This is a genomic window from Candidatus Clostridium helianthi (genome assembly GCF_045310795.1).
Classification (GTDB): domain Bacteria; phylum Bacillota; class Clostridia; order Clostridiales; family Clostridiaceae; genus Clostridium; species Clostridium helianthi.
The window spans coordinates 57,672-115,342 of the sequence record NZ_JBJIAB010000002.1; the positions used below are offsets into that span (position 1 = coordinate 57,672).

The 57,671-nt window shown below is 28.9% G+C and carries 44 protein-coding genes and 2 pseudogenes (2 of these 46 cut by a window edge); 5 read left to right on the forward strand and 41 right to left on the reverse strand.

The genetic code is table 11. The features are described from left to right. The 14 genes from ACJDTP_RS01975 to ACJDTP_RS02040 all read right to left on the reverse strand — a co-directional run. A protein-coding gene (locus tag ACJDTP_RS01975) for a glycoside hydrolase family 66 protein (protein ID WP_406760330.1) crosses the window boundary here: on the reverse strand, positions 1 to 1,287 show its 5' portion. Its footprint begins 1,560 nt before the window's first position; 1,287 of the gene's 2,847 nt are visible here — the first part of the coding sequence; the start codon lies at positions 1,285 to 1,287; its stop codon lies beyond the left edge, outside the window. A gap of 15 nt (positions 1,288 to 1,302) precedes the next feature. Continuing rightward, positions 1,303 to 4,251 carry a hypothetical protein gene (locus ACJDTP_RS01980; protein WP_406760331.1) on the reverse strand — a complete coding sequence of 983 codons (2,949 nt, stop codon included), beginning with the start codon at positions 4,249 to 4,251 and terminating at the stop codon, positions 1,303 to 1,305. Positions 4,252 to 4,351: 100 nt separating this feature from the next. Next, positions 4,352 to 6,454: a methyl-accepting chemotaxis protein gene (locus tag ACJDTP_RS01985; protein WP_406760332.1), complete on the reverse strand. Its 2,103-nt coding sequence runs from the start codon at positions 6,452 to 6,454 to the stop codon at positions 4,352 to 4,354. Between the two features lie 95 nt (positions 6,455 to 6,549). Continuing rightward, entirely contained in the window at positions 6,550 to 7,491 is a 942-nt protein-coding gene (locus ACJDTP_RS01990; RefSeq protein ID WP_406760333.1) for an ROK family glucokinase, read from the reverse strand. A gap of 75 nt (positions 7,492 to 7,566) precedes the next feature. Next, complete coding sequence (locus ACJDTP_RS01995) at positions 7,567 to 9,210, reverse strand: glycoside hydrolase family 13 protein (protein ID WP_406760334.1); 1,644 nt, start codon at positions 9,208 to 9,210, stop codon at positions 7,567 to 7,569. 367 nt (positions 9,211 to 9,577) lie between these two features. Further along, entirely contained in the window at positions 9,578 to 10,459 is an 882-nt protein-coding gene (locus tag ACJDTP_RS02000; RefSeq protein WP_017212072.1) for a carbohydrate ABC transporter permease, read from the reverse strand. A gap of 12 nt (positions 10,460 to 10,471) precedes the next feature. After that, a complete protein-coding gene (locus tag ACJDTP_RS02005; protein WP_406760335.1) occupies positions 10,472 to 11,362 on the reverse strand; it encodes an ABC transporter permease in 891 nt (296 codons plus the stop codon). Between the two features lie 91 nt (positions 11,363 to 11,453). Then, positions 11,454 to 13,136 (reverse strand): extracellular solute-binding protein, encoded by a 1,683-nt coding sequence (locus ACJDTP_RS02010; protein ID WP_406760336.1) that lies wholly within the window; start codon positions 13,134 to 13,136, stop codon positions 11,454 to 11,456. A 218-nt stretch (positions 13,137 to 13,354) separates the two neighbouring features. Then, positions 13,355 to 15,085: a sensor histidine kinase gene (locus tag ACJDTP_RS02015; RefSeq protein WP_077867933.1), complete on the reverse strand. Its 1,731-nt coding sequence runs from the start codon at positions 15,083 to 15,085 to the stop codon at positions 13,355 to 13,357. Next, positions 15,078 to 16,604 (reverse strand): response regulator transcription factor, encoded by a 1,527-nt coding sequence (locus ACJDTP_RS02020; protein WP_406760337.1) that lies wholly within the window; start codon positions 16,602 to 16,604, stop codon positions 15,078 to 15,080. The genes ACJDTP_RS02015 and ACJDTP_RS02020 overlap by 8 nt, the downstream gene beginning before the upstream one ends. 253 nt (positions 16,605 to 16,857) lie before the next feature. Beyond that, positions 16,858 to 17,148, reverse strand: a complete 291-nt coding sequence (locus ACJDTP_RS02025; RefSeq protein WP_406760338.1) for a CpsB/CapC family capsule biosynthesis tyrosine phosphatase — start codon at positions 17,146 to 17,148, stop codon at positions 16,858 to 16,860. Further along, positions 17,135 to 17,857: a CpsD/CapB family tyrosine-protein kinase gene (locus tag ACJDTP_RS02030; RefSeq protein WP_103699049.1), complete on the reverse strand. Its 723-nt coding sequence runs from the start codon at positions 17,855 to 17,857 to the stop codon at positions 17,135 to 17,137. Before ACJDTP_RS02030 ends, ACJDTP_RS02025 begins: the two co-directional genes overlap by 14 nt. A gap of 280 nt (positions 17,858 to 18,137) precedes the next feature. Further along, positions 18,138 to 18,830 (reverse strand): YveK family protein, encoded by a 693-nt coding sequence (locus ACJDTP_RS02035; RefSeq protein ID WP_406760339.1) that lies wholly within the window; start codon positions 18,828 to 18,830, stop codon positions 18,138 to 18,140. Positions 18,831 to 19,042: 212 nt separating this feature from the next. Then, on the reverse strand, positions 19,043 to 20,134 hold the full coding sequence (locus tag ACJDTP_RS02040) for an AI-2E family transporter (RefSeq protein ID WP_406760340.1): 1,092 nt from the start codon (positions 20,132 to 20,134) through the stop codon (positions 19,043 to 19,045). Between the two features lie 264 nt (positions 20,135 to 20,398). Here ACJDTP_RS02040 and ACJDTP_RS02045 point away from each other — a divergent pair, with 264 nt between their 5' ends. Continuing rightward, complete coding sequence (locus tag ACJDTP_RS02045; protein ID WP_406760341.1) at positions 20,399 to 21,403, forward strand: C40 family peptidase; 1,005 nt, start codon at positions 20,399 to 20,401, stop codon at positions 21,401 to 21,403. Between the two features lie 246 nt (positions 21,404 to 21,649). Beyond that, complete coding sequence (locus tag ACJDTP_RS02050) at positions 21,650 to 22,780, forward strand: cadherin-like beta sandwich domain-containing protein (RefSeq protein ID WP_406760342.1); 1,131 nt, start codon at positions 21,650 to 21,652, stop codon at positions 22,778 to 22,780. 103 nt (positions 22,781 to 22,883) lie between these two features. Here the strand turns inward: ACJDTP_RS02050 and ACJDTP_RS02055 are convergent, their stop codons facing one another. From ACJDTP_RS02055 to rfbA, 21 genes and pseudogenes are all read right to left on the reverse strand, one after another. After that, positions 22,884 to 23,099, reverse strand: a complete 216-nt coding sequence (locus tag ACJDTP_RS02055) for a transposase domain-containing protein (protein WP_406760343.1) — start codon at positions 23,097 to 23,099, stop codon at positions 22,884 to 22,886. Further along, a pseudogene (locus ACJDTP_RS02060) lies at positions 23,100 to 23,669 on the reverse strand (IS66 family transposase); the annotation flags it as partial. Between the two features lie 393 nt (positions 23,670 to 24,062). Further along, positions 24,063 to 24,212, reverse strand: a complete 150-nt coding sequence (locus ACJDTP_RS02065; protein ID WP_406760344.1) for a hypothetical protein — start codon at positions 24,210 to 24,212, stop codon at positions 24,063 to 24,065. Positions 24,213 to 24,285: 73 nt separating this feature from the next. Next, the gene (locus tag ACJDTP_RS02070; RefSeq protein ID WP_406760345.1) at positions 24,286 to 25,011 is read right to left on the reverse strand and encodes a 3-deoxy-manno-octulosonate cytidylyltransferase; all 726 of its coding nucleotides are present in this window, start codon (positions 25,009 to 25,011) and stop codon (positions 24,286 to 24,288) included. 128 nt (positions 25,012 to 25,139) lie between these two features. Next, entirely contained in the window at positions 25,140 to 26,735 is a 1,596-nt protein-coding gene (locus ACJDTP_RS02075; RefSeq protein WP_406760346.1) for an aldolase catalytic domain-containing protein, read from the reverse strand. 231 nt (positions 26,736 to 26,966) lie between these two features. Beyond that, positions 26,967 to 27,491 (reverse strand): annotated as a pseudogene (locus ACJDTP_RS02080) (IS66 family transposase); the annotation flags it as partial. Beyond that, positions 27,482 to 27,880: an IS66 family transposase gene (locus ACJDTP_RS28125; protein ID WP_479723086.1), complete on the reverse strand. Its 399-nt coding sequence runs from the start codon at positions 27,878 to 27,880 to the stop codon at positions 27,482 to 27,484. The gene ACJDTP_RS28125 and the pseudogene ACJDTP_RS02080, both read right to left, overlap by 10 nt. 261 nt (positions 27,881 to 28,141) lie before the next feature. After that, complete coding sequence (locus ACJDTP_RS02090; RefSeq protein WP_406760347.1) at positions 28,142 to 28,417, reverse strand: DUF6444 domain-containing protein; 276 nt, start codon at positions 28,415 to 28,417, stop codon at positions 28,142 to 28,144. 237 nt (positions 28,418 to 28,654) lie between these two features. After that, positions 28,655 to 29,671 (reverse strand): glycosyltransferase family 2 protein, encoded by a 1,017-nt coding sequence (locus ACJDTP_RS02095; RefSeq protein WP_406760348.1) that lies wholly within the window; start codon positions 29,669 to 29,671, stop codon positions 28,655 to 28,657. A gap of 31 nt (positions 29,672 to 29,702) precedes the next feature. Further along, positions 29,703 to 30,032 carry an EamA family transporter gene (locus ACJDTP_RS02100; RefSeq protein WP_406760349.1) on the reverse strand — a complete coding sequence of 110 codons (330 nt, stop codon included), beginning with the start codon at positions 30,030 to 30,032 and terminating at the stop codon, positions 29,703 to 29,705. Then, positions 30,032 to 30,376: an EamA family transporter gene (locus tag ACJDTP_RS02105; protein WP_406760350.1), complete on the reverse strand. Its 345-nt coding sequence runs from the start codon at positions 30,374 to 30,376 to the stop codon at positions 30,032 to 30,034. Before ACJDTP_RS02105 ends, ACJDTP_RS02100 begins: the two co-directional genes overlap by 1 nt. A gap of 88 nt (positions 30,377 to 30,464) precedes the next feature. After that, positions 30,465 to 31,862: a DUF2142 domain-containing protein gene (locus tag ACJDTP_RS02110; protein WP_406760351.1), complete on the reverse strand. Its 1,398-nt coding sequence runs from the start codon at positions 31,860 to 31,862 to the stop codon at positions 30,465 to 30,467. A 50-nt stretch (positions 31,863 to 31,912) separates the two neighbouring features. Continuing rightward, positions 31,913 to 34,168 (reverse strand): glycosyltransferase, encoded by a 2,256-nt coding sequence (locus ACJDTP_RS02115; RefSeq protein WP_406760352.1) that lies wholly within the window; start codon positions 34,166 to 34,168, stop codon positions 31,913 to 31,915. A 9-nt stretch (positions 34,169 to 34,177) separates the two neighbouring features. Next, positions 34,178 to 35,833: a GT99 family glycosyltransferase N-terminal domain-containing protein gene (locus ACJDTP_RS02120; protein ID WP_406760353.1), complete on the reverse strand. Its 1,656-nt coding sequence runs from the start codon at positions 35,831 to 35,833 to the stop codon at positions 34,178 to 34,180. Between the two features lie 38 nt (positions 35,834 to 35,871). Then, a complete protein-coding gene (locus ACJDTP_RS02125; RefSeq protein ID WP_406760354.1) occupies positions 35,872 to 36,591 on the reverse strand; it encodes an ABC transporter ATP-binding protein in 720 nt (239 codons plus the stop codon). Between the two features lie 13 nt (positions 36,592 to 36,604). Continuing rightward, positions 36,605 to 38,035, reverse strand: coding sequence for an ABC transporter permease (locus ACJDTP_RS02130; RefSeq protein ID WP_406760355.1), 1,431 nt, complete (start codon positions 38,033 to 38,035; stop codon positions 36,605 to 36,607). Then, a complete protein-coding gene (gene rfbD, locus ACJDTP_RS02135; protein ID WP_406760356.1) occupies positions 38,004 to 38,882 on the reverse strand; it encodes a dTDP-4-dehydrorhamnose reductase in 879 nt (292 codons plus the stop codon). The genes ACJDTP_RS02130 and rfbD overlap by 32 nt, the downstream gene beginning before the upstream one ends. Positions 38,883 to 38,894: 12 nt before the next feature. Then, on the reverse strand, positions 38,895 to 39,863 hold the full coding sequence (locus tag ACJDTP_RS02140) for a glycosyltransferase (protein ID WP_406760357.1): 969 nt from the start codon (positions 39,861 to 39,863) through the stop codon (positions 38,895 to 38,897). Beyond that, positions 39,850 to 40,869 (reverse strand): dTDP-glucose 4,6-dehydratase, encoded by a 1,020-nt coding sequence (gene rfbB, locus ACJDTP_RS02145; RefSeq protein WP_406760358.1) that lies wholly within the window; start codon positions 40,867 to 40,869, stop codon positions 39,850 to 39,852. The genes ACJDTP_RS02140 and rfbB overlap by 14 nt, the downstream gene beginning before the upstream one ends. A gap of 166 nt (positions 40,870 to 41,035) precedes the next feature. Next, positions 41,036 to 41,587, reverse strand: coding sequence for a dTDP-4-dehydrorhamnose 3,5-epimerase (gene rfbC / locus ACJDTP_RS02150; RefSeq protein ID WP_406760359.1), 552 nt, complete (start codon positions 41,585 to 41,587; stop codon positions 41,036 to 41,038). A gap of 33 nt (positions 41,588 to 41,620) precedes the next feature. Then, on the reverse strand, positions 41,621 to 42,508 hold the full coding sequence (rfbA, locus tag ACJDTP_RS02155) for a glucose-1-phosphate thymidylyltransferase RfbA (protein WP_406760476.1): 888 nt from the start codon (positions 42,506 to 42,508) through the stop codon (positions 41,621 to 41,623). 351 nt (positions 42,509 to 42,859) lie between these two features. Here rfbA and ACJDTP_RS02160 point away from each other — a divergent pair, with 351 nt between their 5' ends. The 3 genes from ACJDTP_RS02160 (at position 42,860) to ACJDTP_RS02170 (ending at position 47,546) form a co-directional block, all read left to right on the forward strand. Then, a complete protein-coding gene (locus tag ACJDTP_RS02160; protein ID WP_406760360.1) occupies positions 42,860 to 44,284 on the forward strand; it encodes an undecaprenyl-phosphate glucose phosphotransferase in 1,425 nt (474 codons plus the stop codon). Further along, a complete protein-coding gene (locus ACJDTP_RS02165; protein WP_406760361.1) occupies positions 44,281 to 45,417 on the forward strand; it encodes a glycosyltransferase in 1,137 nt (378 codons plus the stop codon). The genes ACJDTP_RS02160 and ACJDTP_RS02165 overlap by 4 nt, the downstream gene beginning before the upstream one ends. 296 nt (positions 45,418 to 45,713) lie before the next feature. Further along, a complete protein-coding gene (locus ACJDTP_RS02170) occupies positions 45,714 to 47,546 on the forward strand; it encodes an O-antigen ligase family protein (RefSeq protein WP_406760362.1) in 1,833 nt (610 codons plus the stop codon). 1,234 nt (positions 47,547 to 48,780) lie between these two features. On the opposite strand, the gene ACJDTP_RS02175 is transcribed toward ACJDTP_RS02170, so the two are convergent. The 6 genes from ACJDTP_RS02175 to ACJDTP_RS02200 form a co-directional block, all read right to left on the reverse strand. Continuing rightward, positions 48,781 to 50,559: an N-acetylmuramoyl-L-alanine amidase family protein gene (locus tag ACJDTP_RS02175; RefSeq protein ID WP_406760363.1), complete on the reverse strand. Its 1,779-nt coding sequence runs from the start codon at positions 50,557 to 50,559 to the stop codon at positions 48,781 to 48,783. Between the two features lie 824 nt (positions 50,560 to 51,383). Continuing rightward, complete coding sequence (locus ACJDTP_RS02180) at positions 51,384 to 52,598, reverse strand: N-acetylmuramoyl-L-alanine amidase family protein (protein ID WP_406760364.1); 1,215 nt, start codon at positions 52,596 to 52,598, stop codon at positions 51,384 to 51,386. 144 nt (positions 52,599 to 52,742) lie between these two features. Next, positions 52,743 to 53,987 (reverse strand): N-acetylmuramoyl-L-alanine amidase family protein, encoded by a 1,245-nt coding sequence (locus tag ACJDTP_RS02185; protein WP_406760365.1) that lies wholly within the window; start codon positions 53,985 to 53,987, stop codon positions 52,743 to 52,745. A 50-nt stretch (positions 53,988 to 54,037) separates the two neighbouring features. Beyond that, the gene (locus ACJDTP_RS02190) at positions 54,038 to 55,591 is read right to left on the reverse strand and encodes an N-acetylmuramoyl-L-alanine amidase family protein (RefSeq protein WP_406760366.1); all 1,554 of its coding nucleotides are present in this window, start codon (positions 55,589 to 55,591) and stop codon (positions 54,038 to 54,040) included. A 230-nt stretch (positions 55,592 to 55,821) separates the two neighbouring features. Further along, entirely contained in the window at positions 55,822 to 57,099 is a 1,278-nt protein-coding gene (locus ACJDTP_RS02195) for an N-acetylmuramoyl-L-alanine amidase family protein (protein ID WP_406760367.1), read from the reverse strand. Positions 57,100 to 57,263: 164 nt separating this feature from the next. Continuing rightward, a protein-coding gene (locus ACJDTP_RS02200; RefSeq protein ID WP_406760368.1) for an N-acetylmuramoyl-L-alanine amidase family protein crosses the window boundary here: on the reverse strand, positions 57,264 to 57,671 show its 3' end. The gene runs 894 nt beyond the window's last position; the window shows 408 of its 1,302 coding nt (coding positions 895-1,302); its start codon lies off the right edge, out of view; it ends in the stop codon at positions 57,264 to 57,266.

The following is a 57,671-nucleotide window of genomic DNA, read 5'->3' on the forward strand; positions in this document are numbered from 1 at the left end:
TTCATAATTCATATATGCCGGCACTATTAATGATCTTCCTTTTGTCTCAGTTCTTGCTTGGTCTACAATACCTTTTAAGGAATTATATGTTATAATTCCATCCCAAGGCCATACTTCTGTATATGCACCACTTACATTACTACTATTTACATCTTCGTGCCCCTTATTTCCAACTGGATTAAATAATATATATTTGTCAGGAAATTCTTTCTTAGCTGCATTAATAAAATCTTTAAAAGTAGTTGTAATTGATACTGGTGTCCCATCTGCTTTATACACTGTTCCAAAATCACCTACAGTATCCATATGCCATCCATCAAAATCAAATGCTTCAAAAACTTCCTTTTCCCTTGCAAAGAGATAATCCTGCCATTCTTTATTTGATGGATCCATAAAGTAAAGCGCATCTGTTTCCCAGCCGCTAGGCATTGCCATAGTCCACTGTTCTCCATCAGTTCCACTTGGATCCTTATATAAACCCCATTCCTTTTTTACACCATCATTTTCATATCCTTGAGTCGCTCCATATATTAAATTGTATTGCATTGAAGAAATTCCTGCTTCATGACCATTCTTAATATATCCTTCTATTGTTGATTTATATACATCATGTTTTGATAAATCCTGCCATACATCTTCAACATTTGAACCTTCACCTGCTATAGGATCATGATGTTTGTCTTGCCAATCATAATATTGCAGACCATTTATATGGAATTTTTTCAACTGATCTATTATATCTTTTGTATTAACACTTTTCTCATAATTAGTTAGATAACCGTATCTAGGAAATTTAAGCCAATTTGAGGAGACATCTACAGCTGTTGATGATGACTCTATGACTTTTCCTTCAGAATCTTTACACGTTATTTCAAGTAAATAGCCTTTAAAATCCTCATTAGGAACTGTCCAGTTTATGAATAAATCTTTATTTTCATCTTTTTCAATTGAAAAATTTTGAGTTACTGTACTCCCAACTTGTGTATCAAGATGCTTTGCCGATAGCTCTATAGTTCCATTGGATATTTCATTTCCTGTATAATTGACCAAATTAATTTTTACACTTACATTTGATCCTGGATTATACATAGATTTATCTGTTGAGACATCATATAGTAAAAGCTTTTGATTAAAGGCCCCTTTCTCAGAAGTATTTACTATAGGCATTTCTATAAAATCAGAATTTGCATATGCGGTATTTGATATAATTGATACAGTTGATAGAATTGTAGTTGACATAAGTGCTAAACTACATAAAATTTTTAATTTTTTTCTTGACTTTCTCATATTTTCACCATCTTTCTAAATTAAAGCACCATCATTTCCAAGTTTATATCCATTTATAGTTGTATCCGATAACATTTTTCCATTTTTATCCAAGTAATACCAGTGCTTTCCATATTTTAACCAGCCTGTACTCATGACCCCATCAGTTCCTAGATGATACCAGTTTCCGTTATTAGAAATCCATCCAATTGACATTTCACCAGATTCCTTTAAGTAATACCAATTTCCATCATCATTTACCCAGCCTGTTGACATTTCTCCATCTGATTGTAGGTAATACCAACTACTCCCTTCTTGCATCCATCCTGTTGCCATACTTCCATCAGAATTTAGGTAGTACCATTTTCCACTTATGTTAATCCAGCCAGTCCTCATAATACCGTTTTCATCAATTACATACCATTTTTCATTTACTTTAATCCAAGAATCTTTAACTTGTTTTCCCGATTCATCAAAAAATTGCCAACCCGACTTTGTTTTAATCCATCCACTTTTAATTACTGATTCATCACTTGAAGTATTGTCTTTATCACTAGTACTTTCTCCGTCACCAGCACCTCCATTGCCATTATTTTCAGTTCCCAAATCCTTTTCATCACTAGTACTTGAAAATTCATTAATATTAGTTACATAACCATATTCTGTACCATTATCTCCCCAAGCAATTAAATTGTTACCATCGTAAACGTCTAAGTTGCTTATCTTTGCAGGAATTGTATACTTTTCATCAAAGCCATTTCCATTAAATTCATATATCTTTTTCAAGCCTAATACCCACAAGTTTCCTTTAGCATCTATAGAATAATATGGTCTTATTAAATTTCTTATTTCACCTGCATCCGTAACTGTTAATTTTTGTCCTTTAATTCTAGTTTCAATAGATGGGTCATTAACCTTATATATCTTATTCCTACTAACCTTCAAATCATCATCACGTACAGTTTCGAATCCAACTTGATTTACTTGTATTTTATTATTGCCTCCGTCTTTATTGAATCTTATAACATATATATTTCCATCCTTAGCGCATACATCCAAATTATACCAGTCATCACTAAGTTTAGGCTGAATCCAAGATAGAAAATCAGATTCTCCATTCATTTCATATGCTGTAACTTCTTTAGGTGTATATGCTCCATCAACTTTATCTCCTACAGCCTTAGAAATCTTTAAGATGTATTTTTTGCTGTTTGTCCCATCTGGATATGCAATGCTTATATCACTATCTGAAGTAAATTCTACATTTGCACTGACATAAATGTAAGTTGAATCTTGTGTTAACAAATCTGATCCTATGTCAGTTAAATTGGCTACAATATTTTCATCTCCGTATTTTTCTCCAAACTCTTTTATACTTTCTGTCTTAGTTTTTCCGTCAATTGTATATATAAATTTGATATTTGCAAACTTAGAGACATCTATATATTTGCCAGAATTATTTACAAAGCCATAATATATTGCCTCCTTGTCATAATTTATTATAGCGTGTGTCCCGCTTGAAGTTTCTTCTCCAGTATTTGTGTCAGAACCAGTTGTGTTTTCTCCACTATTTGTCCCTGAATTGTTATCACCATCTTCATCTGATGAAGAATCATTTTCCTCTGTTTTAACTGAAATATTATCATCATATGCCATTATTACGTTTTTATCTAGCTTTATATCTGATGTTATTTGAATTAATGATTTTCCATCTTGCTCAATAACTTGTGCATCATATCCACAGTAATCTCTTATTCTTCCAGCTATGTATTCTGCTGCTGCTTCCACATCTCCATTATAAGTTTTTGCTTCTCCGTCAGACTCTAAATTACCAGATTCATCAGCTGTTATTGAAAACCAAAATTGATAAGTGTCTCCAAAGCTTGATGTTACATCATCACCCTTTTTTAAGGTTATATTTTTCCATTCATGATCTGACTCTGCATTTATATCAATAGTTGTTGTATATTTTACAGCAGAATCTGTTGTTGTAGTTCCATATACTGATTCTACGGTTTTAGAAGTATAATTATCAGCAATCATATCTCTTACAGCATCGTTAGAATTTTTCGTATCATCCGATACATATTGAATATTTTTAGCAAGTGCCATTTTAGATTCTATTGAAATATCACTATTATGCCCCGTTATTACAGTTCCTTCTAATTTTTCATCAGATATTATTTGGATAACAGGACTTCCATTCTCTGTAGTCACCTCTGCATCATATCCACAATAATCTTTTAATCTTTTAGCTATATACTTTGATGCTGCAGTTATATCGCCATTATAGGTTTTTTCTATACCATCAGTTTCTTTATTAGTAGGATCATTAGTTGTTACTGAAAACCAAAATTGATAGCTGTCTCCAAAGTCTGATGTTATTCCATCACCTTTTTTCAATGTAATATTATCCCATTCATCATTGGAATTTGCAGCTAAATTGATTATTGTTACATATTTAATAGCTTGTCCATAATTATAATCTGCAGTATATTTATACCATACATCACCAAAGGAACCTTTATTACTTGAAATTCTATCACCTAATTTAAGATAATCTGTTATATTACTGCCATATCTATTGGTTTCTTTTAATTTTTTTACTAAATCTCTTCTAATATCAAATTTTTGATCCTCTATATCTTCCCCTTCAAACTTTCCTGTTTGCAAATTAAATAGATCTTCCTTACCATTATTATCTAGTTCAATATACCTATTATCGTACTTTATAGAATCATCATATGCATCTGAATTACCTAGTTCATTATACTTTCCATTATTGTAGTATATTGTTTGTTCTTCCCCATCAGTTCCTCTATATCCATCGTATAAATACTTATTTGAGTAAGCAACGGCAGCATTAAAATCCCCATCCTTTTCTTTCAATGCATCGGAAGCAAATGCAATTGGCGATGAACTAAGCGTAGTAACAATTGTTGTAATTGTTACTAGTGTTATTATTTTGTTAACTCTTTTAATCATTATATTCTCTCCCCTACTATGTTGTAGTTAAATTAGTATTTATATATAATTAATTTTCTTTCTAATATCTTGATTCTATTTAATAAATTTACATTTAAAACTAATTAACTATAAATTTATTTATTGTTAGATTTAATTTTTCAACCACTGAATTTAGTTCTTCTACAAATTCAAATATTTTTTGAATTTCGCTAATTTGTCCATTAGCTCCGAAGGAAACTTGTTCTGTAGTTGCGGCTGTTTCTTCCGAAATAGCTGAAATGTTTTCCATTGCTATTTTAGTTTTATCTTTACAATCAACTATTTCATTAATTGACACAACTATATCTTTTAATTGGTATGATATTTGGTTCATTCCTTCAAATATAACTTTAAAAGCCTCATCTGCACCATCGACTGCATCCATCTGTTCTTTTATTATAATTCTAGAATTACTTGCTTCTTTCACTACAATTCTTGTTTTATTTTCAATATTATTAATTATTTTATTAATTTGATCAGATGACTCTTTTGAGCTATCAGCTAGTTTTCTAACTTCATCAGCAACAACAGCAAAACCTTTACCTGAATCTCCAGCTCTTGCTGCTTCGATTGCTGCATTTAATGCTAAAAGGTTAGTTTGCTCTGCAATGCTACCAATTAACTCTATAATTTCTTTTATATCTTTTATATTTGTATCTAAAGAGTTTATATCGCTAACAATTTTAGCTGAAACATTATTGGTTTCGTCGGCTTTATCTTTCAATGTATTAACTGATATAACTGCTTCTTTTTTCATTTTTTGTGTTTCCTCTAATACTGACCATACGTTTTCTGTTTTCTTACTCACTATATTTATTCCATCGGATAATACGCTCATGAAATCAATTCCTTCATTAACACTAACAGCTTGTTCCGAAGCCCCTTTAGCAATTTCACTCATTGTAGCTGCGATTTCTTCTGAAGATGAGCAAGAATGTTCTGAAACCTGTGCAACTATTTTGGTGTTATTAGATACATTGTTAGTAATAGCTTTAACATCACCAATTAAAGCACTTATTTTACTCACCATCTCATTAAATGCACTTATTACTTCTCCGATTTCATCTTTACTACTATCTTCTATATGCAAAGCTAAATTTCCATCTCTAGCCTTTTTCATAAGTGAAACTAATTTTCCCAAAGGTTTTGATATGCTTCTTGATACTATTAATGCTACCAACATGGCTACCATAAACGAAATCAAACCAATTATTATAGTATTATTTGTTAGACTATTAGATTCAGAGTTTATATAAGTGTACGGTATAACTCCTACTACATACCAGTCTGAACCGCTTAAAGGTGCATAAGATACTAGATTATTACCATCACTTGTTGAAAAAGAATTTTCTATCTTAGCACTTTTATCCTTGCTTTTAGCTGATTCTTTCTCTTGAATTTTCTCTATAATACTTTTATCTTTATATTCTGTTCCAATTAGACTTGATTCATTATTTAGAATAACAGCTCCTTGTGAATCTAAAACAAATATATCAGAATTATCTCCTAAACTAATGTCTTTAAACAAATTAATAAATAATTTAGGATCCAATTCTTCTATAACTATTCCAAAGTTCTTACCTGTAGCCAAAGTATTCATTTGAACTGAAGCGTAGATTTTATATCCTGATGAACTTTTGTTTAATGACCATGAGAATTTTCCCTTTGACTTGCTAGATAAATCTGATAATTTCAACATTAAATCGTCAGATAGTTGATTTGAAAAACTTCCTATTTTTCCTTTGTCTGCACTGACAATTCCGAGTCCGGTCATATCATTCTTGGTTCCCACTTTATTTCTTATTAATTTATTTAAATCATTAAGTTTATGATAATCAACATTTTGTCCATTTTCGAAATAATCCTGAAAATCAGGTTCAGTAAATATTGACATAGCGAAGTTGGAGTTCTTATCCATTTCGCTTGATATATTTACTCCAATTTGCGCCATTATCTGAGATGAGAAATTTGAAATTTTATTATCGATTGAACTTTTAGATTGCATTATTATTGAAACACCTACTATTAATAATGGAATTAAAACTAATAATCCATAAGAAGTTGTCAATCTAACTTTTATTTTAGAACCTCTTATAATGTTTTCACAGTAAAAAAATATATTCTTTCTTTTATTGACAAAATCTATTTCTCTTTTATTATTTCTTTTTTTTAATTTAATCATCGGGTGATCACTCCCTCATTAATCCTTGCAAAACTTATAAATAGAATATGCACAATATTTTTTCAAGCTAAACCACCTCTTATCATATAACCTACCTAGTTTCCAGAAATCAATCTTGCAGCACCATATATTCCAGCATCATTACCTAATTTGGCCAACTCAAATTTTGTATTTCTTGAACTATGAAATGCATTTCCTTTAAAATGCTTAGTAATGCTTTCGATCAGAAAACTCCCATTTTTAGATACACCTCCACCAATCACAAATATCTCTGGATCAATAACACATGAGATATTAGCTAAAGCTTTCCCCAATCTATTACCAAAATCATCTACCAATTCTAATGCTAATTCATCGCCTGCCTTTGCAGAATCAAAAATATCTTTTGCTGATAAATTCTCAAAATTCTTTAAATCAGATTTTATTTTCATAGTTTTTAAAGCCTTATTAGCTAAACTAACAATCCCTGTTGCAGATGCATATTGCTCTAAACATCCTTTATTTCCACATCCACAGCATTCTATCTCGTTATCAGAAACCTTTATATGACCAATTTCACCACCAGCACCATTAAACCCTGGTATTATTTTTCCGTCAATAACTATTCCACCACCAACACCAGTTCCAAGTGTTACCATTACAATATTTTTATATCCTCTCCCTCCACCTTGCCACATTTCTCCAAGTGCTGCAACATTAGCATCATTTCCAGCACTAACAGGCAACTTTATTAATTTATTAACTTTATCTACTATATTAAAAATTTCCCATCCAAGGTTAACACATCTAAGAACTGTTCCATCATCCTTAACTGGCCCTGGTACTCCTATTCCTATCCCTAATACATTCTCCTTGGAAATATTCTTTTCATTAAGCTTATTTTCTAATGTTTCCACAATATCTTTTAGAATATATTTCCCTTCATTCTCTTTTCTTGTTTCAATCTCCCACTTTTCTAATAACTTTCCTTCAGCTTTAAACAAACCAAGCTTAATGGTTGTTCCTCCAATATCTACACCGAATATATACTCTTTCATTTGGACTACTCCTTCTATGATAATAACCTTGCTTAATTTCAACTGCTTATAATGAGCCAATTGAGGTTCTATTTTTTACTTTAATGTAAGTTTATAAATTCTTGATTCATAAGGTCTAAGATCTATATTATTTATAGAATCATTTGTATCTATATCATAATTCGAAATTAAAAGTTCCTTAGAGTTAAACTCGATTTCATCTTTCAATGCAAACTTCGTCTTATTACCCGTAAAATTACAAATAACTAATAACTTTTCATTTTCTAAAGTTCTTGTATATGCAAATATTTCTTTATTTTCTTCTAAAATCAATTCATATTTTCCATATACAACTACTGGATTTGTTTTTCTAATTTTAATTAGCTTTTTATAATAATTGAATATAGAATTTTCATCATTTAATTGTAATTTAGCATTTATTTCTTTATAATTAGGATTTACTTTTATCCAAGGCTCTCCAGTTGTAAAACCTGCATTTTCACTATCATCCCATTGAATTGGAGTACGTGCATTATCTCTACCTTTTGCATATATAGAATTCATTATATCTTCATGCTTATAACCTTGCTCTATTCTTTCTTTGTACATATTAAGAGTTTCTATATCCTTATAATCATTTAAATCCTCAAATCTTATATTTGTCATACCAAGTTCTTCGCCTTGATATATATAAGGGGTTCCCTTCATTCCGTGCAGCAATGTGGCAAGCATTTTTGCACTTTCTATTCTATATTCTTTGTCATTTCCCCATCTTGAAACTATTCTTGGTACATCATGATTATTCCAGAATAAACTGTTCCAACCCATTCCTTCTAATTCAACTTGCCATCTTGATAATGCTTTTTTTAAATCTAGCAGTTCCAATAGCTTTAAATCCCATTTTTCCTTACCTGGCTGTTGATCTAATAAAATATGTTCAAATTGAAATATCATACTAAGCTCACTTCCATCAGGATTTGAATACTGCTTTGCTATTTCTGGATTAGAGCACCATGCTTCTCCAACCGTCAATAGATTTTTATCTCCAAAAGTTTTTCTATTCATTTCTTTAATATATTCATGAAGTTTTGGTCCATTTTCTTTTATCTTTTTATCTGGAACCTTACCTATAAGTTCTATGACATCCATTCTAAAGCCACCAATACCCTTATCAATCCAAAAATTCATCATATCATAAACTTTATTACGGACTTCCTCATTCTCCCAGTTCAAATCTGGCTGCTTTCTACTAAATAAATGTAAGTAATATTGTCCTGTGGTCTCATCATATTGCCATGCACTACCGCTAAATGTTGACTTTAAATCATTTGGTTCTTTCCCATTTACTGGATCTCTCCATATATAATAATCTCTATAGTGATTATCCTTTGATTTTTTAGATTCAATAAACCACTTATGTTCATCAGAAGTATGATTAACCACTAAATCCATGAGAATTTTTATTCCTCTCTTATTTCCTTCTTTAATAAGTTCATCCATATCTTCCATTGTTCCAAATTCATCCATTATATCTTCATAATCGCTTATATCATATCCATTATCGTCATTTGGCGATTTATATACTGGAGATAGCCATATCACATCTATACCTAACTCCTTTAAATAATCTAACTTTTCTATTATTCCTCTTAAATCGCCGATTCCATCCCCATTAGAATCTTTGAAACTCCTTGGGTATACCTGATATACTACACTCTCTTTCCACCATTCCTTATTCATAACTGCCTCCAATTAATATATTTTCAAATAATTTATGTTAGTAAGTCGCCTTACCAAAGGCCACTAAAATATTCAACTATCAATCTTCCTATTTATTAATTTAAATTACGATAATTATTATTCAATTTATTAAAAGATTACTAAGTATTGAGGGGTTTACTACATCTTTTTTAATCATCCTATATGTTCAATTTATATAATATGCGAGAATAATTTCACAACCTGCACCAAATAAATATTTATCTAAATCTAATGTTTGTAATTCCCATATGATCTTGGTTTTATTTTCATGTGAATTTATTATATTATAAATTTTATCTTTTATATCAAATCTTATTTGTGCTTCATTATGTCACACATTCTTTCTCTATTCCTTAACTGATCCCATAACCATTCCTGTAACAAAATATTTTTGTAAGAACGGATATATAATTAGCAATGGAATAGTTGATACAACGATTTTAGCTGCATTTAATGTTTTGTTAGAAATATCAGCAATGCTTTGTAACTGAGCCGGATTTGTCACCTTTGTAATATCCACTGTTAATTGTTGTATATAAGTTTGCAGTGGATAATTTGCTGCCTTATTTATGTACAACAATCCACCAAAGAAATCATTCCAGTGTCCAACAATACTAAACAATGAAATTGTTGCTAATGCAGGAAGCGAGATAGGAATATATATCTTAAATAAAATTTGCCATTTATTACATCCCTCTAATTCTGCCGCTTCTTCCAATGATTTTGGTACACTCTTGAAAAAGTTCATTAATAAAATTACATTAAATATAGGCACAGCACCTGGTAAAATTAGAGACCAGATAGTATCTAATAAATGTAGATTTTTTACAGTAATAAATATTGGTATCATTCCACCTGAAAACAACATTGCAAATATCATAAAATTCATATAAATATTTCTAAAACGAAATTCTCGTTTACTCTTTGATAATGGATATGCCATTAAAACTACCAATATTAAATTTAATGCTGTTCCAAGAACAACTCTTAACACGGAAATACCAAAAGAACGCCAAAATTGACCCTCTTTCAATAATGTTTTATAGGATGATAAAGTAAAATCTATTGGAAGTAATCCCACTAAATTTCCCGCTGCTGCTGACTTATTACTAAAAGAAATAGCTACCATATTTATGAGGGGAAACAGGCAGGCAGCTGTAATTATTATTACAACACCCCATATAATTACATCAGCTAGCCTGCTTCCAAACTTTTTTGACTTTAACATAATACTCCTCCTTTAAAAGATTTGCATATTAGCAACTCTTTGAGATAATTTGTTAGCAGACAATAATAATATACATCCAACTACTGATTTTAACAGTCCTACTGCTGTCGCAAAACTATACTGCATTCCTACTAACCCTACGCGATAAACATATGTATCAATAATATCTGCTGTTTGATAAACAATCGGATTATATAAATTAAATACTTGATCAAAGCCAGCATTTAAAATATTTCCTAAATTCATTGCTGTCATAAGCATAATTATAGGCATTATACCTGGCAGAGTCACATGTATTAGCTGCTTGAATCTATTTGCTCCATCTATAGCCGCTGCTTCATATAATCCAGAATCAATGCCGGTTAATGCCGCTAAATATACAATTGATCCATAACCGAATTCTTTCCATACATCTGTTCCTATTAATATAGGCCTAAACCAGATATTGCTTGCAAGAAATAATGTTGGTTCATATCCAAACAATTTCAAAAATGCATTAACCGGGCCATCAAAAGAGAAAATATTGGCTACTACTACAGCTAAGACTGCCCATGATAGAAAATGTGGTAAATATACAATAGTTTGAATGGTTTTCTTAGCCCATTTTTTTCTTATTTCATTTAAAAGTAATGCAAATATAATTGGTATTATTGTGCTTAAAATAATTTTTCCTATAGCAATAACTAGTGTATTTCTTAAAATATTCATGCTATCTGGTATTTGAAGCATATATCTAAAATTATCAAGTCCAACCCACTTAGAACCTAGTATTCCTTTTGCCGGTAAATACTCTTGAAAAGCCATTATTATACCAAACATAGGAATAAAACTAAATATGAATAGAAATATCATACCAGGTGCCATCATAAGATGATAACTTAATTGTTTTTTCCCTTTTTTCATGAATCTCCCTGCTTTCTTTATTTGTAATGTAGAATATTAATTCTTCAATTGTAGTTTGGATGCAAATACTACTTGCATCCAAACTGTCAAATTAGTTTTTATTTTTTATAGCATCTTCAACTTCTTTTGTAATTTCATCTCCACCTGTACTTTTCCAAGTTGAAACAAAGTCATCAAAAGAATCTATAGGTGCTTCACCTGTTACAATTTTCAAGAATGTTTCATCTTGTAATTTTTGTAAATTAGTCCATTTCAATTTCATGCTCTTTGTTTGTCCGAAAAATACAGGATTAACTTCATTTACTTTAGTTTCGCTCATTAGTTTTGGAGAAATCATTCTTGAAGTATATCCACTCCATGCATCAGCACTTGGAGAATTTGGATTTGCCAAATAATCTTTACATTTTTCATAATTTCCCTTATCAGCTCCTAAAGAGTCTGGATCTTTTTCTCCTTTAAGTGCTAAATCAATGTTTTTATGCATATCGACTGTTGCATTATAATCATTAATAAGTATATTTACTGGTCTTACACCTGAATCTACACCTTTTTTGATATAGTCCATAAGTTCTTGTTTTCCATAATCCTCATATACCATCTTATCATTAATAACACTTGCTATTTTTACTAATAATTCTGGATGTTCAAATCCTTTTCTAACAACATAAAATTCACTTGCTGGATTTTGTGTATAAGTTGTATAAGAGCCATCTGCATTTGTTGGTATTACATAAGGAACCCATTGTGCATTTGGATTTAGCTTCTTAGCATCATTTAATGGATAATCAGGTGCCCACCATGGTCCAAAGAAAGCGCCAGCTTGACCATTAACAATAAGTGAAGTAACATCATCACCTTGTCTTACTGCCATTTGTGGATCAATTAAACCTTTTTTAAACATTTCAGCAACTCTCGTTAATCCCTTTTTCATATTATTAGTTGTAGATCCAAATACAACTTTTCCATCCTCTTCAATCCATTGTCCTGGAAAAGCATTATACATTCCTAGAACGTTATCCATTTGAAATAATCCCCCATAAACTCCTCCTATATTAGAAGAAGCCACAAGACCAATTGTTTTTCCAGCTCCATTATTTCCTGGATCTTTTGTTACAAACTGCTGTAAGATATTTTCCACATCATCCATTGATTTAGGTGCTTGCAATCCCAATTTATCCATCCAATCTTGTCTAACCCAAAGCATTGTTGGCGCATTAGCACATTGAGTAGATGGCAATGCCATAAGTTTTCCATCAAATGTAGCACTTTCTAATGCTCTTCCATTATACGAATCATACATTTGTTTAATTTTATCTGTGGCACAGTTTTTGTAAGCATCAGTTAAATCTGCTATCATATCGCTATCTACTAATTGCTTTAATGTTGTTGAATCAACTTTCATAATATCTGGTATATCACCTGTAGCGACTGCCATTGATACCTTTTGATCATATGGATCTCCATTAGCTGCTTCAAATTCATCTTTATTCTGAACATTTAATACATCTTTTAAATATCTTGTATATGCATTATTTTCATAGGTATCTCCTTCTGGAAGACGCGGACTTCCAGGTGTATTTTTACCTATAGTATAAGTTACCAATTCATCGTATTTTCCATAAGGTGTAGTTACTGCCCCTGACTTATCTTTCGTTTCAGTCGTAGTTGCACCATCTTTATTTCCGCACCCCGTAAAGAACATAGCAATTGTAATAACTGCCATTCCAAAAGTTGTTATCCTTTTCATTGTTTGCGTTAAATTTCTTTTTAGCATCCCCATAAGCCTCCTAATTCATTAAAAAAATAATACTTTAACTGTAACTAGCTTTGGTTAAGTAATTTATACTGAAATTATAGCATTCAAGTAATTATCCGAATATACTAAAGATTTTTGATTTATATCAATTTTTTATGAATATGTAAACAACTACAAAAAGCAAGCTGTTTCAAAATGAAATTCATACCTCCATTTTAAAACAGCTATTTATCTAGTTAATCATTAAATTTATTCTTGTCTATTTCTACCGGGATACTCATTATCGCAACAGTTTTTTCATTTGGTATACTTATAAATCTCAAATCACAATTTTCACCATAAGTAAGTTTAATTCTATCATAAACATTTTTTACTCCATAACCTTTTGTTCTAGTTGTTAAAATTCTTTCGCAAATTTCACTCTTCATCCCCACTCCATTATCTTCAATTTCAAACACAATATCTGTTCCTTTTTGCTGTGCAGATATTCTTAACTTGCCTCTATTATTTCTTTTTTGATCAATACCATGACATATTGCATTCTCAACTAATGGCTGTAGTAATAAATTAATCATATAGTATCCCTTAATTTTATTATCAATATCAAAATCCACATCAAAATTATAATTATGCATCATGGATTGAATCTTAACATATGCTTCTGTATTATTTAATTCATTTTCTACTGTTATGATACTACTTCCTTTATTTAAAGATGTACGATAAAATGTTGATAATAGCTGAGCCATTTCACTAATTTCATCTTCTCCTGACCTAATTGCCTTCCAATTGATCAAAGACAAGCTATTGTAGAGAAAATGTGGGTTTATTTGAGCTTGTAATGCTTTCATTTCATATTTTCTTTTGGATATTTCGCTCTTATATACTTCTTGTATTAAAGTTTTTATTCTTACTATAAGCTTATCAAAACTATTAATTAAAACACCAATTTCATCTTCCGAATTGCTTTCTATTGTAACTTCCAAATGATCCATATTCATTTCCTTCATATTTTTAGTTAATTTTTCAATACGGTTCACTATTATATACGAAAGCCAATACCCTACAACTAAAATTATTAGAACACAAATCCCCATGATAAAGAATACAGTATAAATAATATTTTTAGATGATTCCACAATTAAATGCACGGGTTTGTAAAGATATGCAGTCCATCCAAGATCCTTCATATCAATTTTTATTAAAATATAATTTATATTATCATAAGTTATAGTATCTCCATCTATTTTCTTTAATTCAGTACTCGGCAATAAATAATCTTTACCATCATCATAGCTTCTATTCTCAAATACAACTTCATCATTTTTATCTACAACATAAATTCCACAATTAGTGCTTGATATATTATACAACGGCTGAAAAAAATTCTTAGAGTTTATTTTTACATATAGAATATTCTGTATATCATTATATCCTTTATTAATAAACTGAACCGCTAAAAAAACATTTTTTTCACTATCAATGAACCACTGAGGTTTATATTTTCCTAATACTTCTTTATACCAAATATTATTTTCAATAACCTCCATGGGCATTATATAATCGGAATGCTTTACTATATTATTACTAGTATATACAGTTATTTGTTGTATATCATTATGTAACGCTCTTAGCATATCAATATATGGATCCAGCATATTATGAAACTTATAATACATTTCATAATAACTTTTATATTCATGATTAATTACCTCTAAAATCATTGGGTTAAATGTAGTATAATCCAGTATATTGCTATACACATTCGCTGAGTTTTCGATTCCTATAACTGCTTCTGAAAAAGACTTTCTTAAATTCTCTCTTTCTTGATCTAAAAGTAAATTTTTCGTTTGCTGATAACAAAATAAACCTAGAATTATAATTGGAATAATACTAACTAAGAAGTAAGTCAAAATTATTTTATATCGAAATTTTAAATTTAGAAAAAATCTTTTTAACCTATTCATTATTTTCATCCTTTTGTCTATATTTTTCAGGTGTTAATCCATAGAATTCTTTAAAACTTTGGCAAAAATATGATGTATTACTATATCCCACGATATTACCAATATCTTTAATTCTTATATTTGTATTTTCTAACATATCTTTTGCTTTTTCCATACGATAATTTTTTATAAATACATTAATACCCACGCTTGTCTCTTTCTTAAACATACTGCTTAAATAGCTTGGTGCCATATACACATATTCCGCTAATATATCAAGAGATAAATCTTTTCCATAATTTTCATAAATATATGACTTAACTAGCTCTATCTCATGCCTATGATTAAAAGATTCCTTGGAAAATTGTTTTTCCATATTATCTATAACATTATTTAATATATCTCTTATTTCTTGAATTGTCCTGCTAGAATAAATCTTATCTATTTCTCCATCTAAATCCATTTCATTTGCTTCTTTCATTTCATCACATATATTTCTATAAATATTTGTAAGAATAAACTTTACATATATTTGGGAAAAATCACTTTGCGCTGAAAATTTTTTTATTAAAAGATCAACACTAGATTTCAAACTACAAAAATCTCTAACTTTTATATGATGTTCTATATTTTTAAGTATAGTACTATCGAACTTTTCATCTGTTGATTCCAATGTCATCTCTACTTTTTTAGAAAAAATATACTTATCTGGTACAAAAAAACGTTGTTCCATAATATGTTCCATATTAGAATATTCTTCTGATATTATAGAAGGTGATGTAATTAAATTACTAATAGAAAAATAACAATCGACTCCATATTTTTCTGATATCACATTATGTATTTTCGTACAAGTATTTTCTAATACAGTTTCATCTATAAACTCACACAAAAAAAATATTCCCTGATATGGATTTAAATTCAAATAATCTGCTTTATCTTGGAAATCATCAAGAATTTCTTTTATAAATTCTTGATGATTATTAAAGAAATCCTTATCGAATTCCATCAAAATCATTCTCTTATACTTATTTATAAAATCTGTATAATTATCTAAAGAAAATCTCTCTCTAATGCTTTCTATAGGAATTCCGCTTATTACTTTTAATAAAACATGTTCTTTTTCAGTGAAATTTCTCCATTCTTTAGCTTGCTTTTCTTTATTTTCCTGTTCTATTTTTTCAATAACACTTTCCATTGTCTTTTTAAATTCTGCCTGGCTTATTGGTTTTAATATATAATCATTTACACCAAGGCTTATTGCTCTTTTTGCATACTCGAATTCACCAAAGCCACTAAAAATTATTATTTTTAGATCTGGATATATTAATTTAGCGTTTTGTGATAATTCAATTCCATCCATAAATGGCATCCTTACATCAGTTAATAAAATATCAACTAAATTTTTTTTCAAATATTCTAATGCTTCTTCTCCATCACTACATTCTTTTATATCAAAGTCAAAAGAAAATTTCTTGATTAAAAATATAATACCATCTCTCTCAATAAATTCATCATCAACAATTAAGATTTTAAACATAAACTTTCCCCCATATCTCCTTTTAAATTTTAATAAACGATTATTTCTATACATACTAAATAGATCCGAAATGATACTTAGCATTGCATTAATATAATATAACAAAACTCTGCGTAATCGTTTAACCACATTGTTAATGTAACATATATACATTTTTTTGTCCATATCACTATTCAAAGCAGCGGCATTTTAAATAGGATTCTCCTCCACTATATTCTTAAGCTATTTGTGTTGTTATGATTTGAAATCCTGATTACTTTGTCTTAGTTTTAAAAAACGAAAATATTGATTTCTTTATCTTAACTTTTTTTCCAACGAAATTTATAACCTCATTATTAATCAGCTTTTTAGAGCTCTCTTCAAAGATATTTTTATTTATTATTTCATTATTATTATTATCTAATGTATTTATAGCTTTTCTGATGCCAGTAGTTCTGTTATCTATGTCATGAGCATCAGAACCAATAAAATTATATATATTATTCTCTAAAAATATATGTGTAGTTTTTCTATAAACTAACATTTGTTCACTATAAATTATCATTATCTTCATCATTTCCATAATAATAAGAATATTTTCCTCTTGTATTCTCCACCGCATGCAATACTGTTCCTATAATATTAGCTCCCACTTTATCCAAAAGATTTTTTGCATCCATTACTATATCTCTTTTCGTTTCTCCCGCCCTTATAACTAAAATAGTCCCATCTACCTTTGTGGATAATATTTGTGCATCTGTAACCGCTTTAAGCGGTGCCGTATCCAAAACCACTATATTGAATTCTACTTTTAATCTTTCTATTAAATTGCTCATAGCAGAAGATGATAACATTTCTGATGGATTTGGTGGAATCTTCCCTGATGTTAAAAAATAGAAATTATCATTCCTTTTTTGTACTGCTTCTTCAATTGCAGCCTTTCCAAGAAGAACTTCAGAAAGTCCAATCAAATTTGAGACTTTAAAATTTTTATGAACTGAAGGCTTTCTTAAATCGCAATCCACTAGTATAACTTTCTTTTCATTTTGAGCAAAAGATGCAGCAATATTTCCTGCAACTGTTGATTTTCCCTCTGCCATTTCTGCACTAGTAACAGCTATTGTTCTTATTTCCTTATCAAAGGAAGAATATTGTATATTAGTTCTCAATGTTCTATAAGCTTCTGCAACTATAGATTTAGGTTTATCTTCTACTATGAAGCCGGCATGAATTCTATTATCAACTACTGTTTTCTCTAATTTATATCTTTTCATTCTATCTGCTTTATAACTCCTCGCTTCTTCTAATTTATATCTTTTCATTATTTCTAGTGTATAGCCTTTTATTTTCTCTAGTAACGACATGATTTCACACCTTCCTAACATCAAAATAAATTTTCTACATTAATAATCAAAAAGTACAACTTGCATTTGTTTACAAATAATTTATTAGCATAAACTTCATTTTTTAAGAGTAGATGATTTATTTTAATTATCTAGCGCATTAATTGATAAAAAATAGAATTTCTATCTCCGCTTTTCCTGTCAATTCACATCACTTACCTTCTTTAAATAAGTCAGGAATAACACCTAAAACTGGCAAACCTAAGATTTCCTCTATTTGCTCCCTAGTTTTAAATGTATTATTTAAGAACTCTAATAAGAAACTTGCTCCAGCACTGCCTATCAGACCAAGCAAAAGGCCGACTCCTATATACATTTTTTTATTTGGACTGACTGGTTTTTGAGGTACCTTAACACTTTCTACAACCTTTACGTTACCATTTGGTATAAACTCTCTAGATGATCTTATAAACTCATTTGTAACTGAATTCACTAAATCCCCAGCTAATGCTTGGTTTGCACTCACGTAACTAATTTCCAGTATTTGTGTATCTGTTCTTGGCGTAACTGATAAATTATCAAGAACATTTTCTGAGTTTAAGTTTATATCACTTGAGTCTATGGCCCTTTGTACTAAATCATTGGTCTTTATTATTTCTGCATAAGTCTTTATCAGTTTTTGATACATTTGCACATCATTAGTGCTATAGTTTTGATCCTGACCAGTAGTATTTTCTTTTCCTATAAAGACTTTAGTATTTGCTTCATATTTAGGTGGAATTATAAAATAGCTTATAATTAAAGCTAACAATGTCGTTACTAATGTTACTAAGAGTATCATTTTCCATCTTTTTATTATTGGATTTGCTATTTCATCAATTCTTATAATATCGTTACTCATCATTTAAACTTCTCCATATACAATAAATTTTTCAATAGTCCTAAATACAATAATTATATTTTTAGTAATTTCCTTCTCTTTCATTCATATTTTTAAAATAAAAAAATCCTAATGGAAAATTTCCACTAGAATTACTTTTAAAAACAAAAACTAGACTAAAACAAATAGTTTTAACCTAGCTAAGATATTTCCTCATAAAATTTTAGATAATATTTTTATTCATTAATATGCTTTTTCTTAAGTGTTACAAGCCTTCTACGCTTTATATTTTGTGATCTTGGTTTGATATTCAACAAATCTAATACAAACATTAAAAGAGGCACTCCAAGTAATAATCCCCAGACTCCCATAAAATGCTCTGATACTAAAAGTGTAATAAATACGACAAAGACTGGCAATTCAGTTTTATCTGCCATAAACCTAGGGTTCAATACATAACTCTCAAGTGCATGTAAAACTGCGATAATTATAAGAATATATAAAATCATTTTAAAACCGCCAACTGTGTATGCTATTATACTTAAAGGTATTAACGATGCAATTGTTCCTGCAACTGGGACTAAGCTAAATAAGAAAATCATAACTCCAAGGCCTAAAACTTGCGGAAATCCCAATGCAAAAAGAGATATAACAGATAAAATACTATTAACAAATGCAATAATTATTTGAGCTTGAATTACTTTTCCAAAGGAATTCAAAAAATTTATTCCGAAATCTTTTGTGTATCTATACAATATAGCAATCTTACTATCTTGAAACTCTGAGAAAAATTCTTTGATTTTCTCTCTTTCAACCATAAAAAAGAGGCTTAATATTAAAGATACAAAGATATTAAAACTCCAAGTACCTATATTGGAAGCATATTTTAAAAATTGATCAAATTTCAATAAGTCATTTATTTCAGAATTCTTAAAAAATGACATGAAATCAACCTTTCCAAAGTATGGGACAATGTACGTAGATAAAACTTCCCCACCAATATCTCTAAAATCAAATCTAGATATTTTCATTCCAATCTCTGTAAGCTGTCTAATAATTATTGGTATATACCTATAACTTGCAAAGATAATAATAGATGTCATGAATATGTATAAAAATAATGTTACTATTATCGGTTTCACCTTTATAAACTTATCTAACCGTTTCGTAATTCCTACTTGTAGACTGTATGCAATATATGTAAAGAAAAATGTAAGTAAAAATAGATTAAGCATTGATCTTAATATATACATAAAAAATACAATAATAAGAAGAACACAAATTCTTCTGACTATATCTTTTTTAAATAGTTCTCTTAAGAAATTCACATCTTATTCCCCCTTCTAGTAATTATTATATCCTATAAATCATATGCTTAAAACAAGAAATTCCAATAAACTTTTCCATATTAAGAAATTTAAATAAAATAGTTATGTTCTGGAACTATTTACCTTAATATTTAATAAAATCTTAATAAATTGCAATTATTTTGCAAACTGTTTGTAGTATAATATAAGTTATCGGATAATATTCAATAATCTATTCTACTTTACAAAAACCATATCTATAGAGTAGGCATAAAGGAGGATAAGATGAAAAAAAATAATAGAATTGGGGCTATAGTAGCTTCAGCGCTACTTATTACGTCAATATGCAACTCAGTACCGGCATTGGCGGACCCTAATGATAGTAATTTAACACTTGAACAAGCTATACAAAACATACAGGAATACGATAATGAAATTGAATATAACATGGGTAAGTTAAATCAACTAAAGGGGCAAATTCTTGAAAAAGAAAATGATATAAAAGATAATCAGGTAAAGCTTGATTTAACCCAAACACAATTTACTGAAAGAGAAAACCAGTTATCTGAACGATTAAAGGGCATCCAATTCAATGGAGGCTTTGAAGCTACACCATTACAATATTTAGACGCTTTATTTTCTTCAGGTGATATTTTAGATGCATTAAAAAGAGTGTCATTAATTTCTCAAATTTGTACAAGCGATAAAGATTTAATTTTAGAAACAAAAAAATCAGAAGACAATCTTTTAAACATTAAAACAACTATAGAAAAAGAAAATCAAGAATTGCAAACTGATAAAGATGATGTTGAAAAACAAATTAAGGACTTGGAAGATAAAAAAGATACTCTATTAAAATATGTACAAGATAATAACGCACTATTAACTGGAGATATAGGAATTACTATTCCTGTAACATTACCTTCTGATATTACAGATCAGGCTAAAGGAGTTATAGAAGAAGCAGAAAAATATTTGAAAGTTCCATATTTATGGGGAGGGGAATCTCCTGAAGGGTTTGATTGTTCTGGACTTATGCAGTATGTCTTTAATTCTAAAGGAATCACTATACCAAGAACATCACAAGAACAACAAAGTTTTGCCAAGCCTATTAGCATGGCAGAAATTAAACCTGGGGATTTAGTCTTTAATAAAGTTTCAGATTCAACTCATGTAGGTATGTACATAGGATATGATATGTATATTCAAGCTCCACACACTGGTGATGTTGTTAAAATAAGCAAGTTAAGTACCTCAAATATGAAATATTTTGGTAGAGTTTTAAATTAATATTAACTTAAAACTTTAGTAATCCAAGTACTAAATTAATACTGAGATGTATAAGATTAATTGCAACATATATCAAAAAATAAAATTATATACTATAAGCAAAGCAGCTAGTTTGATTAAAGAAACTAGCTGCTTTATTTTGTAAATTTTCATAAGATAATATATTGTAATATTTTATTATTTATAGAATATATATAAAATGGTATAATTTAATCGAATACATAATTATTGTGGAGGCGATTTATCATGAACAAAAATGTAAAAAAAATTATTATATTTACCGTTATAAGTACAGCTTTTTATACGTGGATGCCATCAACTATAAGCATAGGAGAACAATGCGCTTATGCATACTCCGGAGATGAAATAACATCTTTAGATCTAACATCAGAAGGTTCTATTTTGTCAATATACAATAGTATAACTCGCAAAGGAGATTATAGAGTAAAAAAAGGCGACAAAATTCCAGTAGTTATATATTCAAAAATTCCTTCTAATAAAACTAGCTTTAACTTGAGCACCATTGAAACTAAGGCCGCTGATATAAGAGTCTTTGTTGGAAATGAAAATATAAAGCTAAGTGATATCTATGGTAAAATAAATATCTCCGAAGGTCAAAGCAAGACTATTTATATAAGACTTTATGATTCTAAAAACGCCTCTGATAGCAATTATTCCTTAGAATATGAACTTGTTGTAGAAAGAGAAATGAATGATGAAGACAATATTATTGATGGCGATACTGAAGAAACTATAGATGATAATACAATAACTCTAAAAAACTATGATGATATTTACTTAAATCGATTAGTTTTATTCGATCCTAGCAATAATAAAATCGATTTCTCTTTTAATAAAACAGAACCTGTACAAAATATAAATGTTGATGAAAATATATCTTACATTAATGTTAAGGCTGTTCCAGAACAACAAAGCTATAAATTATCGATTAATGACAAAGATCTAGATCCTAGCGATGGTAAAGATACAAGACTTGTATCTTTAGATGAAGGAAAAAATATTATAAAAATTAGAATTATAAATTCTGATCGTAAAACTAGAGAATACTATTTAGTTGTGACAAGAGGTAACAGTTCGCAAGTAGCTTCAAATAATAGTACTACCGCAACTAATCAGAACCCTCAAATTGTACAAGCAGAAGCTTGCTGGCAATATAGAAAAGCTGACGGAACTATAGCTGTGGGATGGACATTAATCGGAAATGACTGGTATTACTTTGATGTAACCGGTGCAATGAAAACAGGTTGGATAAAAGATTCTTCTGGAAAATGGTATTATCTAAGAGAATCAGGAACTATGGCTAAAAATACTACAATTGATGGATATAAACTAGGTTCTGACGGAACCTATGCGTAAGCGTCAGAGAATCGACGCGTAGCGGTGGCGTAATTTAAGTGATAAAACAAACCCAACAGAAAAGTTTAAATTCTCTGTTGGGTATAATTTTATATGTAAAAAACTATTTGGTAGTCTTAACATGCAGTTGATCTGGAATGTTTTCTGACCATAGCATACACTTTTCTAGCAGGTCCATTTCTTTAATTTCTGAATTTGCTAACGCTTCAAATAAATATACTAAATACTTTTCCGCTGCTAAGCCATTGGCTTTAGCCGTTTCAACAATACTATAAAGAAGTGCACTTGATTTTGCACCTTTTGCTGTCTTGGAAAACATCTAATTTTTTCTGCCGATTACAAATGGCTTTATAGCTCTTTCAGCTGAATTATTATCGATTTCAAGACATCCATTTGTCAGAAAGGTTCTCATATAAGGTAATAGTTTTTGAGCATAAGCAAGAGCCTTACCTAAATGACTTTTAGGTAGAGCATTAACAATTTCAACATCTACATATTCTTGAAAACTCTTAAGAATAGGTGAAGATTTTATAAGTCTTATTGTATGTCGCTCATCATAATAATTATCGCTATCGATATATTGTTCCCTCAGTTCTTTTTCAATTGCATAAAGTTATTCACAATAATTAAACCCTTCTAGTGCATGTGATTGCTTTAAGGCTTCAGGGCTTAATGGTGATATTATTTCAAAGAATTTTCTTCGAATATGAGACATACAATATAGTCTTTTTATGTTTTTGACTTTATTATATCCTTCATATCCATCTGTTTGAAGATATCCTGAAAATCCTTCAAGAAATTCTTCTGCACAAGATCCAGATCTTGTTTTTTGATAATGATATAGAATTACTGGATTTTCAATGCCTCCGGGGCAATATAACCACATGAATCTTTTCCGTTTTCTTCAATAACCTTCAGGTATGTTTCATCAGCATGTATATAATTTCTTTTTAGTAATTTATCCTTCATATTTTAATTTCTGTTGCTCTATGATCATTTATTAAATCTCCACTAAGATAGTTTCACTTAAGCAATAATTATTTTCATTAATTCAATTTTTCCCCAATACATCTTTTCATTCTAAAAATCCATTTATTGTTCAAAAATACTTATATACTTCCAAGCTATTACATATATGCGATAATTACTTTTCTTCTGATTCTGACGAAATGTGAAAATTATATTTCGAATAATCGTCCTTTATAAAATAGACTGTATTTCATATTAATATCTGCTTTGATGTTAGTTTGTACTCCATTATTTTACTAAATGATTCTGCATATTATTTAATTAGTTTTTCAATTAACTTCTCATTGTAATTACTGAATATTTCTCTAAATCCTTCAGCTATTATATGAATAGAATCTATTATAACACTATTGAAATCAAATATTATATTACTCACATCCTTTAATTTATCTTTAAATTTCATATTTCACCTTATTTTTTAACTTTTTTTAAAAATTCATTTCTTATTTGAATCTATTTCTTAACAAATGTTTTTGCTAAATATTTTTTATTATTCTTCTGACACGTTCTAAATCTTTCTTTGTATCTACTGCAACTGTATCATGATCTGTTTCTATAAACTTAACTTTATACCCAGCTTCAATAAACCTTAATATTTCAATATCTTCTATTGACTCAATATTTCCTCTTTCTGAATTACAGTAAAACTCTAATGCTTTTGGAGTAAAACCATATACGCATACTTGCTTATAATATTTACAATCCCCCCCTTTAGGATACGGTATTGGTAATCTTGATAAAAACACGCCACATCCTTCTTTATTTACAACCACTTTAGGTACTGTATTATCTACTATTTCATAACTTTTTTTAATTTCTGTCATCATGTTAGTAACCAGTATTTCATTAGAATCATTATAAAATGGTTCAATTGCTTTTCTTATTGTTTCAGGCTTTATAGTTGGTTCATCGCCTTGAATATTTATATAAATATCAGCTTTTATTTTTCTCGCAACCTCTCCTACCCTATCTGTACCAGTAGGATGTTTATCACTAGTCATAATAACATTTATATCCAAATCTTCACACACTTTTTCTATACGCTCATCATCTGTAGCCACATACACGCTAGAAAACTCTTTTACCTTTATTGCTTGATTATACACCCACCATATCATTGGCTTTCCGTGTATATCAGCAAGTGGCTTTCCCTCAAATCTTGATGATTTATATCTAGCAGGTATTATCCCAATAATATTCATATAATTACATCTCCTCATTGTTCTTAAACTCTAATATTATATTAGAATATATTAATTTTATTATAACTTAAATACACTAAATAAATAATATCTCATCTATATCTCTTTAATAATAGTATTGTTATATTTTATTTACCCTTACTGTCAAAAATACTTTCAGTAATAAAATACATTTCCATTACTTTTCTCAATTTATTTATCTGTTTCAATATTTCCGTATTTTTTAACTTCATTTCACTGTTTTTAAAACTAAAATTCATATTTTCATCAATATAATTCGCATTTCCACCATATCCATCTAAACCACATATAAATACATTATTTATATTAAGCTTAATTAATAAATTCAATATCATAATTATAGAATTATCTTTAGCGCCCTCAACCTTTCCTAAAAGTTCATTGTATGATACTACAATCGCATCACTTTCATCATGCTTAATGTTTGATGTAAAAATAAATTTATGATTACTTTTTGATAAATCTATAGTTTTATTTTTTTCCTTATATTCATTATATCTCTTTTGATTACTAAAAAAACAATAATCCACAGATACGAAACTCGGAATATAATTTAAAGAAATAAGTGTAGCATTTTTATCTTTATTTATTTTTTTTATACCTTCTAAAACTCTTTTTCCTGATGCTATTATATATATATCTTTAAGAGTAATATCTTTTTTAAAGTCAACTAAATCTGTGTAATTGCTTATATTAGAAGAGTTAAAATCTATATAAAGTTTTTCTATGTACTCCTTATCAAATTCAACTTTTTTATCCTCTGGTATATCTTTCAAAATACTTTGAACATTCTTTATTGTTAATGTATTTTTATTCACTAAAAATGAAGCATAATTTGGATGGCAATTACATACTCCTGATATATAATATGATATAGAATATCCCCAATATTTATCTGAATATATTCTATTTATATATTTATCTATAATATCTAATATTGGTTCTATGTTATATTCTTTATCGTAATTTTTGTTTAAATGTTCAGTTATTAATTCAGTTGGTAAATTTCCAGCACCTCTTCCCATACCAAAAATAGATGAATCTATTATTACATCTCTATTCTGAAACATACTTATAAACTCTAATGCATTAGTATAAGCTAATTGTAAGTTATTATGTGCATGGAACCCCACTCTAATACCTTCTCTTAAATTATGGTTAAAAAGATATGCTAATCTTCTTATATCATTTGAATTCATAGCTCCGAAACTATCCACTATATACACTCCGTATATATCAAACCTATTACATACCGTAATTAATTGTAAAATTTCAGCATCTGTATAACTAAGAGTGACCATTGGTTGTATAAATACTTTATACCCCTTTGATATAAGAATATTTACATCATCAAACATCACTTTTAATTGATTCTTCTTAAATGTGATTCTTAACCCTGTAATCTTACTTTCTGCTGTTACTTGAGCCAAATTATTTAAATCATATTCTCCATAATTAATCATTATTACATAATCTTTGTTAATATCAAATTCTTTAATTCTCTCTTCTAGCGCTTGAATATTATTAACAATTGTTTTTTCTTTATCCCTAATAAACTTATTTAAATATCCACATTCAATTATGTCAACATTTGATTCATTTAAAGATTTTATTATTCTATTCATATTAAACGAATCAAAGTTCCAATTATTTATATATCCACCATCCCTTAATGTACAATCTAGTATCTTTATATTCCTCATTGAATTTATCCTCTTCATTTTTTATTTAAAATATTCTCATCTATTTATTCAACTATTATAAAATCTTACTCATAATCTATACCTAATTATATTATACACATATTTATTCTTCTTTTAAAATACAAAAAAATTTGTAACTATTCAGCTATAGTAATAAAATTCATTTCCAATATAATTTTAGATACAACAACTAGAGGTATTAACTTAACTAATACCCCTAAAATATCTTAGCTAAAATAAGGTCGGGTCAACTGGAACCATAGTAAAAATAGATTTTATGCAATCAAGAGTGTTCAATCCATTTTTACGAACCGTGGATACATATCCACGAATTCTAGTAAATGAATTTGCACCTTCCAGACTTCTAAATGTTCCAGAGATTTTTTGTTTAACCTTAGTCATTCGCAGATCACGCTCTGCTAGATTATTATCAAAAGGTATATCGAAGTCATACATAAAAGAAAGTATTTCATTTTTATAAACACTTAGCCTGTTTAATAAATTAAGACTAGTACTTTTCTTTACTATGTTTTTAGCGTAAGTCACACTATTTGCAATATAATCTTCTTTGAAGCCGTCTTCTAATATTTGAGTATATCTTTTTTCAAAGGCTTCAATTTTATCTAAGATTAAAGCGTTAGCTGTATTCCAATTCAAATCTACTTCTTTCTTTATTTCGATTAATAAATTTTTCATTGATTCTGCCCAAGCTTGTTTTTCTAATTCTGATGCACCGTTAAGTTCTCTCAAAATATGAGCTTTGCGTAGAGCGTGATCACAATTAGAATACTTATTATAAGTTTTGAAGCAGTCATGACTGCCGTTACGGTAAAGTTAGGTAAAATATTTATTTCATCTATAACTTTTTGTCTACACTTTTCATGTGCTTGATAGTAAGTGTATTTATCATTTGAAGCTACATGTAACCACTGACGTTTTTTATCTATATAGATTCCAGTTTCATCAAAATGTATGGCTCCAGCATCATTTGTAATTGAATTCTTTATCTTATTTTCTATAGGCCCTAAAGCATAATAACAACCTTTATTGAAATTAACTATTGTACCTTGACTTAATTTTATACCAAACATATCATCAATAAGTTCTGAACCACGCTTATAAGGAATTAATTGATACTGTGTCAAATAAAACGCTATAGCTTTTACCTTTTCACTATACTGGACGGTATTGGTTATACCCTCTGGAAATTTACCGATATTCTTTCGTCTACACTTTGGACATTTTTTAATTTCTGCTCTATGCTCAATAACTTTAACTTTTATCTCTGGTATATCTACAAATTGACGGATAATATGCCTTTCCGGAGTTACATCCTGTAAGGATTCTCCGCATATATGACACTTATAAACACCATGTATTTTTATTTCATCAGGATTATCGCTTAGTTAAAGAGTAGTTCCTTCGTGACCTTCTTGTCCACCAGGATTTTTACCTGATTTAGTTCTTAAACTTTTAGTTTTCTTTTTGAAACCATCTGACGATGGAGATTTGCTACTATTATTACTATTTTTATTTGCTTGGCTTTCTAATGATTTAACACGAGATGTTAGTGATTCGATCTGAGCACTTTGTTCTTTTATTTGATTAGACAAAGTTTTAATAACATTTATTACTTCAGAAATACCTTTATTATAAATCTCAATTATTTTGCCTTCGCTCACGGACATCACCACCTTATCAATAGTTTTTGAAAGACAGATTTTATAATACCAAAAACTATTGATAATAGAAAGTTTTTTAGAATTTAATAATAACATAGACACTTAAATTGATTTAATAGCTGAATAGTTACAAAAATTTAATAATATAGATAAATTTCATAAATTTACCTAATTTTCTATATTCCATAAAATAAATCCTAAGTACTTCATAATTTCATCTTTTAATTTATTTATAAATTAAATATTTAGGAAAGTATTATTGTCAGCATTACTATTATGTTGAGTATTAGTTAATTGTATTTCTTGGTTAATATCTATATTATTGTATTTTATTATTTGTTGTTTATATGTATTCAAATACATTTCATATTGCATTTTATTATTTTTAGCAATAGTGTCTAATATAAACCCACATGTAAGTGACAATATAGATATTATTATTAAACTAACAGCTAAAATTGCTGAAGGTACTTTGCTTACATATCTAGTATCGATAAATTCACATATAACAGGAATTCCGGATCCAAGTCCCAAAATAAATAACAGAGATGCTATTATACTAAAGAAAGCCATAGGCTTATAGTTTTTAAATAAATCTATTAACATATTCAATACTCTAAAACCATCGCTAACTGTATTAAGTTTAGATTCACTTCCCTTTGGTCTATCTCTATAATCTATTGCAATTTCTTTCAACAAAAATTTTTTATCTAATGCATGTATACTCATTTCTGTTTCTATTTGAAATCCATCACTTAGAATTGGCATTGTTTTTACAAAAAATCTACTAAATGCTCTATATCCTGTCATAATATCATTTATTTCATTTTTAAATAATACGCCTATAAGGGATTGAACTAATTTGTTTCCAAAGTTATGAAACGCTCTTTTATTTTCACTTTCATATGTACCATTAGATAATCTATCTCCAATAACCATATCAGCTTGTCCATCAATTATTGGTTTCATTAGCTTTCTTGCAAATTCCGCTGGATATGTATCATCTCCATCAACCATAACATAAATGTCTGCTTCTATATCTCTAAACATAGACCTTACAACATTACCCTTACCCTGACGGTATTCACTTACTACAATTGCACCATGTTCTTTTGCAACTGCAGAAGTATTATCTTTTGAATTATTATCATATACATATATATCTGCTTCTGGTATTTCTCTCTTAAAATCATCTACGACTTTACCTATTGTTAATTCCTCATTATAACACGGAATTAATATTGCTACTTTCATATATTTTCCTCCCAAATTATAATCTAATATACTAAAGTACTGTTATTAAAATCACTCCAGCAAAAATTAATGCTAAACCTATAATCTTTTTTATTGTTATTTTCTCTTTAAAAACAAGATATGATAATATCATTGTCCAAATATATGTTATTGATGTCAAAGGTAATACAATTGAATACTCCAAAAAATGTAATAAATATATATTTAATAAAGCTGATAAAAAGTATAATACTCCACCAATATACAAATTTATATTTAAAATTAATTGTTTTAAACATGTAAATTGTGAGGCCTTCTTTAGAAATAAGGCAGCAACTGATCCCATAATAGTCATACCAATTAATATAAGATAATATATCACTAATCACCGCCTCCAATTAAAACCACACCCAATATTATAATAACTACGCCAATAATTTTTGTTAAATTTATTGTTTCATTCAATATTATTTGTGCTAATATCAAGCTTAACACATAATTTAGACTTAGTACTGGTTGTAATACTGATAAACTTCCAAACTTATATGCAATAATCATCATTAAAGCACCAATAGCATATAAGAAAAATCCAACTAATAAAAATATAACGCCATCATTTGTTGACAACTTCCAAAATAATTGTCCAACACATACAAATATCGAAGAGATAATCATAAGTAGTATTCCATATTTATTTTTCTTTAAAGATACATATATTGAATTCATCATCTAATTTCCTTTATAAAAATTAAAATTTCCTCTAGTTTTTTATAACATTAAAAAATAGTATTTTTCATATTTAATTACTTTTTAATTAGGTCCAATAACGTAATATTATTGTTAAGCCAGTTACAACACTAAACAATATACCCGTATAATAAACCAAATTTGTATTATATAACAACAATTTATTGTTTAAGCTATATTTTCCAAAAAAATTGTTAGCAAATACTGCACTTACAAAAGGTATTGTTGGAATAAAATATCTACCTTGAATTCCTGTTATTGTATTTCCATATAATGATTCTACTAATGGTGTCCAATTTATATACATTGCTCTAAATGAAAAATATATAAATATTAGTAGCGATATAATTCCAAGTAATTTAAAATTAATTGATATTTTAGCAGCATTACAACTATCAATAATTATTACCCAAAGTAAAATGATAGCAAAAATAATAATCAGAGTAAATGGAATATTAGTATCTAACTGGCCAAATACTCCTACTATTCCATTAAAATAAAATAATTTATACTTCATAAAACTTCTAATTATTAATGGAATCATTATTCCGATATTATTATTTAAATATTGTTGTTGTAAAGTTATTTTTTCATCCACAGTTTGACCAATATTTATAGCTAATAAATTATTTATCTGACCAAGAGCGAACCCAATAATACATACTAGACCTGCAATAAATATAATTTTATAATAACGCTTTCTATTATCAAAGCTTTTCACTGGAATTGCTAATAGTACCAAAACAAAATGTGCATATGCCTGCTTTACAGCAAATAATATAAATAAAATACTACAAACTATAATAATATCTTTTACCAATATACTTTCTGATTCTCTTAATTTTAATATATATGCGAAAAGTAAAAATGCTGATGGTATAAGTAATGCATCATAAGATACAGATGCCCCTAAATATACGCTCATTGGCATAAGTGCTAACAAAAATAGTGTATTCTTATAGTATGGTGTTATCTTAATTGCAAAATAAATTGTAATAACATAAAACAGAAAATTAAATATTCTACCAAACAATAACAGATTAAAAGGTAATTCATACTGCTGTGGCAGCAAAATCTTACCTACAAAAATTCCTAGTGATGAAAAAATGTATGAAATTGGAGTTATATTTTGATTGAAATATTTATAAAATACTTTCCCTTCATTTTCTGCTATCAAATAACTATTATAATAATAATCTTTAAAATTATATTTAGGACTATCTATCCCCAAAAACTTGCTACCATTCTCATTAGCAAAAGTTATAACATTCTTAGGAAAATATTTTCCTAATTGATCATTAGATTTCTGAAGAAAAATTTGCCCATCTGCTATTGAATATGCATTTAAAAAATGTGCTTGCTCATCCGGGACACTCATTGGTGGTCCAAATACTATTAAAACTACACCAAGTATTACTGCAATACTAAAAAAATAATTATGAAGTTTATCTCTAATTATATTCATTAATTTCCTCCTTTAATCCAATATACTTTTTCTGTACTATATTAAAATTATTAAGTTGTATATAGTTCTAAAACTTCTTGCTTAATATTTTCCCAATCCCTTGATTTAGCAGTTTCTAAGCCATTTTTAATTAAATTTTCACGCAAAACCATATCTTCACAAACTTGGTTTATAAATTCAACAGCCATATCAATATTACCTTGTTCATACAATAAACAATTCTCTTTATGAACAAGATATTCTATATTCCCCTCATTAGGAGCAACAATCGAAATACCTCCAGTTGCCATCATCTCCAAAGGTGGATATGAAAAACTTTCTAAAATACTTGATTTAATTAGTATATGACACTGTTTGTACACATCAGCTACTTTTTCATTAGGAACTCTATGTAAAAACTTATCAACATAATAAAACTCCTTTGGTTTTCCTTGATAAGACATATACCATATTTCAAATTTATTCTTATCTAATTTATCAATTATCTTAAAACTTTCATCTACATTTTTATAATAGTCATCACTATTTCCTTCTACTAATATTCTTATTTTTTTTCTAGTAAAATCTCTTTCAACACTAGTAAACCTAGATAAATTTATGCCATTAGGTGCAAACTTACATTCTTTTTCATAATCTGATTTTAACCACTCTTCACACCATTTAGAAATAGTTATATATTTAATATCATGATTATCACAATATGTTGAATTAGCCTTTAATTTAAAATATTCACCATCTTCATAAAAATTTGTTTCAAAGTTTTGTACTATGTAATATTTCTCCCTAATATGGGGATACAACAATAAAAAGTCTAGTGTAGCCCAAAGAGTAGCAACACATTTATCAAAGCTTCCATGAATAGCCACTTCATGTTTAGAAAAACATAATATTTCTTTTCCTTCATATTGAAGATTTTTATTTTCAAATCCTTCATTTATAATTAGTACATCAAATCCAGCTTCTTTTAAGATAAGGCAATGCTTCAAAACCACTAATACACCACCACTCGTTTGCACAGATGGTAATACAAAGGCTATATTAGGCTTCATTTTGCTTCTAATGTATTTTGTAAAATGATGTGCAGTATATGTAGTAATGCAATTTTTATAAGTATACTTATATGCATTTTCTGCTATTTGTTTTCTATAATCAGAATTATTAATTAATTTAGTTAAAGCTTCATACCATTCTTCATTATTAGAACATAAAAATCCTGTTTCTCCATGAGAAATCATTTTCTTCATAGCGCCAACGTTACTTGCTACTGTAACAACCTTAACCAAACTAGCTTCAACCCATTTATTTTCAGATTTTGCCTCATTAAATACACTTTGTTCAACTGGTGCAATATTAATATCCACACTAGCAATTAGCTCAGGAAGCCTCTGCCAATCAACAAAAGGATTAGCAATCACTCTATCATTAAATGGTTGTAATTCATTTGGTATATCTAATTCACCTATAATATGCAACTCTACATTAGAATTTTCCTTCATTATCCTGTTTATAACAGGTAATATCATTGTAAAATCATCATTATGAGTTATGCTTCCACTGAAATAGCCAACTTTTATTGTATTTTGGCTCTCAAATTTCTTTTGTGCTAAAATAATTTCTTTTTGTTCTTTTTTATTTTTAGCCAATTTAATATCCTTGAAAGGCAATATATCCCTGCTATAAACAGCATTATTTGAAAGTTCAACCATCCTATTAGATGCCGTATTTCTGTTGATATAAACTTCTGGAACATAATTTTTTAATTCCTTAGCTAGCCTTTCAGTTGTAGTTATAGCACTGTCACACATACATAGTGTTTCTTTCATTCTGTTTACACCACTATCGTAATTCGCTTTTTCTTCCGGACTTAAAGTTTTTAAATACTTAATAGAATCTGTATATTTAGTATCAATAACAAGATCATCAATATCAAAAATAACAGTTTTATTATGTTGTTTTGCAAGCTTAATAAAATCCCTAATAGTATCTGTAATCGGACATCTAAAAAATATAAAAACTCTATAATTTCTTATTAAATTTAAAGAAACATCTTCATAGAAAATCTCGTCAGACAACATTCCTCCAGCTAACAGTTGCTCTCTTTGATGAGAAACTCTATATCTTGATGGATGTGGTAAAAAACAGCCATTAATAAATAATACATCAAGAAACTGTTTATCCAAACCACTTTTTCTTTCAATGTTTCTACACTTTTTAATATAATTTATAATTTTTTTAATCAGAGTTTTTAATCCATCATTCTTTAGAGTATCAGTACTCTTTTGTATAAGCATTTTTAAACGTTCCATAAACACCACCTAAAACCCTTTTCCTTTTAATTTTTTTATACAATCTAATATATCTCTTAATGGTTTAGTAATTCTCCAAATTGTACTATTAGAAATACTATTATACATTAATAAAATATCGTTTTTTTCTTTATCAAGTTCATTAATAATAACTAATGAATCTGCATTTTGTTTTCTTAATACTTGGCATTCATTATTTGACTCTTCTATTTGTTTATAAAGATAATTTTTCTCTTCACTTAGCTTTCGTATTTGTTCTTTATAATTATTACTTTCTGTTTGTAATTGATTATTAAGAGAAATGTAATTCGAAATTTTATTACATTGTTCACTTAATTGCTCAGTCTTAGCATGACAATCTTGAATACACAAAAAATACTTTTCAGCAGATTTCTTTAATGAAAATCCCTTTTTATCTAAAATTAATTGCAATCTCTTGTCTGATTTATTTAATAGTATTTTTTCGTCTATATTTAATTTATTTATATAATACCTAAAATTCTTTAGATAAATTTCCTCTATATTTGGTTCACTGCATCTCCATAATAAATACTGAGCATCATTTATGAATGTAAATGGAATCATATATCCAAATAATACAAAATTGAGGAATTTATTAATATTTTTAAATTCGCTTTTATCATCAAAATCTTTAAGGTTACAAAATTGATATGGTGACTTTCCTAAGTTGTAAACTTTCTTTCCTAACAACATGGCTTCAAATGCCATATTAGATGAGATATTTGCAATACTTTCACATTTTAATATAAACTCCAAAGATGATCTTGAATCATCAAAATTCCACTTATTATCCAATTCTCCTTTTAACTGTTTTTTTAACGGATCAGCTGGGTGCAATCTAAACAATATATCTTTCACATCAAAATTTTCGACAGTTTTAGTTAAAAGTGTATTACTATCACAATTGTTTCGAACTATATCAAAATAATTTTTTTTACCTGACGATACTACTCCAATTTTAAATTCTGGTTCTCTTTCTAATAAATATACATACTCCAAATATTCCCTATCTAAAAATAATGCTAAAAGTTCTTTATTTGATAACATGGGTAAATCAATATTCTTTTTAGCAAAATCATAATACTGTTCCTCTAAGCTATTTACTGTATGGACACCTTTAAAATCAAAGTAACCTAAATGAAAATAGTTATATTTTCGTACAGGTGCCAATTCGAGATGTATAACTTTTATGCCATGTTTATCTGCAACTTTCTTTAAGCTTTCACTGGTATTCCAATTTAAAAAAGCTGTTATTTTTCTTTCATACTTCTTTTCTATTTTTAATATTGTCTCATCTAAAAAAGCTTCTAATTCTAAGTTCTCTCCTATTAAATAATTAATATAAGCACTTTCTTCTGACCCATATTTATTTATAATAGTATTGCTTATACTCTCTGGAATAAAATATTTATCTATATACTTATCTTGTTCTTCACGAAAACAAATAACATCTGTCCAATTATGTTGTGGCTCATCTAAAAAAACTTTATTATTAACAAAATGATCATGAATAGAAAAATCATATCTTTCTTGAGCAATAATAGGATAGTCATATTTACAACAAAATGATGTAAATTTATAATATACCCAATCCAATTCAAATCTTTTTTCAGGGTTGAGACTAAAAACAAATGGTACTATCATATTTACGCCCCCTATATCTTATTAAATTTAATTTGATGTTATCCTTTTTCATATTCATCACATATTTCCTTAGTACCTCCGCACATTTTAACTGTTCCATTTTCAAGCCAAACCACTTTGTTGCACATTTCCCGAATTTGGCTTAAACTATGTGAAACGAAAAGCACAGTTGTACCACCACTCATAAGTTCTAACATCCGGGCCTTACTTTTTTCCTGAAACTTATCATCCCCTACTGCTAAAATTTCATCAACAATCAATATTTCCGGATTTACTACAGTTGCAATAGAAAAAGCTAACCTCATAAGCATACCAGATGAATAATTTCTAATAGGTACATCAATAAACTTTCCCAATTCAGAAAATGCCACTATTTCATCATACTTTTCTAGCAAAAATTCTTTTGAATACCCTAATATTGCTCCATTTAAGAAAATATTCTCCCTACCAGTTAAATCATGGTCAAACCCAGAACCTAGCTCAAGCATTGGTACAATATTTCCATCTACCGTAATCGCTCCCTTTGTAGGTTTTAATATTCCAGATATAACCTTTAATATAGTGCTTTTTCCGGCACCATTTCTTCCTATGATACCGACAACTTCGCCTTTATTAACTTCAAAGCTCACATTCTTTAAAGCATGAAATTCCTCATATTTCAACTTTCCCTTTATAAAGCTCATAAGATATTCTTTTATACTTTTTATTCTATCATATGACATTTTATACGTCATACATACATTATCAACTTTTATCATTCTTACTACCTCTTTATAAATTTAATACAAATTTGTCTTGGGTTTTCTTAAACACTAATGCTCCAATTAAAAGAGTTGCCAATGAAAAAACTATACAGTACAAATATGCAATTGGTTCAGGTGATACTCCTTGTAGGATAGTAATTCTTATAAATCTAATAAAATGGTACATTGGATTTATTTTTAAAATAAAACTAAATTTATCTGGAATAATAGTTTCAGGATAAAATAATGGTGTTGCATACATCCATAACAAACTTACTACATTCCATAAAAATTGAGTATCTCTAAAAAAAACCATAGCAGAAGACAAAATAAATGCCATACCTATACAAAATAACAGAGTGCAAATAAGCCCAAATGGCATAAGGAGTATTGAAAAAGTTATCTTTGTGCCTGTAATCAACATTACAAATAATAAAGGTATTAAAGATAGTAATAAGTTAATTACAGATGAAAATACTCTAGATATCGGATAAATGTATTTAGGTACATAAACTTTTGTTATCAAAGATGCATTGCCTATTATAGACATAAGTCCCATTCCACAAGCTTCTGAAAAAAAGTTAAATACAACCACACCAGATAATAAATATACTGGAAAATTAGGTATATCGCTTTTAAATACTGTAGAAAAAACTATGTATTGTACAAGCATTGTAAGAAGTGGATTAAAGAAACTCCATAATATTCCTAGTACAGAACGCTTATACTTTGTTTTGAAATCTCTTTCAACTAGTTGGCGTAATAAAAATTTATATTTTACAAATGCCGTAATTATATTAAGACTTAAACTCTGTTTTTCATTTTTTTGTTTCAACATCAAATTAATTATATATGTTATTAATAAAAGAAGTCCTGCTACAAATATAAACCAATAATATTCTCCAAACCACAATTTTTCACCGCATTCAACTGAAAATGATAAATTATTCTGATTTAACTTTCCATTTATATAAAGCGGAAAGTTGTTAGTGTCTTTTGCAGTATATAATGTAACAGAATTATTACTATCAGATATATCAGAAGTTATAATTAATGCTAATTCTTTTCCTTTAACACCATTTATCCTATCTTTGATGTTAAGAAAGAAATCACTATTGTCTTTTAGATTAGAAACATCTACTACTTGATTAAATAAACTACTTCCACTTTGTTTATCTATTAAATTAACAAATAAATTTCCTTTATTTATACGTGCATAAGTAGCCACTTTTAAACTAATTCCATTTATAATATCAGCATTTACTGAAAAATCTTGCTCGATCTTAGTATTATTTAATATTTCCCCTACTGGAGAATCCACAATTTGATACGATAAGCTGCTATTACTTTTACCTATGCGAAGTTGTTCTCCACCTATAAAATAGAATAATGTTCCTACAATTAAATAAAATGTGGTTAATATAATACTAATTTTTTTTATATTTATCTTCCCTTTCATTTCTTTCTCCTCTTAATTCTATCAAATATCTGTCTAATGCATCCTCCCATATTGGTAAAATTTTAAATTCTGCATCCATAAGACTTTTTTTTGAAAGCCTTGAATTTAAAGGTCTTACAGCCCTTGTTGGATATTCCTTAGTTGGAATAGAATTTATTAAGCAATTTAAATTCGCCTTTTTCATAATCGTACTAGCAAACTCTGCCCATGAACAAAAACCTTCATTAGTTGCATGATATACTCCATATTTTTCACTTAAAGCCATATCACATAATAGTGAGGCTAAATCTACCGTATATGTAGGACTTCCTATTTGATCAGCTACAACATTTAATCTTTCCTTTTCCATACCTAATCTAAGCATTGTTCTGATGAAATTATCACCATTTACTCCAAAAACCCATGATATTCTAATTATAAAGTATTTATCTAAAATTTCTTGTACTTTTAACTCTCCTTCATATTTAGTCTTTCCATAAACAGAAAGTGGTCCTATACTTCCGTCTACTTCGAAAGGAATATCTCCTTGACCATTAAATACATAATCTGTAGATATGTAAATCATTTTAGAATTTATTTTCTTACAAGCATTTGCTATGTTTTCTGTTCCCAATACATTAACATTATAACAAATTTCCTTTTCATCTTCTGCTCTATCGACAGCTGTATATGCTGCACAATGTATAATACATTGTGGCTTTAAATTTAGAATATACTCATAAACATCGTTACTATTTGTAATATCTAAATCTTCTCTTCCAATTCCTAAACATTCAATATTTCTTTTATTTAATTCTTTTATAACATCAAATCCTAGTTGCCCATTGGCTCCAGTAACTAAAATCATATTTTTTCACTCCTATAATATCCCTTTTTTAGTCAAAGCAACAATATATTTAAATATAAACTCTGGTAAAAAAGGTAGTATAAACTCCACTAGAATGGAGATCTTATGAAATCTTCTGTACTTTATCATAATTTTCAGATCATTAATTGATGGATTATTGAAATACCTTTTTCTGGCTCTAATCCATAGTAAGCACTTATATATTTCTTCCTTAACTTCTTGTTCGTCTACTAATCTTTTTTGCAACGATGTAAAACACTCAAGAAACTTTTCTATCCTCATATTATAATATGTCTTTTTATCACTTATTCCCGCTAAGATTCCAGTTTGGTTAAAACTATGTTGCCTATATCTTACCAGACTTTTATCTATAAAATCTATTTTCCCGTTTAATGCTGCTATAATAGCAATCCATTGATCATGAATTAAAGTACTTTCAAATGGTATTGCTTCATATGCTATATCTCTTCTAACCATCATTGCACAACCAGTAACAAAATTAGTTATTAATAGTTCCTTGGCAAGACTATATCCCGATTTAAACTTATGCCTTTTTCTTATTTCTGTTATGCTATCCGCCGTTTTTTTACTATATTCATCGATTATAGAAAGATCGCTGCACGCGAGGGTTACATCTTTATCTAAAAATCTTTCTACCATTATAGTTATTTTGTCATTTTCCCAAATATCATCTTGATCACAATACGCAAACAATTCTCCATTCCCCATTTTTGTAAGTTCTTCAAAAGCCTTATTAGATCCCGTATTCTCAAGACCTTTCACTATCGCATATGGAAAACTTGTTATATGCTTTTTTATTAATTCTTCACTAGTAGGAAACTCAGGGCAATCATCATAAACTAATAGTTCTATATTTTTATAAGTTTGCTCATTTAAAGAAATCAGCTGTTCAATAAACCATACTTCATTGGGCTTATAGACAGCTAATAATATAGACACTAAAGGTTTATCTGTTTCCATACATTTTCTCATAATAGTTTTTATATTCACCACTGATTATATTTTCCCACCAAGACTTATTATCTAAATACCATTTAATAGTCTTTTTAATCCCTTCGTCAAAGTTTGTTGCTGGAAGCCAACCAAGTTCATTATGAATTTTAGTAGGGTCTATTGCATAACGCATATCATGCCCTTTACGATCTGTTACATATTTAATTAACTCTTCTGATTTTCCAAGTTCTCTTATGATTGTTTTTACTACTTCTAGATTGGTACGTTCGTTATGTCCACCTATATTGTAAACTTCTCCAACTCTTCCATTATGAATTATTAAATCAATTGCTCTGCAATGATCTTCAACATAGAGCCAATCACGTACATTTTCTCCAGTCCCATATACAGGCAATTCCTTATCATTTAATGCATTTGCTATCATAAGCGGAATTAGTTTTTCTGGAAAATGATATGGTCCATAGTTATTTGAGCATCTTGAAATTGTAACTGGCAATCCATATGTTCTATGATATGCACCAACTAAAAGATCTGCAGATGCCTTGCTTGATGAATATGGACTTGATGTGTGTATTGGGGTTTCTTCTGTAAAGAAAAGATCTGGTCTATCAATAGGTAAATCTCCATAAACTTCATCTGTAGATACCTGATGATATCTCTTTATACCATATTTTCTACAAGCATCCATAAGAACAGCCGTACCCATAATATTAGTTTTTAAAAATATTTCTGGATTCTCAATAGAACGATCCACATGACTTTCAGCTGCAAAATTAACCACCATATCTGGATGTTCTTTTTCAAACATATCATATACTGCATCTCTATCAGCTATATCTATTTTATAAAAGCTAAAATTAGAATTATCCTTAACTGATACGAGTGTTTCCATATTTCCAGCATAAGTTAACGCATCTACGCAGATAATTTTACAATCTTTATATTTATTAATCATATAGTGAACAAAGTTACCGCCTATAAACCCTGCTCCACCTGTTACAACTATTTTCATTTTCCACACTCCATTTTCAATGTGCAATTGAAATTTGACAATCGACTATTTAGGATTAAATTCCATTGAACTTCTTAAATTTAATTTTTCAGAAAAACTACAAGCTTTCCACCCTACATTGCCAATTGTACGTTATCAACTGTCAATTCTTTAAGTCTATTATTAATTATTTGTTATATATAAATGTACAATCACTATATTTAAGTAATGGTGCTTTTTTATCTTTTTCAGAAAGGATAGGATTTTCTATTCCCCATTCAACACCAATTTCAGGGTCATCAAATTTTATACTTCTATCGCTTTCGTGATTATAATAATTATCAGTTTTATAGACAAACTCAACATTATCAGTTAATGTTAAAAATCCATGTCCAAAGCCTCTAGGTATAAATAATTGCTTTTTGTTTTCTGCTGACAGCTCCACTGCTACCCATTCTTTGTATGTAGGTGATCCTTTTCTTAAATCTACAGCTACATCTAATACAGCTCCTTTTACACATCTCACTAACTTAGCTTGAGCATTTTCACCATTTTGAAAATGAATTCCTCTAAGTATCCCTTTACCCTTTGAATATGATTGATTATCTTGACAAAAGTCACAAGCAATTTCTGGTGTTTTTATTCTAGAGTAAGTTTCCATAAACCATCCTCTTTCATCTCCAAAAACTTGTGGTTCTACTATATAAACACCTTCTAATTTTGTTTTTATTAAATTCATTATGTATCCCTCTTTTCAATGTGCAATTAGCAATTAATAAATAACTTTATTATCTGCAACATTCTTCAAATGCTGTCCATAAGGACTCTTTCCATATTGCTCTGCGCTTTTAAGTAATGTTTTCTTATCTATCCAGCCATTTTTATAAGAAATCTCTTCCAAACAAGCTATCTTAAGTCCCTGCCTAGTTTCAATTACTTTTACATATTCTGAAGCTTCTGTTAAACTATCTACTGTTCCAGTGTCAAGCCATCCATATCCTCTTCCAAGGGTTATTACATCTAAGTTTCCTTGTTCAAGGTAAATTTTATTTAAATCTGTAATCTCTAATTCTCCCCTTTGAGATGGCTTTAAAGTTTTTGCATATTCACATACTTTATTATCATAAAAATAAAGCCCTGTTACAGCATAATTAGATTTTGGATTATCTGGTTTCTCTTCCAATGATACAGCTTTTCCATTAATATCAAATTCTACTACACCAAATCGTTCTGGATCATCTACATAATATCCAAAAACTGTTGCACGACCTTCATTTTCTACTGCCTTTTTCAAATGATTTTTGAGTCCATTTCCATGAAATATATTATCTCCAAGAATCATTGCACAATTATCATTTCCTATAAACTCTTCTCCCAAAACAAAAGCCTGAGCTAGTCCATCCGGAGATGGTTGAACTTTATAAGATAAATTGATTCCATATCTAGATCCATCACCTAATAACTTTTCAAAATTAGGTAGATCATTAGGTGTTGAAATTATTAATATATCCTTGATTCCTGCTAACATTAAAGTTGATAATGGATAATAAATCATAGGCTTATCATATACTGGTAATAATTGTTTTGAAGTTACCATAGTTAGTGGATAAAGTCTTGTCCCGCTTCCACCCGCAAGTATTATACCTTTTGTCAAAATCATCACTTCTTTCATTGAGCCTTAATTTTATATTTAAATTTTAAAATATGCATGATTTATAATAATCTATACAATGTTTACTTTCCAAGTTTTTAACTTAATAACAAATTATAAATAATTAACTTAATTTAAAATTATACATTTTTTCACATTCTATCCCCAATTTTATCACATTCTACAATATAAATAAACGGATTTTACAATATTTATGCACTGGTACTTATTTCAGCTAATACATAATTTTAATATGTAAGGCTCAAAGTAAAACCTATGCTTTATTGCAAACTTTCTGACAAAATGTTATCATACAGCTAATAGTAAGATTTAATGATATTGCAAAAAGGATGGATAGAAATGATAAAGGAAAACCAAAGTCTTTTAAATAAAGTTAATGCCACTTCAGATATTGTAATCTTGTTTATCTCAATGACTTTAGGATATTTAATTCGTTTTTATGTATTTTCACCTGATACAGATTACATTAAATTAATTACATATATAGAATTTTCTGTTGTTATAATTCCAATAAATCTTATTACTTTTAACCTTTTTGACTTATATCATTCTTTTAGAACAACTTCATTTATAAAAGAATGTAATAAAATTATAAAGTCAAATACTGTTCTTACAGCTATCTTGTTATCACTATTATTTATATTTAAATTAGTACATATTTCAAGATTAGTTATAGTTATTTTTTATTTTGTAAACATAATGCTAGTTATAGTTAAAAGATTTCTTTTAAGAAGAATTCTATCAAGGATGAGAACTAATGGTATGAACTTAAAACACGTTATAATCGTTGGTGCTGGCGAAGTTGCAAATGAATATCTGAATGTCATAAAAAGTAATAAAAGCTTCGGATATAATTACTCTGGTTATGTAGCGAATAATTCAAATTTTGAAGGTGAAAAACTAGGAGAATATAGAGATTTATGCAATGTCTTAGATAAATATAAACCTGATGAGGTAGTTTGCGCATTAGATATTTCTGATGCAAAACATATTGAAAAAGTAGTATCTGATTGTGAAAAAAGCGGAACCAAGATTTCCATAATACCTTTCTGCTACAAGTACATACCAAGTCAGCCTTACATTGATCAGATTGGAAATATACCTCTAATAAATCTTAGAAGAATACCTCTAGACAATTTAGGAAATGCTTTTATAAAGAGATCTTTAGATATTATATGTTCTCTTGTTTTAATAATATGTACAAGTCCTATAATGCTTATTACTTCAATTATTATCAAGCTAACTTCGAAAGGGCCTATAATATTTAAACAACAACGTGTTGGATTAAATAAAAATTTATTTACTATGTATAAATTTAGATCTATGAGGGTCAACAACGAAGAAGAGACAGGATGGAGTACTAATAATGATCCAAGAAAAACCAGGTTTGGATCTCTTATTCGCAAATTTTCCATTGATGAATTACCACAGTTTTTTAATGTTCTTAAGGGGGATATGAGTTTAGTAGGTCCTAGACCTGAGCTTCCTCACTTTGTTGAAAACTTTAAGGATGAGATTCCGCTTTATATGGTTAAACATCAAGTAAAGCCTGGAATAACTGGTTGGGCACAGGTAAATGGTTATAGAGGCGATACATCAATAAAAAAGCGTATTGAATTTGATATATATTATATTGAAAATTGGAACATATTAATGGATATAAACATATTATTCAGAACTGCCTTTAAAGGATTTAAGAATAATGAACAGATTATAAAACATAATAATCCTAAAAATATTGAAAATAACGGAGTTCAATTATGAAAAAAATACTTTTTATAGCATCAACACTATCACATATAGAAAACTTTCATATCCCTTATTTAAAGAAATTTAAAGATCTCGGGCATAGTGTTCATGTTATGGGAAAACTAAATAATAAATCTGAAATCTTATATGCTGATAAAATTATATCTGTTCCTTTTGAAAAAAGTATGTTTTCACTTAAAAATTTCTATTTATCTTTAAAAATAGCAAAGATAATTAACAATAATAATTACGATATCATAATTATTCATACATCTCTGGCTGCTTTTTTTGCAAGGTTTGGAATAATACTATGCTTAAAAAAGCCTAGGCTAGTAGTTAACACAGTTCATGGTTATCTATTTGATTACAATAGTTCCTTTTTTAAAAAACATATTATGATCTTAGCAGAAAAACTGACCAAGTGCGTTACAAACATTATTATTGTTATGAATTCATTAGATTATGATATTGCTAAAAAATACAACTTATATAAAGATAATTTATATTTAATTAATGGGATGGGAATCGATCCAGACTCATTTCCATCCATTTCATCTAAATGTAAGGTTGCTCTTAGAAATAGCCATAACTTTTCAGAAAAAGACTTTATTTTAATTTACGTTGCTGAATTTTCCAAAAGAAAGAACCAAAAATTTCTAATAGATTCAATGAATAAACTAATTAGAGAAGGCTTTTCAAATATAAAACTGCTTTTTCTTGGTGATGGGCAGTTTTTAGATGAGTTAAAGCTATACACTCAGAGCTTAAGTATTAATGATAATGTTTTTTTTGCTGGCTATACTAAAGACACTTGTACATATTATCAAATGTCTGACATATGTGTTTCTTCAAGCCGTATTGAAGGATTACCTTTTAATATTATGGAAGCAATGTCTGTTGGACTGCCTATAGTAGCTTCAAAAGTGAAAGGACATATAGATTTAGTCATACCAAATGAAAATGGATTTTTATTTAACTACAATAATATCGACGAATTTTGCTCCTATATAAAAAACATCTATAAAAGCACAGATTTGCAATATAGAATGCATATTAAAAGCATTGAATTATCAAAAAAATACTCTTTAGACTCTGTATTATCTAATACTGTCCGTATAATATTAAACGAATATGATCTGCACTTATAAAAATGAGAATTATTATTTTTGAAATTAAACCGAAAATAATAATTCTCATTTTTATATTCTTTTAATTTTTAGTTATGTTAGAAGAAGTACATACTAGGCAAAAAATTCGAATTGCATATTGCTTCACTATAATTAACAATTACATTTTACTGTACCTTGATTTCTTTTAGCAAAAGAACTTAATTGCACTTCCCTTGTTCTTTACTGGTTTATTGCAATAGACTTTTCGGAATGCTATAATATTACATATTAACATTTGTAAATTACAAAAATAAAAATATTAGGATGTGTAGAAAATGACAAATTCCAGAAACAATTCTAATGAAAAGTCCTTTAACTTTTTTTTACCTATTGCATTTATATTAAGTATTGTACCTATAATAGTTCGAGTAGCAGCTGTTAAACTTGATGAAAATGCAATTAAAATATGGGGTGTTGCAGTTAAAACAGATTTGTTTTCTCAAAGAAAAGCTCTTCTTTTAATGATATTTTCCATTATATTAATTATCACTTGTGTTATTTTCTTCAAGAAAATATTCAGTAGAAAAGATAAGTTAGTTAACTATATTCTAATCGCATGTGGCGTATTTACACTTTTTACATTTCTATCTGCAATATTTTCAAAATATAGCCAAGTATCCTTTTGGGGAATATTTGATAGAGCTGAAGGGTTTATAACTATTGCTTGTTACATAATTCTCTTTTTATACTCACTTTATACTTTTAAAACTACTAATAATTATAAGTATATTATTACTCCGCTTTTGATTCTAGTATTTATCAATTCATTTTTAGGCCTTTTCCAATATATCGGACAAGATTTAATCAAAACCTCCTTAGGTGCTTCTATCGCGGGTGCTAGTTCAAATTCAGGCATAGATTTACTTAATGAAAAAGGGACTATTTATGGTACTTTAGCTAGTTATAATTACATGGGAAGTTTTGTATCAATTGCTCTACCTATTTTATTTTGTTATACAATTTTCGAAGATGATGTTATGTATAAAATACTATCATTTATTGGTACTCTTCTTTCATTTTGGCTTTTATTTGGAAGTACTGCACGTTCGGGAATTGTTGGTGTATTAGGTGCTTTAATATTTGGTATTATAATATTTTATAAACCTCTTATTAAACGTTGGAAAGGCCTCTTAATTGGTGTTGTCGCTTTAATTATATTGATAGTTGGTGCAAATTTTGCATCTAAAGGAAGTCTTTTTAAGAGAATACCTAGCTTAGCATCAGATGCTTTCAGTATTTTTAAAGATACTAGTGATTTTGATTATACAAATTATACTCCTGTAAAAGACATTAAGTATATTGACTCAACTACAGAAGTTGTATTACCTAATGATACCTTAAAAATAACTTATGAAAGTGGTAATCCTGTATTTAAAGATTTAAATGGTGAAGTTGTTCCATATTCCTTAAATGGTAAAGTATTATCAACAAATATTGAAGCTTTTAAAAATATCACATTTGCCTTTGGAAAGCTTGATAAGAAGTCAGTTATCAGCGACTCACTTCTCTTAAATATAAACAATCAACCAACTTTCCTATTCAAGTTAAATGACAACAAAATATTTCACTTAATAGATATGAGCACAAAGAATTATATTGATTTACAAACTCCCGAAACCTTTGGATTTAAAGGTAAAGAAAAGTTAGGATCTTCTAGAGGTTACATTTGGTCTAGATCTCTTCCTCTCATAAAAAATACTATGATACTTGGAACTGGTCCTGATACTTTTGTGTTTGACTTTCCACAAGGTGATTTAATAGGTAAATATTATGCTTATGATACTCCAAATATAGTAGTAGACAAAGCTCATAATCTTTATTTACAAATAGCAATAAATTACGGTGTAATTGCCTTAGTTGGATTTATAGCAATGCTGCTTATTTACATTATTGATAGTATAAAGCTTTATGCTCTTAAAAACAACTTTGAAGATAGAAATCAAGCTTTAGGTGCTATTACTTGCCTCGGTATCATAGGATACTTATTTGCCGGAATATTTAACGATTCAGTTGTAGGCGTAGCCCCAATATTTTGGATACTTTTCGGAGTTGGTATTGCAATTAACTTTATGAATAGAGAAAATCTTCGTAAGAAAAGTAATAAATAATAATTGTATCTTAATAGATTAGTATTAAATAACCAAGATGGAATACAGATTACTTCTTGGTTATTTTTTATTTGATTTAATTCTTCTATCATTGAAATCCAATAAATTTTGGAATGTTTATATTTTTCTAATATTCTATAACAAACTAAAATATATAACTAAGAAATATACAAATGTCAAATAAATTTTATTTAAGAATAGTACTTAAATATAGAAATATATGTCCATCCTTATTCTCTTTAGAGCTAAATTATTGAATGCAAATTATATATAGTAGATGTAGCAAATAATACTTTAAAGAGAATATATTAAAATGTATCTTACCAATACTCGATCACTATTTATAAAATCATTAATACAGTCTTTTTTCATAAATTAGAACTCTTAGCTTCCAATGCATAAGAAGTTTATCAATTGAATTTAATGAAAATAACACACAAATTCGTCCATTCTCTAATTTACAATGTTAGTTGTTAACTTAAAGATGATAGGTTCCAGCATACTACGATGTTTGTATTATAATCTTATGCAATTATACTTACCATAGCTTATTGGATATTAAAATACTTGCTTGCCAATAGAATTACATAAAAACACAAAAATATTAACAGGAAAGAAAGATAAAAACTTAATAAGAACATTTATATAAAATAAACTAATACAAAATAATTACAGTGAAATTTTATTATTACAAAACAATAAATATTATTGATAGGACATCTAAGAGTGGTTTTATGACTTGAAAGTAAGTCTAAAAATGGTCATTGTATAATTCACTACTAAGGCCTATTAATTTATTCAAGTTAACTATGATATAGCTGGATTTCTTAAATAAATTACCCGATAATAGCGACTCTGGATTTACAACATTGCAAAACAAGGCTGATACTAATATAAATATAGACAAAATATATATCCTAATCCTAAAACTCTAAAGAAGCTATTTTAATATATCTGGATGGGCATGAACACAATATAAGTGAATTAAATTATCTATTCTCTAAACAGGATTTAGCCCTATTTGTTATATCATATCTTACCCTGTGTTTATTGTCATAAAATCCTTTTATTCTCTCTAATATATCACAATTAACTTTTTACTTTCTAACCTTAATTGAGACTTAATCCATTAGAGTTTCAAATGTAAATTCATTATATAATATATGTTATAAATAAAAAAAGAACAAGGCTAAGCCTTGTCCTTTTTTATTTATCTAATAAGTTTAGATTAAAACTATCTAACCCAAGCTCCATTAGCTCCTACATAGTATCCATCAGGAGTAGTTGTGTTAGCTAACATAGCACCTGATCCATTTAAGTAGTACCAAGTTCCGTTGTCATTTAACCAACCAGTTTGCATAGCACCTGATCCGTTTAAGTAGTACCAAGTTGCTCCATCTTGAACCCAACCTGTAGCCATTGTACCATCAGCTTTTAAGTAGTACCAAGCACCACCGTCTTGTAACCATCCAGTAGCTTTAGTTCCATCAGCTTTAGTGTAAGTCCATCCTGCTGCAGTTTGATTCCAACCTGCTTTAGTTACAGGAGTAGTTGTTCCTTGATCATCATCTTTATTATCATCAGCTGATTTTCCTCCGATTAATGAATATACATCATCATCTTCGCTCCAAGCAACCATGTTATCTTTGTCGTAAACTGATAATTCATCGAAAGATCCATCTACTTTGTAAACTTTATCCCAATCATCAGTGTTATCGAATTTGTAGATATATCCACCATCTAATCTCCAAAGATTTCCGTCAACGTCTGTTTGAACAGCTGGTGTAGTTTTATCTTGAGCACTTACTTCGCAATCTTCTGAACTCTTATCTTCTTCATCAGCGTAGTAGTATCCACCTTTTGTCTTTAATGTATATGCATCAACAGTTACTTTTTTAGCATTACCATCAGCATTGTAAGCTATAAGTTTTCCATTAGCTACAGTATACTTAGTTGTAGCAGGAGCGCTTATGAATAAACCTTGTTGATCTAATTCATTTCCTGAGTCATTAGATAAAGCATAAGTAGTTACTGTTTTAGCATATTTAGCTCCATCAACATCACCAGAAGCTTGTGCTTTTGATATTTTTTGAATAGCTGGGAATGTTACTTCAGCAGTACCTGCACCAGTAAATACTGTTTTAGCGCCAATTTTAGATAAATCTACGCCATTAATTTCTGTTATAACACCATGACCTGTCTTAACAGTTACTTCTACAAGTCTGTAGATGCTATCCTTATCTTGTGTTAAAACAGCAGTTTGTGTAACACTTGCACTTACTTGGTCTTTTCCTGTGCTACCAGTACCAGCTGCATCATAAGTATCATTTGTGTTTTCTACAGTAACTTCTTTTTTAACATTATCAGCAGTTGTTGTAACTTTTACTTTTCCTAAGTTATAATCTGCATCAATGTAAGCACCATTTGTATCAGTATAAACATTGAAAACTTGCTTGTCTGATGCTAATGTATTTATTCCATTAACCTTGTCAGCTACAGCCTTTGCAGAAGCTTTGTATGTTGTAGCATACCAAGGCTTATCATATTTTGCTCCTCCGATTATAGCAAGAGCATCTTCATTTTTAACGCCTTCTGCATCACTTTCTAAATATCTATCATCTGTATCATCTTTGATTTTCTTTCTTAAAGCTGCAGCAGCATCGTCTGCTGTATCACCTTTAACGTCATCATCATTTACACTACCTTTATCTAAATCAACAGTGTAATCTCCATCTGATACGTCCAAGTATTTTTCTCCAAATAGAACTGCTTCATCTCCTGAATCAACATCTTCTAATTTGTTGAATTTTCCGTCAGCTACATAGTAAGCTTCTTCATCACTATTGATTTCTCCATCAACAAAGAATTTACCATCTTTGTATGCTACTGCATTGTATACAGTACCATCTTCTGAATCAACTTTCTTTACGTCTGCAGCATAAGCAGGTACTAAAGCCATAACTGAAGCAGCAGCTACTAATAAAGATGTAATTTTGTTTGCTCTTTTAAACATAATTTCTTTTCCTCCTAAATTTTAAAATTCAGATAAATTATAGCATTATTGTACAACTATGTAAAGTTATATAATAACTACTAATGTATATTCCTGTATAAATTACATGTAATTTATTACATATTTACATTAACTATAACATGATACCACATTACATAATGCTTGTACATAAAATGCTATTAACTTTCATAATTTACTGTTCTTCCTAGTATTTACTGTAATATCACTAAATAATACAATGCCAAAATTCACTTTGGGTACTTTTTTTAAAAAATATATAAATATATTTTTTTAGTCAATATTAGAAAATAAATTCATTAAATTCTAAGTTAACTAATATATTCAACTAAAATTGTATTATTAAGTTTTATATAGTTCTATTTTTATAATTTTGATCTACTTGGGTATAATTCATTTTAAATGAATACCTTCTATAACTACCCAAATAAACTTTCATTATACAATACAACTACTTAAATTCATTTTGGTACCTTTTTTCTTATAAATTTAATTTTTTCATTATTAATTACATACCGTTTATCCATATAATGTTCAATATTGAGAATTTGAAATATCACAACAGAGAAATTGGATACATATTTGTAAAATAGGCATTTGAAAATAAGCTGCTTAGGTTCTTAATGGGAGGTTGTTCCATTCAATGCTTGTCACACTGAAAGTGGGAACATGCAGTAATGGGCACAACCTGCCATTTAGAACCTTTCAGCGAAATTTTCATAGTCCTATGGAACAAATATGTATCCAATTTCGGCTAGGATTCTCACTACGCAACACTATCTACTAATTCAAAATTTTCTTCCTAATTATCTATTGTACCAAGCTCCATCTGATCCTAATTTATATTCGCCAATTGTTGTGTTATATGCCATAGATCCATCATTATTTAGATAATAATATTTACCATTATTTATGTCTTTAATCCATCCAATCTGCATTATTCCTTCTGAATCTAAGTAATACCAATTTCCATTTACTAACTGCCACCCTATTTTTCTAGCCCCATCATCGCCTAGATAGTACCACTTTCCATTATTATTCAGCCAACCTGTCGCCATATTCCCATCGGCTTGTACAAAATAGTTTTGTACCCAAGTATTTTTTACTGAGTTGCCTGTTGAATCTTTGTATTGCCATTTTCCATTAACTTGAACCCATTGACTTGTTTTAACTTCTTCTTGTTCACTGCTTTTAGAATTATTATTTGAATTATCTTTACCTCTAGTAATATTTAAAGTGTATACTCTTTCATTATCATCATCATCTTCAACTTTTATATCTATTACATTCTTCCCTTTATTTAAGGATACATCATCCTTAAATTTATCCTCTTTATCAACTTTTACTCCATTTATTTTTACCTTATAATCATCATATTTACCGCTATCGCAATCAGGCCTTGCACGTATTGTAATTTTACTTAAATCTTCTGGAACTTGCACATCATAATTATAAACTTTTTTTGAGAAATCTATATTCCCTCCCATTAACGTAATACTGCTTAAGTATACATTATCTGAATCTTCATCGTCATCATCATTTGATTCGGAGTATTTTACTCTAATCTTATATTCATTTACATAAGACTTATCGCTATATTTTACTGTTCCTGGGTCCCCGTTATATACTCTTACGGTAATAACATTTGTTCCAGATGATAAGTCAACATCCTCTCCAATATCTTTTCCTTCAGTATCTGATGATGCTTCTTCAAATACCCTTATATTATCTGAATCAACTCCATCTGCATCTATCTTTATTTCATCTGCTGAAGTCCTTCTAGTATAGTAAGTCTTTCCAGGCTGCACATCATCACTGTCTACCCTATGCTTATCTGTACAATCACTCTCACTATAAAGAGACATATTATCTCCGTTTGAATCTTCTACTTTTAAATTAGTTATTTTATTAGCTGCATAAGCTTTAGTGGTTAGCAGACCCAAATTAGCTGCTGGTGCAATTGTACTAACAGTATTTACCGCTAATATTATGGCTATTATTTTTTTCAAATTTTTGTTCATATATTCTCTCTCCTTTTAGGCATATGAAATAAAATAACAAGTTCAAAATACCATAGTTATTATTTTATTATGCCTTATATAAAATAATACAAAGAACGCCTATTTCATAAGCGTTCTTTATTTTTAACCTGATTAAAATTAAATTTATTTAATCCAAGCCCCATCAGCGCCTAATCTGTATACACCAATTTTAGTGTTATAAGCCATAGACCCATCGCTATTTAAATAATAATATTTTCCGTTCCTATCTTTTACCCATCCAGTCTGCATTCTTCCTTCTGAATCTAGATAATACCATTTTCCACTTGATTGTTGCCATCCAACTTTCTTAGCTCCATCTGTTCCAAAGTAATACCAGCTTCCATTAAGATTTAACCATCCTGTAACCATATTTCCATCAGAGTTTAAATAATAATTTTGTATCCAGCTATTCTTTACTACTTTTCCTTCTGCATCATTATACTGCCATATTCCATTTGTTTGTACCCATTTATTAGCTTTAACATCTTTACTTCCTGTATTTGTATTAGTATTAGTTGAGCTATTGTTTGTATTACTTGAAGAAACATTTCCTCTATTTATAATTAAAGTATATACTCTATCTTTATTATTATGTTCAATTTCTACTTTTATGATATTTTGACCCTTTTCCAAGTTAACAGTCCTCTTATAATTATCATCATAATCAGCATCTTCACCATCAATAGTAACATCGTAGTTATCATTTTCTGGTGTTGCTTTAATTGCTACTTGGTTTACATTACTATCTACATTATAAGTATACTTAGTTATTGAATTTGATAAATTTATAGTACTTCCAGCTATACTAAGTCTCTCCAAATAAATATCATCAAAATCCGTTTTATCTTCATCATCTTCTTTTACGTGCCTTACCTTAACCTCATATGTACTTTTAAGATCATACTCATCATCATCATGTTTATTATTTCTTACACTTTCACCATCTAGATCTTTCCCATATACCTTTATAATAAGATCAGTAACAACCGATTTATCTGTTAACTGAATATCATCTCCTACTTCTTTACCTTTAGTAGAATCTGAATTATCTCTAAATACTCTGACAAAATTATCATCTGGCCCGCTTATATCTACACTCACAGTTTTTGATGAAGTTTTAGCATAATATATTTCATCTTCATGGATATCTTTTTCCTTAACTCTATTCTTGTAGTCATTATCATCATACAGTTTTACATTATTACCATCACTATCATCTAATGATAAACTCTCTAGTGTGCCTTTATCATTAGTGGATGAAGCATAAGCCCTTGTAGTTAATAAATTTATTTTTGAAACTGGTGTTATCACTGAAATTGTTCCTATGGCTAGTACAATTGCAATCACTCTCTTTATGTTTTTACTCATAGTCTATCCCTCCATTTTTATTATGCATAACCATTCTAATCTGATGATTTCTATTTTTGTATCCAAGCACCATCATACCCCAGTCTATATCCGCCTACTGTTGTATTATATGCCATGGCACCATTGCTATTTAAGTAATAATACTTTCCATTTGAATCTTTAATCCATCCTGTTTGTATCTTACCTTGTGAGTCTAGATAATACCAAACTCCATCTACTAACTGCCATCCTGTTTTTCTAGCTCCATCACTTCCTAAGTAGTACCAGCTTCCGTTATAATTTAACCATCCAGTAGCCATATTTCCGTTATCAAGTAAGTAATAATTTCCTACCCAAGTATTCTTAACGAAATTTCCTGATGCATCATTATACTTCCATGATCCATTTACTTGCACCCATTTATTAGCATTAGTTTCTCCTCCAGTGGCATTACTTTGACTTTGTGTTGAAGTCACACTCCCCCTGATCACAGTCAAAGTGTAAACTCTTTCTTCACCACTATTTTCATTTTTAACGTCTACTTTAATTTTATTTTCGCCATCTTTTAGATTAACTGTTGTCTTATAATCATCATCATCAAATACTTCATCACCATTAACCTTAACTGTATAAAAATCTTTTTCTGGTTCGGCTTTAATTGTAACTTTATTTACATCACTAGGAACATTAGAACTATAATTTACTTGTGATTGTGATAATGAGAAAAGTCTGCCATCAATACTTAGTTTATCTAGATAAATACTATCCTGATGTTCTGGTTCCGCTGTATCTTGCGAGCTTGTACCATTTGATGAAGGGGTTCCTCTATTTATTACCAAAGTATATACTCTATCTTTATCACCATCTTCAAGCTCTATTTCAAACTCATTTGTGCCTTCATCTAAATCTACTTCCTTTTTATAGTTATCGGCACTTTGAACATTTTTATTATCAATAGTAACATCATAATCATCATCTTCTGGTGTTGCTTTAATTGTTACTCTTTTTACATCACTAGCAACATTATAAGTATACGTTAATTCAGATTTTGATAACTGGACCTTATTATTATTTACGCTGAGTCTTTCTAAATAGATATTATCCTTATCCTTATTTTGATTATAATTTGGGTTCTCTACTTTAATCCTATATGTACTTAAGACATTATAATCATCATTATCTTTGTATCTCATATCATCATCTGGTTCTTTGGCATATACCTTTATTGTAAGAGTCGTAGTTGCAGAATCATCTGATAAATCAACATCCTCCCCTACCTCTTTTCCTTTTGAAGAAGACGATGTTCCATTGAATACTCTAACATATTTTTCATCAGGACCATCAATTTTTATGCTTACAGTATCTGATGAAGTTTTTGCGTAATAAGTCTCTCCTCGTTCTACATCACTAGCATTTACTTTGCTGTCATAATCACTATCACTATATAGTTTTATGTTATTCCCATCTTCATCATTTAATTCCAGACGATCTAAATAATCATCATCGTTATCAGTTGCTGCATAAGCTTTTGTAGTCAATACATTTATATTTGTAGCAGGTGCTGCTGCTGAAATAATTCCAAGAGCTAATGCTATTGAAACTATTTTAATCATATTTTTCTTCATTTTATTTCCCCCGTTTCTACTTATATATTTAATTAGTAAATACATCCTTAATTAATTATATATCAGGATTAGCAATTAAAGTAGGCTTTTTGAGTTTTTTAGTAATATTACCATCAATATAAAATATTGTAAATACATTTGCAGCTTTTGAATATATTTATTTAAAGCAAAAGAAACGTCTATTAAATAAACGTTCTTTTGCTTTTTTAGTTATTATAATATTTATATTCTTAGTTAATCCAAGCTCCATCTGATCCTAACTTATATTTACCAATCATTGTATTATAAGCCATAGATCCATCGCTATTTAAATAATAATACTTTCCACTACCTAAATCTCTAACCCATCCAGTTTGCATTGCACCTTCTGAGTCTAGGTAGTACCATTTTCCACCTGCTTGTTGCCATCCTGTTTTTCTTGCTCCATCAGAACCTAGATAGTACCACTTTCCACTATAATTCAACCACCCAGTAGCCATATTTCCATCAGCTTGTACAAAGTAATTTTGAACCCATGTATTTTTCACTGTATTTCCTGTTGCATCTTTATATTGCCAGTTTCCGCCAACTTGTACCCATTTATTTGTAACAGTTGCTACAACATCAGTTGCATCACTTGGTGAACCCGAAGCTGTATTTGATGTACTTCCTGTAGTTGATGATGTGCCACCTCTGTTTATAATTAATGTATATACTCTTTCATCATCACCATCTTCAAGTTCAATTTTGATTTTATTTTCACCTTTATCCAAATCTACATCTGATTTGTACTTATCATCTTCATCTACACTGTCACCATCGATTGTAACGTCATAATCATCTTCTTCTGGAGTTGCTTTAATTGTTACTTCATCTGTATCGCTGCTTACATTATAAGTGTATTCAACTTTTGATTTTGATAAACTAATAGTTTGACCGTCTACACTAAGTCTATCTAGGTAGATATCATCGTAATCATCTGAACTATCCTCAGAATCTTCATCATCTGAACTGTCATCAGAATCAGCCGTACATTTAACCTTTATCTTATATTCACTTGAATAATCTTCATCTTCATATCTTATATCGTCATCTGGTTCTTCATCATATACTCTTACAGTAAGAGTAGTAGTTGAATCTCCATCTAAACTTATATCACTGCTTATTTTTTTACCTTTAGTTGAATCAGAAGTTCCCTTAAAAACTCTAACATATTTTGAACTTGGTCCGTCTATATCTATACTTATAGTATCTGATGAGGTCTTAGCATAATATGTCTCACCATCTTCTACGTCATCTGCATCAACTTTCTCATCACTGTCATAGCTACTACTTTCATAAAGCTTTATTTTGCTTCCACTTTCAGTAAGCAATTGTAAGCTGTCAAGTTCAGTTTCATCATTTGTGTCATCATCTGATGATGCATAAGCTTTTGTAGTTAAAAAATTTATATTTGTTGCAGGCGCTACTGCTGAGATAGTTCCTATTGCTAATGCAATTGCAACTATTTTCTTCAAATTTTTATTCATAATGTTCTCCCTCCACTTTAAGCACGCCAAATAAATAATAGGTATCCATACTGGTCTATTATTTTTTGATTGTGCTTTAATTACATATTATAATTATTTTACCACTTAATTCATTATTGTGCACTTGACACATCCAAGTTTACAATTTATTTAAAGAATTATTCTTATTCTAATGATCCATCAGTGCCTAATTTATACGCACCTATTACAGAATCTTTTATCATTTTACCTGTAGAATCTAAGTAATACCATTTCCCGTTTGAATCTTCAATCCATCCTGTCTCCATAGCTCCACTACCATCAAGATAGTACCAGTTTCCAGTTGAATCTTCTAACCATCCCATTTGCATGGCTCCACTTTTATTTAGATAATACCAATTTTTATTTGTATTTACCCATCCTGTCTGCATTTCACCGTTCTCGTTGAAATAATACCAGTTGTTATTATCACTAAACCATCCTGTGGTCCTAAAGCCATCTTGTCCTAAATAATAATTCTTTCCAGTATCCTTATCAAACCACCACTTATTTTTTAAAACTGAGCCTGTACCATCTACATATCTCCATTTTCC

Coding starts and splice junctions, on each gene's coding strand:
- ACJDTP_RS01980 (WP_406760331.1), bottom strand. CDS start 4,251: ATGATTAAAAGAGTTAACAAAATAATAACACTAGTAACAATTACAACA.
- ACJDTP_RS01985 (WP_406760332.1), bottom strand. CDS start 6,454: ATGATTAAATTAAAAAAAAGAAATAATAAAAGAGAAATAGATTTTGTC.
- ACJDTP_RS01990 (WP_406760333.1), bottom strand. CDS start 7,491: ATGAAAGAGTATATATTCGGTGTAGATATTGGAGGAACAACCATTAAG.
- ACJDTP_RS01995 (WP_406760334.1), bottom strand. CDS start 9,210: ATGAATAAGGAATGGTGGAAAGAGAGTGTAGTATATCAGGTATACCCA.
- ACJDTP_RS02000 (WP_017212072.1), bottom strand. CDS start 10,459: ATGTTAAAGTCAAAAAAGTTTGGAAGCAGGCTAGCTGATGTAATTATA.
- ACJDTP_RS02005 (WP_406760335.1), bottom strand. CDS start 11,362: ATGAAAAAAGGGAAAAAACAATTAAGTTATCATCTTATGATGGCACCT.
- ACJDTP_RS02010 (WP_406760336.1), bottom strand. CDS start 13,136: ATGCTAAAAAGAAATTTAACGCAAACAATGAAAAGGATAACAACTTTT.
- ACJDTP_RS02015 (WP_077867933.1), bottom strand. CDS start 15,085: ATGAATAGGTTAAAAAGATTTTTTCTAAATTTAAAATTTCGATATAAA.
- ACJDTP_RS02020 (WP_406760337.1), bottom strand. CDS start 16,604: ATGTTTAAAATCTTAATTGTTGATGATGAATTTATTGAGAGAGATGGT.
- ACJDTP_RS02025 (WP_406760338.1), bottom strand. CDS start 17,148: ATGATAATTTATAGTGAACAAATGTTAGTTTATAGAAAAACTACACAT.
- ACJDTP_RS02030 (WP_103699049.1), bottom strand. CDS start 17,857: ATGAAAAGATATAAATTAGAGAAAACAGTAGTTGATAATAGAATTCAT.
- ACJDTP_RS02035 (WP_406760339.1), bottom strand. CDS start 18,830: ATGATGAGTAACGATATTATAAGAATTGATGAAATAGCAAATCCAATA.
- ACJDTP_RS02045 (WP_406760341.1), top strand. CDS start 20,399: ATGAAAAAAAATAATAGAATTGGGGCTATAGTAGCTTCAGCGCTACTT.
- ACJDTP_RS02050 (WP_406760342.1), top strand. CDS start 21,650: ATGAACAAAAATGTAAAAAAAATTATTATATTTACCGTTATAAGTACA.
- ACJDTP_RS02055 (WP_406760343.1), bottom strand. CDS start 23,099: ATGTTTTCCAAGACAGCAAAAGGTGCAAAATCAAGTGCACTTCTTTAT.
- ACJDTP_RS02065 (WP_406760344.1), bottom strand. CDS start 24,212: ATGAAATTTAAAGATAAATTAAAGGATGTGAGTAATATAATATTTGAT.
- ACJDTP_RS02070 (WP_406760345.1), bottom strand. CDS start 25,011: ATGAATATTATTGGGATAATACCTGCTAGATATAAATCATCAAGATTT.
- ACJDTP_RS02075 (WP_406760346.1), bottom strand. CDS start 26,735: ATGAGGAATATAAAGATACTAGATTGTACATTAAGGGATGGTGGATAT.
- ACJDTP_RS02095 (WP_406760348.1), bottom strand. CDS start 29,671: ATGAAAGTAGCAATATTAATTCCGTGTTATAATGAGGAATTAACAATA.
- ACJDTP_RS02105 (WP_406760350.1), bottom strand. CDS start 30,376: ATGAATTCAATATATGTATCTTTAAAGAAAAATAAATATGGAATACTA.
- ACJDTP_RS02110 (WP_406760351.1), bottom strand. CDS start 31,862: ATGAATATAATTAGAGATAAACTTCATAATTATTTTTTTAGTATTGCA.
- ACJDTP_RS02115 (WP_406760352.1), bottom strand. CDS start 34,168: ATGGAACGTTTAAAAATGCTTATACAAAAGAGTACTGATACTCTAAAG.
- ACJDTP_RS02120 (WP_406760353.1), bottom strand. CDS start 35,833: ATGATAGTACCATTTGTTTTTAGTCTCAACCCTGAAAAAAGATTTGAA.
- ACJDTP_RS02125 (WP_406760354.1), bottom strand. CDS start 36,591: ATGATAAAAGTTGATAATGTATGTATGACGTATAAAATGTCATATGAT.
- ACJDTP_RS02130 (WP_406760355.1), bottom strand. CDS start 38,035: ATGAAAGGGAAGATAAATATAAAAAAAATTAGTATTATATTAACCACA.
- rfbD (WP_406760356.1), bottom strand. CDS start 38,882: ATGATTTTAGTTACTGGAGCCAATGGGCAACTAGGATTTGATGTTATA.
- ACJDTP_RS02140 (WP_406760357.1), bottom strand. CDS start 39,863: ATGGAAACAGATAAACCTTTAGTGTCTATATTATTAGCTGTCTATAAG.
- rfbB (WP_406760358.1), bottom strand. CDS start 40,869: ATGAAAATAGTTGTAACAGGTGGAGCAGGGTTTATAGGCGGTAACTTT.
- rfbC (WP_406760359.1), bottom strand. CDS start 41,587: ATGAATTTAATAAAAACAAAATTAGAAGGTGTTTATATAGTAGAACCA.
- rfbA (WP_406760476.1), bottom strand. CDS start 42,508: ATGATTTTGACAAAAGGTATAATACTTGCGGGTGGAAGCGGGACAAGA.
- ACJDTP_RS02160 (WP_406760360.1), top strand. CDS start 42,860: ATGATAAAGGAAAACCAAAGTCTTTTAAATAAAGTTAATGCCACTTCA.
- ACJDTP_RS02165 (WP_406760361.1), top strand. CDS start 44,281: ATGAAAAAAATACTTTTTATAGCATCAACACTATCACATATAGAAAAC.
- ACJDTP_RS02170 (WP_406760362.1), top strand. CDS start 45,714: ATGACAAATTCCAGAAACAATTCTAATGAAAAGTCCTTTAACTTTTTT.
- ACJDTP_RS02175 (WP_406760363.1), bottom strand. CDS start 50,559: ATGTTTAAAAGAGCAAACAAAATTACATCTTTATTAGTAGCTGCTGCT.
- ACJDTP_RS02180 (WP_406760364.1), bottom strand. CDS start 52,598: ATGAACAAAAATTTGAAAAAAATAATAGCCATAATATTAGCGGTAAAT.
- ACJDTP_RS02185 (WP_406760365.1), bottom strand. CDS start 53,987: ATGAGTAAAAACATAAAGAGAGTGATTGCAATTGTACTAGCCATAGGA.
- ACJDTP_RS02190 (WP_406760366.1), bottom strand. CDS start 55,591: ATGAAGAAAAATATGATTAAAATAGTTTCAATAGCATTAGCTCTTGGA.
- ACJDTP_RS02195 (WP_406760367.1), bottom strand. CDS start 57,099: ATGAATAAAAATTTGAAGAAAATAGTTGCAATTGCATTAGCAATAGGA.